Genomic DNA, 57,121 nt, shown 5'->3' with positions numbered 1-57,121 from the left:
GCCGCTTCGACTCGTCCTTCTCGTCGACGTCCATGTACTGCGGCCAGTTCGAGAAGGCGAGCTTCTTCTCCGTGGCGGAGAGGTCGTCGCTCTTACAGCCGGCCTCGGTCTGCTGGGCGCCCTTCGTGCCGCAACCGGTCAGCCCGCCGGCGGTGGCCAGCAGCGCTGCCGAGCCGAGGGTGCCGGTGAGCAGACCACGCCGGGACAGGGGCCGGAGGGGACTACGCATGTGACGACTCCTAGGGGGGTCATCGTCGGCGGCGGGACGGGGATGGCACGCCGGCGGGAGGGTCAGTGGCGATGGACGACTGATCCTGACATGGAGTGACCTTCCTTACAAGGGATTCCGTTGCGGGAATAGCGATGGGCGACGAAATACGCCAGACTGCGGCGGAGCACTACGCTCAGGCCCAAGGAATCGGACATGGGGAGCGGCGATGAACAACCGGCACCTGGAGACTGGCAACGGCTCGCGTCGCGTCACCGTGCGCGAGGGAGCCAGTCACGTTCTGCTCGACGACGTGGCGAAGCAGATCATCGAGCAGCTCCAGGAGGACGGCCGTCGCCCGTACGCGACCATCGGCAAGGCGGTCGGCCTCTCCGAGGCGGCGGTCCGCCAGCGGGTCCAGCGCCTGCTCGACGCCGGGGTCATGCAGATCGTCGCGGTGACCGACCCGCTCCAGCTCGGCTTCCCCCGGCAGGCCATGATCGGGCTGCGCACCGACGGCGACCTGGAGACCGTGGCCGACCGGCTCGCCGGGTTCGAGGAGATCGACTACGTGGTCATCACGGCCGGCTCGTTCGACCTGCTGGCCGAGGTGGTCTGCCGCAACGACGCCCACCTGCTGGAGATCCTGCAGAAGCTGCGCGCCGTCGAGGGCGTGCTGGCGACCGAGGCGTTCGTCTACCTCAAGCTCCGCAAGCAGACCTACAGCTGGGGTACGGCCTGATACGGATTCCGTTGCAGGAGTCAACTACTTTCACCGAATCCGTTGCGCTAGACCTTTGACACTTGCGTTATCAGCATCCCCTGTGCGATAACCGTGTGCAGAGCGGCCGGTGATCACCCCTGACCGGCCCGAGACCCGATGGGGCTGACATGGCCAACGCCACCGACCACCTCTGGATGCACTTCACCCGGATGGCCAGCTACTCCGACGGCGAGGTGCCGACCATCGTGCGCGGCGAGGGCGCGTACGTCTGGGACTCCCGCGGCCGCCGCTACCTGGACGGACTCGCCGGGCTCTTCGTCGTCAACGCCGGCCACGGCCGCACCGAGCTGGCCGAGGCGGCCGCCAAGCAGGCCGCCGAACTGGCCTACTTCCCGCTCTGGTCGTACGCCCACCCCAAGGCGGTGGAGCTGGCCGAGAAGATCGCCTCGCTCGCCCCCGGCGACCTGAACCGGGTCTTCTTCACCACCGGCGGCTCCGAGGCCGTCGAGGCGGCGTGGAAGCTGGCCCGGGCCTACTTCAAGCGCACCGGCCAGCCGAACAAGCACAAGGTGGTCAGCCGCTACATCGCGTACCACGGCACCTCGATGGGCGCGCTGTCGATCACCGGCCTGCCCGGCATCAAGAGCGACTTCGAGCCGCTGGTGCCCGGCGGCATCAAGGTGCCGAACACCAACTTCTACCGCGCCCCCGAGCACGGCGACTCCCCCGAGGCGTTCGGCCGCTGGGCCGCCGAGGAGATCGGCCGCGCCATCGAGCGGGAGGGTCCGGACACCGTCGCCGCGGTCTTCCTGGAGCCGGTGCAGAACTCCGGCGGCTGCTTCCCGCCGCCCCCCGGCTACTTCGAGCGGGTCCGGGAGATCTGCGACGCGTACGACGTGCTGCTCGTGAGCGACGAGGTGATCTGCTCCTGGGGCCGGCTGGGTGAGTACTTCGGCGCCACCCGGTACGGCTACCAACCGGACATCATCACCACCGCCAAGGGCATCACCTCCGGCTACGCCCCGCTCGGCGCGATGATCGCCAGCGAGCGGCTGATGGAGCCGTTCCTCACCGAGACCGGCATGTTCGCCCACGGGGTGACCTTCGGCGGCCACCCGGTCTCCTGCGCGGTGGCGCTGGCCAACCTGGAGGTCTTCGCCCGGGAGGACCTGGTCGGCCACGTCCGGGCCAACGAGGACGCCTTCCGGTCCACCCTGGAGAAGCTCCACGACCTGCCGATCGTCGGCGACGTCCGGGGCGACGGCTACTTCTACGGCATCGAGCTGGTCAAGGACAAGGCGACCAAGGCGACCTTCGACGAGGCCGAGTCGGAGCGGCTGCTGCGCGGCTTCCTCTCCACCGCGCTGTTCCAGGCCGGCCTCTACTGCCGCGCCGACGACCGGGGCGACCCGGTCGTGCAGCTCGCCCCGCCGCTGATCGCCGAGCAGCAGCAGTTCGACGAGATCGAGCAGATCCTGCGCGCCGTGCTGACCGAGGCATGGGCGCGCCTCTGACCGGCGGGTCAGGGTCGGACGGGGCCGGCTCCCGGGACACCGGGGACCGGCCCCGCACCGTAGCCCCGGCCGCCGCGCCTTCCGCCGGGGACCGGACCGGCAGTGCCGGGGCCGTCGGTGGCACCCCCCGCACCCGGGTCCGACGGCTGCCCGACCTCGCGGTCCACGACCGCGCCGTTCTGCACGCCGTCCTCGACGCCGGCCGGGTCGGGCACCTGGCCATCGTCGACGGCGACCAGCCGTACGCGCTGCCGGTGGCGTACGCCCGCGACGGGGACCGGGTGCTGGTGCACGGCTCCACCGGCAGCCGACTCTTCCGGCACCTGGCCGCCGGCGCGCCGGCCTGCCTGACCGTCACCCTGCTCGACGGCCTGGTGCTGGCCCGGAGCGCCTTCGAGTCCTCGATGAGGTACCGCTGCGCGATGGTGCTCGGCGCGCCGACCACGCTGGACGGCGCGGAGAAGCTGGCCGCGCTGGAACGCCTCTCCGAGCACCTGCTGCCCGGCCGCTGGGCGGTGATCCGGCCCCCGTCGGCGAAGGAGCTGGCCGCCACGCTGGTGCTCGCGCTGCCGCTGGACGAGTGCTCGGTGAAGGTCAGCGCCGGCCCGCCCGACGACCCGGAGGACGACCTCGACCGGCCGGTCTGGGCCGGCGTGGTGCCGGTCGTCGAGGCGTACGGCATTCCGCAGCCCGACCCGCGGCTGCGCCACGACCTGCCCCCACCGGAGTGGTGATGCGCTACCAGGAGCTGTCGTACTGGCTGTCCAGCGTGGACGAGCCGCTGACCCCGCGCCCCGCCCTGCCCGGCGACGCCGACGCGGACGTGGTGATCGTCGGCGCCGGCTACACCGGGCTGTGGACGGCGTACTACCTGGCGGCGGCCGACCCGACGCTGCGGATCACCGTGCTGGAGAAGGAGATCGCCGGGTACGGCGCCTCCGGACGCAACGGCGGCTGGTGCTCCGCGCTCTTCCCGACCTCGCTGCCCGCGCTGGCCCGCCGGCACGGGCGGGACCGGGCCCTGGCCATGCAGCGGGCCATGCAGGAGACCGTCCGCGAGGTCGGCCGGGTGGTCGCCGCCGAGGGCATCGACTGCGACTGGCAGCCGGGCGGGACGGTGGTGCTGGCCCGCTCCGCGGCCCAGCTCGGCCGGGCCCGGGCCGCGGTCGACGAGGCCCGGGAGTACGGCCTCTCCGACGAGGACCTGGTGCTCCTCGACGCCGACCAGGCCACCGCGCGCTGCGCCGCCGACGGGGTGCTCGGTGGGACGTACACCCCGCACTGCGCCGCCGTGCAGCCGGCCCGGCTGGTCCGCGGGCTGGCCCGGGCGGTCGAGCGCCGTGGGGTGACCATCTTCGAGCGGACGCCGGTGACGGCCGTCCGGGCCGGCGCGGCGGTGACGCCCGCCGGGGTGGTCCGGGCGCCGGTGGTGGTCCGGGCGACCGAGGGCTTCACCCCCGCCCTGCCGGGGCAGCGCCGGACCGTCGCGCCGGTCTACTCGCTGATGATCGCCACCGAGCCGCTGCCCGAGGAGACCTGGGCCCGGATCGGGCTGGCCGAGCGGGAGACCTTCTCCGACTACCGGCACGTCATCATCTACGGCCAGCGCACCGCCGACGGGCGGCTGGCCTTCGGCGGGCGGGGCGCCCCCTACCACTTCGGCTCCCGCACCGCCCCCGGCTACGACCGGGAGCCGCGGGTCTTCGCCGCGCTGCGCCGGGTGCTCGGCGAACTCTTCCCGGTGCTCGGGCCGGAGGTGCCCGTGACGCAGACCTGGGGCGGGCCGCTCGGCGTGGCCCGGGACTGGGCCGCCTCCGTCGGCCTCGACCGGGCGTCCGGGCTGGCCTGGGCCGGCGGCTACGTCGGCGACGGCGTCGGCACCAGCAACCTCGCCGGGCGTACCCTCGCCGACCTGATCCGGGGCACGGAGAGCGACCTGACCGCGCTCCCGTGGGTCAACCACCGCTCCCGCCGCTGGGAGCCCGAGCCGCTGCGCTGGCTGGCGGTCAACGCCGGCCTCAGGCTGATGTTCTCCGCCGACGAGGCCGAACTCCGCACCGACCGCCCGTCCCGCCGCGCCGCCGCCTTCTCCCGCCTCCTCGGCCACTGACGACCCACCCCAGGTCCGCTCCAGCACTGTTGATCAAGAGGCTTGCGTTATCCGGAGCTCGGATCCTGACGCAAACTTCTTGATCAACACGGGTCGGCGCTTGGGGCGCGCGGAGGCCGGGGGGTTAGTGGGTGGGGGGGATTACGCGGAGGTGGCCGCGGCGGCCGGTCGGGGGATTCTGGTGGAGGTCGTGGTCGTCCTCGGGGGGACGGGGCGGCGCCGGGCGGGCGGCCTCGCGGACGGCCTCGGCCAGGGCGACCAGGTCATCGGTGGTGGGCGGCGGCGGCTCGAACTCGCCCTCGTGCCGGACCACGTCCCAGCCGCGCGGGGCGGTCAGGCTGCGGGCGTGCGGCTCACAGAGGTCGTACGTGTGCGGCTCGGCGAAAGCCGCGAGCGGGCCCACCACGGCTGTCGACTCGTTGTAGACATAGGTCAATGTGGCGACCGCTTGCCGGGGGCAGCCGTTACGGGAGCAGCGCCGTGGTGACCTCACGGCGGCAGGGTATCCCCATTACCGGGTCCGGCGCACCGCTTCGCGGTGCGACACGCCCGTCACGGTGATCACAATTCGTCCGATCGGCGCACCGGCACGCCGCACCGGCGGCGCAGCGGCGGGCCGGCCGGCGGCGGGAGCTACCCTCTTCCTCATGACGAGCCCGGAACACCGCCGCCCCGGCTCCGGCCGGCGCACCCACCGCGACCGGCACGGTCGAGGGCTGCGCGGGCGGCTGGTGCCGGCCACCGTGCCGCTGGCGCGGACCAAGGCGGAGGTCTTCGACGACCTGGTGCTGGACACGGTGGAGACGCTGGAGCGCCGCTTCGCCAAGGAGCTGGCCGGCGTCGAGTTCGCGGTCGAGGACGTCCCGCCGGACCTGAACGTCTACGACTCCGACGTGCTGGAGGACGGCGAGGTGCCGCTGGCCCGGCTGCTGCCGGGCCGTCCGGGCCGGCAGGAGGTGCCGCCGCGGATCGTGCTCTACCGGCGGCCGCTGGAGTTCCGGGCGATGGACCGCGAGGACCTCGCCGACCTGGTGCACGACGTGATCATCGAGCAGGTGGCGAACCTGCTCGGGGTCGACCCCGACGAACTGGCCTGAAGGCCCGGCCCCCGCCGCAGCCGGCAGACCGGGCCGCCGACCCGCGGCACCGGCCGCGCGACCCCCGTCGCGTCGCCGGCACCCGCCGTCGTCGCCCGGACCGGCCCCCGCCGGCCGAGCTGTCGTCCCGAACCGGGCGGCCCCCACCGCCCCGGCCCGGCACCGTCTCAGGCGGCGACCCGCCGCTTGAGCTTGCGCCGCTCCCGCTCGGAGAGCCCTCCCCAGATCCCGAACCGCTCGTCGTGGCCGAGAGCGTATTCGAGGCACTCCGTCTTGACTTCGCACCGCGAGCAGATGCGCTTCGCCTCGCGGGTCGAGCCGCCCTTCTCGGGAAAGAACGCCTCCGGGTCGGTCTGCGAGCACAGCGCCCGCTCCTGCCACTCCGGCGCGTTCCCGAGCAGGTCGGCCACCTCGAGCTGGCCGTCCATACAGATGCCTCCTTGTCGCGCACCGGCGTCATCGCCGCTGCAACCCCCCACGCGAAAGGCGTGCTTGTCCGTCCGGTCACATTTGTTGCGTTCCGCGCGAACAACCCCATTCAAATTACACGCGTGTAATGCGTGCGCCGTCAAGCCGAACTTGATAATGGAGTCGTCCTCCCGACACGTTCCGGGCGACTGACCGAGCCGCCCGAGCCTCGCAACCTGCCCTATCGATTCAGACCCCGGACGAGTAACGCCCTCTCCGGCGAGTTGCCCGGCTTTTCTGCCGTGGCGCGCCCGGCGACGACACCGCCGGAGACCCCCGGTGCAGGTTCCGGCGGGCCGTACCCGGGCGGCCGGCGCGGCAGCGTCCAAGATCAGCATTGTGGTGGGGCAAAGGTTAACCCGACTCCGCCCGGACCGCCCGTCGAGCAGGGGAACGCCGACAGCGCCCCGTCCACATGATGGGACGGGGCGCGCCGGTCGCGGGGGGTCGAGGATCAGCCCGCCCCCGGTGGAGAGCTGGTCGGCCAGACGAATTCGGCGATCGCCCCACCGGTGACGGAGATCGCTCCGGCCGGCGTCCGATCGTCCCACCAGACGGTATAGTGACCCACCTCCAGATCCGGGTAGACGGCACTGTGGAGCACCCCGTCGCGGACGTGGCGCTGCCGCACCGCCGAGTGCGTACGCCGCTCCTCGTCGTCCCGGCTGATCTCGATCTCCCGGCCGTGCAGCTCCCGTCCGGTGTAGATGATCAGCGCGCCGGAGTTCCCGCCGAGATTCAGCACGACGCTGCCGCTGCCCGTCGGCCCGTAGGCGTGGTGATGCTCGTGCACGGTCCGCTCCTTCAGGACTTCGCCGCCGGCGGGTTGTTGAACCCGTCGTACGGGGTGCCGAGGAACGGGAAGTCGCCCAGGAACGGGGCGGTCACGTCGGCGGCGCGCAATCCCGGGGTTACCGCCGCCGCGGCGGCGTCCGGCTTGAAGGTCTTGTCCACCAGCGGCACGGTGACCCCGGCGATGGCCCGCAGCGCGATGCTCACCACGTCGTCGCCGACCCGGCGGCCGTTCGGGAAGCCGGCCAGGTCGCCGCCGAGCACGCCGAACCGGTCCGGCTTGCGGTTCGGCTTGATCGCCGTGTTCAGCCGCAGCATGTCGGCCTGGACGTCGCCGGTCGTGTTGGTGAAGCCGCCGATCAGGCCGGCCGGGATGCCGGTCAGCAGGATCGCCACCAGGTCCGCCCGCGGCTTCTTCGACTTGTTCAGCGCGTCCAGGTTGGGGAAGACGCCCGGGTAGAGCACGGGCAGCAACGCGGCCAGCTCCGGCTGCTCGACGAACCGGGCGAACCGCTTGTCCTCCGCGGGCGGCAGCGTGTTCCACAGATCCTTCTTGGACATCGGCACGACGACCTCGTTGAACAGCGGATTGCCGAGCCGGGAGACCTGGGTGAACGGACCGGCGGCGGTGTCCGCGGCGACCCGGTCGCCGAGCACCCGCACCTGCTGGCGCGAGGCGGACGTCCACACCCCGATCGTCGAGGCCCGGTCCGCGGCGCCGTACCGGGCGGCCTTCCGGCGGACCCGGCTCAGCGGCACCTGCACGGCGATGCTGTGCACGTTCATCCGGTCCAACGCGTTGACCGGCTCCCCCTCGGCCTTGAAGATCTTCTTCCCGGCCACGTGCAGCTGCTGGAACGGCCGCAGCGTACCGAGGTCGAAGATCGCGCCGAGGTCGACGAAGAAGCCGTCCGCCCGCTGCCCGGCGAAGACCTTCTCCCCCGTGGAGAGGCGGTACGTGGCCTGCCGGACCAGGTCGTGGTACTTCGGGGTGGAGAGCGGGCCGACGTTGCACGGCGGGCAGGGCAGCTTGTGCGCGAGCACGTGCTCCTTGCCGTCGGCCACCCGGGTCAGCCGGTAGAACTGCCGCCGGTTCCAGTTCTTGCTCTCCAGCGACTCGATCGGCCCGGTGTTGTAAAGAAAGCTGTTCGGATTCGTGATCTCGGTGCTGAATTCGAACCGGTACGTCACATCGGGATAGCCGTCGCCACCGTTGTCGATATGAATCTCGTACCGCACGTCGTCACCGAACTCGAAGAAGTTCGGACCGCCGGAGGGGAGCTGCAACGGCACGTAGTTGGCGATCAACGTGACCGTGTCCGGATGATCGGGACTGACGAACGCGTACAGGTCGGAGCTGTCGGCGACCGGATCCTTGGCTATCTCCGGGGCTTCACGGTGGGAGGACATGGCGGACCACACCTTTGCGTCTGGGAAGCGATGGTCGAGCGGGATCACCGGCGCCGAGAGCCTGCGCCGGGAGAGGCCGCGCCGGCAGGGCGGCGCGGGCGGGTCAGCGTCGGGCGGCGCGCCGCAACCGGTCCGCCAGGGCGCGGTCGCGTACCTCGATCCGGGTCGTGCCGACGAAGACGTCCATGGTCCCGGAGGCCGCGTCGCGGAGGTGGACCACGATCGGGTCATCCCGGCGGCCCGCGGACGGGGTGTTCTGTGCGGCCGACAGGCCCGGCACGGTGAGGGCGGCGGCGCCGAGGGTGGCGCTCGCCGCGGCGGTCAACGTCTGCCGGCGGGTCAGTCGCGGCCAGGGCCGCTTCCGCTGATCAGTGGTCATGGGCAACCTTTCCGGGCCGGCGCGTCAGCGCCCGCGGTGGTCGGGAGCCCCGGGCGCTCCGCCGAGGCGGACGCCGCCGGGCGCCCCCGGTGGGGGCTGCCGGCGGCGGTCCTCGCCGCGACCGCCGCCGGCAGCCAGTGGTACGGCCGGCGGCGGGGAAAGGTTCGACGCTACGCGCGGGCGTGACCGTACGCGGTCGTCCGCTTGCGGGCCGGTCGCCCGGCCGCCGCCGCGATCGCCCGCAGCTGCTCCTCGGTACGCGCCGAGCCGTTGCCCGAGCCCGCCATCCGGGAGATGGTCTCCTCCATCAGCGTGCCGCCCAGGTCGTTGCAGCCGCCCCGGAGCATCGCCACGGTGCCCTCGTCGCCCAGCTTCACCCAGGAGCACTGGATGTTGTCGATCCGGCCGTGCAGCAGCAGCCGGGCCATCGCGTGCACCACCCGGTTCTCCTGCCAGGTCGGGCCGGGCCGGGCGATGCCGGCCAGGTAGATCGGCGCGTTGGTGTGCACGAACGGCAGCGCCACGAACTCGGTGAAGCCGCCGGTGCGGTCCTGCACCCCGGCCAGCACCCGGAAATGGGCGAGCCACTGGCCCGGGTGGTCGACGTGGCCGTACATCATCGTGGAGCTGGACCGGATGCCCAGCTCGTGGGCCGTGCTCACCACCTCGACCCAGGCGGCGGCCGGCAGTTTGCCCTTGGTGAGCACCCAGCGCACCTCGTCGTCGAGGATCTCGGCGGCGGTGCCCGGGATGGTGTCCAGGCCGGCCTCGCGGAGCCGGACCAGCCACTCCTTCACCGGTACGCCGGCCTTCGCGGCGGCGGTGACGATCTCCATCGGGGAGAAGGCGTGCACGTGCATCCCCGGCACCCGCGCCTTGATCGCCCGGACCAGGTCGGCGTAGCCGGTCACCGGGAGCTTCGGGTCGATCCCGCCCTGGAGGCAGACCTCGCTGGCGCCGGCGGCCCACGCCTCCTCGGCCCGGTCGGCGACCTGCTCCAGCGACAGCCGGAACGCGTCCGCGTCGCTCTCCCGCTGGGCGAAGGCGCAGAACCGGCAGCCGACGTAGCAGACGTTGCTGAAGTTGATGTTGCGGTTGACCACGTAGGTGACGTCGTCGCCGACCACGTCCCGCCGCACCTCGTCGGCGCGCCGGCAGAGCTCGTCCAGAGCCGGGCCGTCGGCCGCGAAGAGCGCCAGCGCCGCGTCCGCGTGCCGCGGCTCCAGCAGCGCCGCCGGGTCGTCGGCGGCCAACCGGAGCCCGGTACGCAGGTCGTGGTCGCCCGCGCCGCCGGTCGCCCCGGCACGGGTGCCGGCCCGGGCGGCGCCGGCCAGGCTGGCGTCGGCCTTGCCGGCCACCTCCGACCAGTCACCGTAGACGCTGTCGAAGTCGCCGCGCCGGTCGTCGGTACGCCCGGCGGTGTCGATGGTCACGTGCAGGTCGGTCCGGCCGCCGAACACCTCCTCCGGCTCCTGCCACGGGCGGCCCACCGGGCGGGCCGACTCGATCGCGAGGCCGGTCGACGGGTCCGCCAGCGCGGTCACGTGCGGCAGCAGGCGCGGATCCAGCCAGGGGTCGCCGGCCCGGACGTACTCGGGGTAGACGGTGAGCCGTTCCCGCAGGGTGAAGCCCGCCGTGGCGGTGTGCCGGGCCAGCTCGTCGAGCTGTGGCCAGGGGCGCTCCGGGTTGACGTGGTCCGGGGTCACCGGGGACACCCCGCCCCAGTCGTCGATGCCGGCGCGCAGGAGGAGGTCGTACTCGCCCTCGATCAGATTCGGCGGGGCCTGGATCCGGGCCCGCGGCCCGAGCAGCACCCGGGCCACCGCCACCGTGGCGGCCAGGTCATGCAGCTCGGCGTCGGGCATGCCGCGCATCGCGGTGTCCGGCTTGGCGCGGAAGTTCTGCACGATCACCTCCTGGAGGTGGCCGTACTCCCGCTGCGCGCGGCGGATCGCGAAGAGCGCGTCGACCCGCTCGGCGAGGGTCTCCCCGATGCCGATGAGGATGCCGGTGGTGAACGGCACCCCGACCCGTCCGGCGTCGTCGAGCACCCGGAGCCGGACCGCCGGCTCCTTGTCCGGCGAGCCGAAATGCGGTCCGCCCGGCTCCGACCAGAGCCGGGTCGCCGTGGTCTCCAGCATCATCCCCATGCTCGGCGCGACCGGCTTGAGCCGTTGCAGCTCCGACCAGGACAGGACGCCCGGGTTCAGGTGCGGCAGCAGCCCGGTCTCCTCCAACACCGCCACCGCACAGGCGCGGAGGTAGTCCAGGGTGGAGTCGTAGCCGCGCTCGTCCAGCCACTGCCGCGCCGCCGGCCAGCGCTCCTCGGGGCGGTCGCCGAGCGTGAAGAGCGCCTCCTTGCAGCCCTGCGCCGCGCCCTCGCGGGCGATCGCCAGCACCTCGTCCCGGTCGAGGAACGCGGCCGGCAACCGGTGCGGCACCGTGGCGAAGGTGCAGTAGTGGCAGCGGTCCCGACAGAGCCGGGTCAGCGGGACGAAGACCTTCTTGGAGAAGGTGACCACACCGGGACGGCCGGCCTCGCGCAGCCCGGCGTCGCGGATGTCGCCGGCGATCCGGAGCAGCTCGTCCAGCGCGGCGCCCCGGGCGGTCAGCAGCGCGGTCGCCTCGTCGCGGTCCAGCGCCCGCCCGGTCGCGGCTCGGCGCAGCGCCCGCTGCACGCTCGCCGCGGTCGGGGCGGAGTCGGTGCGATCAACCATCCGCTCAGCCTATGCGCTGACCCTCGGCGGCCCCGACCGCACGCCTGGACCCCATTCCCGGACGCCGCCTGCCGGCGGCTCGCCGCACGAGGCCGCGCGCCAGCGGAAAGAGTGGCCTCCCGGCGTGCGGAGGCCACTCTTTCCGGTGGTGTGCGGTCCTGCCGGGCGGGCGTGGGTCAGCGCTGCTGGTTCGGGTCGTCCCGGTGGTAGCGCTGGGTGTGGTCGTCGTACGGGGCCGGCTGGCCGAACTCCGCGGGCTGCCGCGGGATGGCCTGGGTCGGGTCGGCCGACGGCGGCTGGCCGAACGGCGGCGCGGAGTGCGGGGCGCCGGCCGGCGGCGTCGAGTGCGGGGCGTTGCCGTACGGCGGGGCGGTGTTGAACGGCGGCGCCGGCGGGTTCGGCTGACCGTACTGCCCGGGCTGCGGGTAGCCGCCGGGCTGGTTCGGCGCCGGGTAGCCGCCGGGCTGGTTCGGGGCGGGGTAACCGCCGGCCGACGGGTAGCCGCCCTGGCCGGGGGCCGGGTAGCCGCCAGGCTGGCCGGGGTGGCCGCCCTGCTGCGGCCAACCGGGCTGCGCCTGGCCGTAGACACCGGGCTGCGGCTTGGGCTTGGGCGTGTAGTACAGGGCGTGCCAGACCTTGAAGACGACGTACCCGGCGACGGCGAAGATCGCCAGCCAGGCGGCCCGGGTCAGCAACCCGAGCAGGGCGTCGAGCACCTCCCCCTCGGCGAGCCGGCCGACCAGCCAGATCAGGAAGGTCAGCGCGCCGAGGAGCGCGCCGAACGCGTACTCGCCGAGGGCGACCTGGGTGATCAGCTTGGCCTTGGGCAGCACCGGCCGGACGTGGGTGGCGAGCAGCACGGCCAGCACCGGCAGCACGGTCGACTCGACGCCGACGAAGCTGAAGAAGGTGGACCCGGCCCGGCCGCTGAAGGTGCTGTAGTCGTCCGTCGACACCAGCAGCCGGAAGAGGCCGACGAAGAGAAGCACGGCGTTCGCGCCGAGCAGGACGAGCGCGGCCAGTTCGCGCAGTGGCTTGGTCAGCTGGCTGGCCTGCCTCGCGTCGGTGGACGCGGGCTCGGCGGGGCTGGTCACGAGCTCCCCCTGGGGACGAAAACGGACAGTTGCCGACGTGAGCCTAGTCTCCCCGGCCACCGGCCGATCGACGGCGGCGCGTGCGGAAGGATGGACGTCATGCGCATCGTGGTTCTGACCGGCGGGATCGGCGGCGCCCGGTTCCTGCTCGGCGTCCGGGCGTACGCCCGGGAAATGGGCGCCGAGGTGACCGCCGTGGTCAATGTCGGCGACGACCTGTTGCTGCACGGGCTGAAGGTCTGCCCCGACCTGGACAGCGTGATGTACACGCTGGGCGGTGGCGCCGACCCGGAGCGGGGCTGGGGCCGGGTGGGCGAGACCTGGACGGTCAAGACGGAGCTGGCGGCGTACGGCGCGGAGCCGAGCTGGTTCGGCCTCGGCGACAAGGACATCGCGACGCACCTGGTGCGGACGACGATGCTCAACGCCGGGTACCCGCTCTCCGCGGTGACCCAGGCGCTGGCCACCCGGTGGGAGCCGGGCCTGACCATGCTGCCGGCCACCGACGACCGGCTGGAGACCCACGTGGTGGTGAGCGGGAGGAATGAGCCCGCAGGCCCCGCGGTCGGGAACAGCGCCGGGGCTGTGGATGGCGACCAGGGGCAGCGGGCGATCCACTTTCAGGAGTGGTGGGTGCGGTACCGGGCGGAGATCCCGACGCACCGGTTCGTCTTCGTCGGCGCGGAGACCGCGAAGCCGGCGCCGGGGGTGCTGGAGGCGATCGGCTCCGCCGACGTGGTGCTGATCGCGCCGAGCAACCCGGTGGTGAGCATCGCGCCGATCCTGGCCGTACCGGGGCTGCGCGAAGCGGTCACCGACGGGCCGGCGCCGGTGGTGGGCGTGTCGCCGATCATCGGCGGGGCGCCGGTGCGCGGCATGGCCGACCGCTGCCTGTCCGTGCTCGGCGTGGAGTGCAGCGCGGCCGGGGTGGGCGGCCTCTACGGCGGGCGGTCGGCGGGCGGGCTGCTCGACGGTTGGCTCGTCGCGCCGGAGGACGAGGGCACGCTGGTGCCGGGGGTGACCGTCCGGACGGCGCCGCTGCGGATGACCGACGAGGCGGCGACGGTGGCGATGGTCCGGGCCGCATTGGAGTTGGTGTGAGACTGGAGATCCTGCCGGTGCCGGGCATCGGCGACGTGACCGAGGGCGACGACCTGGCGGCGATGATCGCCACCGCGGCACCGTGGCTGCGCGACGGCGACGTGCTGGTGGTGACCAGCAAGATCGTGTCGAAGGCGGAGGGTCGGCTGGTCGACGTGCCGGCGGACGGGCCGGAGCGGCTCGCCGCCCGGGACGAGGTGCTCGCCGCCGAGACGGCCCGGGTGGTCGCCACCCGCGGGGCGACCCGGATCGTGCAGACCCACCACGGCTTCGTGATGGCCGCCGCCGGGATCGACGCCTCGAACGTCGACAAGACCCGGCTGGTGCTGCTCCCGGAGGACCCGGACGCCTCGGCGCGGGAGCTGCGCGCGGCGCTGCGGGACCGCTACGACCTCGACGTCGCGGTGATCATCAGCGACACGATGGGCCGGCCGTGGCGCAACGGGCTCACCGACGTGGCGCTCGGCGTGGCCGGGATGTCGGCCATCCGCGACCACCGGGGCGAGATCGACCCGTACGGCAACGAGCTGCAACTGACCCAGATGGCCGTGGTGGACGAGCTGGCCGGCGCCGGCGAGTTGATCAAGGGCAAGTGCGACCAGGTGCCGGTCGCAGTGGTCCGGGGCTACCTCGGCGCGGCCCGGGCCGACGACGGCGACGGCGCCCGGGCCCTGGTCCGGGACGCCGAGATGGACCTCTTCTCGCTGGGCACCGCCGAGGCGAAGGCCGCCGGGCTGCGGGCCGCCGCCACCCTGGCCGACGGGCCCGGGCCGACGCCGGCCGACCCGGCCGCGGTCGACCGGGCCGTCGCCGCGGTCGCCGACGTGGTGGCGCCCGGCACGGTCTTCACCCACGTCACCGACGAGGAGGTACGCGCCGGTCTGGTGGCCACCGTGCCGGGCTGGCCGGCGCAGGCCACCGGGCTGGTCCTCGGGGCCCCGCCGACCCCGGTCGACCAGCCGGACCTGGTGCGCTTCGGCGCCGACCTGCAACGGCTACGGACCGCGCTGGCCGCGGAGGGGATCCCCTCCGCGCTCCTGCCGCCGCCCGACGGCAGCACCGCCAGCGCCGCCCTGGCCGTCTGACCACCGACCCGCCAGTTCGGCGACCTGGAGCTTGGCTCCCCGGGCCGCCCCCGCGACGTCAGGCGTCGAGCATGGCCCGGCCGAGCGGGGTCAGCGTGTGCAGCACGGTGTTGCGGTCCCGGTGGCTGACCAGCAGCCCGGCGTTGCGCAGCACGGCGGTGTGCTGGCTGGCCGCGGCCGGCGAGATGTTCAGCCGACGGGCCACCTCGCCGGTGGTGCAGCCGTCTTCGGTCACCGCGAGCACGGCGGCGCGGGTCCGCCCGAGCAGGGCCGCCAGGGCCTGGCTGCTCCCGTCGCCCGGCGCCGGACCGGCGCCCCGGCCGGGCTCCGGGGCGAGCCCGCCGAGCCGGTCGACCGGGTAGACCAGCACCGGCCGCAGGGTCGGGTCGAGCAGCGCCACCGGGGTCCGGGCGCAGAAGAAGGACGGGACCAGCAGCAGCCCGCGACCGTCCAGGTGCAGCTCCCGGCTGTCCGGGTAGTCGAGCACCTCGAGCATGCCCGCCTCCCAGCGCATGCTCGGGCGCAGGCTGGCCAGCAGCCCCTCCACGCCGCCGTCGAGCAGGGCCCGGGCCCGCCGCGCCCGGTCGGCCTCCACCGCCGCCCGGATCCGGGACCAGTACGGCGCGATGGCCAGCTCCTGATACCGCGTCATCGAGTCGGTGAGGTGGCGCAGCACCTCCGGCTCGCCCCGGGCCAATGCGGACGCCGAGGCGGGCAGCGGGGTCTCCCCGGCCAGCCGGGTCAGGTCCCGGCGCAGCAGGTCGACCGGGGTGCCCCGGACCGCCTCCAGCCCCGCCTCGAAGCCCGCCAGGCTCTCGTACGGGGTGAGGAAGTCGGGGAAGTAGCCGCGGGGCGGGTTCAGCGCGAAGAGCAGGCGGAGGCGGTCGGCGGCGGTGTCGGTACGCAGGGTCCGGGCCAGGCTGCGCCGCCAGTTCGCCAGCAGCGGGTCCCGGCTGCGGCCCTGCAACAGGTGCAGGCTGAGGACCAGTTCCCAGACCGGATCCGCGGCGGGGGCCACCCTGGTCCGCAGGATGTCCTCGCTCGTGAAAAGGATCTTCAGCATGGACCGCTCCCGGGGCGGGGCAGAGGGAGCGCCCGCCGACCATCTGCACTCTACCCGCCGGTACTTATCTCCATCTTTAAGCGTGAGCTGAAAAACCTCGACGCAGCCGGGCCCGGTTGGGCATGCTTCCCCTTGCCCGTCGGGGTCGGGAAATCACCGGCGCCGGGGCGGCCGGGGGCCGGGAAACGGCGACCGGGCGGCACCACGAGGGTCTGCGGCCCATGCTCCGCAGAGGTGTCACCCGGCCGCCCACCGGCTCGACCCGGAGTGTGTCAGTCTCTCCAGAGCGCGACCCGATGGTCCTCGTCGGTGACGTACCAGCAGCGTCCCGCCAGCTCGGCCAGCCCCTCCACGTGGTGGAACGGCGCCAGGTCGGCGACAACCTTCCCGGCCACCCGCGCGTCCGGCGTGACGTCGAGCCGGAAGCTCACGTGCCGCGAGGCCACCGCGCCGCCCTGCGGATGGTCGTCGAGCAGCACCGAGCCCTTGCCCAGCGCGTCGATCGACCCGATCACCGCCGCGTACCCGCCGTCGGCGGTGGGCGCGATCGCCCGGAAGCCGGCCAGCGCGCCCGGCGGGGTCACCCCGGTGAGCGCGTACGCCCCGACGGCCCGGGGCCAGGCCGGGTCGGCGGCGAACATCCCGGCCACCCCGGCCAGCTCCACCAGGATCGGCTCGCCCTCGGTGGTCACCGGGAACCGGAGCCCCAGCAGCACCGTGCCGGCCGGCGTGAAGGCGGCCGCCTCGACGTTGAGCGGCAGGTCGTCCTCCTCCAGCCGGCTCACCCAGCTCTTCGCCCGGGCGGTGCCCCGGGCCAGGGTCTCCACGATGAACCGGTGCCGGACCCGGTCGCCCGGCGGCAGCGGGGTCAGCGGCGCGGCGGCGAGCGCGTCGTTGACCGCCCGGTGCAGCCGGAACCGGTTGCGCACCACGTGCACGGGCAGCGTCCCGGTCGCGGCGTCGTCCTCCCGGAACCGGGCCACGAACGCCCGTCGGGGCCGCAGCGGGCCGGCCTTCGAGCCGAAGTGCGAGCCGAAGACGTACACCCAGCCGTCGTGGTGGGCGAGCGCCTCACCGTCCTCGGTCCGGCCGTTCTCCCCGCCGGCGTCGGCGGCGACGTGGTGCGCCACCCACTCGCCGTCCTCGCGTTCGAACAGCAGGGCCAGGCAGCGTTCCACCGGGCCCTCGTCCAGGACCGTCCAGAAGCCGCGCCGCGCCCGGTGCGCGCGGAGCAACGCCGGCGAGCGGACCGGCAGCAGGTCACTGGCCTCGTTGCCGGCCACGACGAACTCGACGAGTCGCAGGGTCACCGGGCCAGGGTACGGAGACGGCGCTCGTAGAGTGTCGGGGTGCCCCACATCCTCCCCGCCACCGGTCCCGTCGTCCCGTCGCCCACCGCCGAGGCCTACGCCGACCTGCACGCCGACGCCTCCGCCGTGCTGGCCGGCTGGCGACCGACCGGTCCGGCGGCGGGTGCGGCGCGGGACCGCACGCTGGAGCTGCTGACGGCGGGGCCGGTGGCGATGAGCCGGAGCCACCGCGCCGGGCACGTCACCGCCAGCGCGCTGGTGCTCGATCCCACCGGCGGGCGGGTGCTGCTCTGCCTGCACGGCAAGTTCCGCAAGTGGGTGCAGCTCGGCGGGCACTGCGAGCCCGGCGACCGGACCCTGGCGGTCGCCGCTCTGCGCGAGGCGACCGAGGAGTCCGGGATCGCCGGCCTGACGGTCGACCCGGTCCCGATCGACGTGGACATCCACCCGGTGAGCTGCCAGGGCGGCTCGCTGCACTACGACGTCCGGTTCGCGATCTTCGCCCCCGCCGGGGCCACCGAGCGGGTCAGTGCCGAATCGGAGGCGCTGGGCTGGTTCCCGCCCGACCGGCTGCCCGAGCCGCTGGCCGACGGGACGGTCCAGCTCGTCGCGCCGGCCCTGGCCGCCCTGCGAGGTCATACCGCCCGCTGAGCCGGCCTCCGCGCAGCCGGAGCGGCCGGCCGGGCGACGCGGTCGGCCCGCCGGGATCAGACGTAGCCCTCCTCGCCGCGCTCCTTCAGCTCGTCGACCAGCTTCTTGACGTCCTGGGCCCGGTCGCGGGGGCAGACCAGCACCGCGTCCGGGGTGTCCACCACGATCAGGTCGTGCAGGCCGAGGACGGCCACCAGCCGGCCCGACTGCGGCACCACCACCAGGTCCCGGCTGTCGTGCAGCAGCACGCCCGGCTTGCCGTCGATGCCGAGCACCACATTGCCGTCCGGGTCGGCTGGCAGCACCTCGCCGAGGGTGTGGAAGTCGCCGACGTCGTTCCAGCCGAAGTCGCCGGGCACGGTGGCCACCCGGCCGGCCGTCGCCGCGCCCTCCATCACCGCGTAGTCCACGGAGATCTTCGGCAGGGTCGGCCAGACGGTGCCGAGGATTTCGTCCTGCTCCGGGGTGCCCCAGGCGGCCGCGATCGCGGTGATCCCGGCGTGCAGCGCCGGCTGCTGCCGGGCCAGCTCGGCCAGGAAGACGTCCACCCGCCAGACGAACATGCTGGCGTTCCAGAGGTGCCGCCCGGAACGGACGTACCCCTCGGCCACCTCGGCGGCCGGCTTCTCCTTGAACTCGGTGACCGGACGCAGTGAACCGGCACCCGTCGGGTCGCCGGTCTCCAGGTAGCCGTAGCCGGTCTCCGGCCGGGTCGGGGTGATCCCCACCGTCATCAGCAGCCCGCGCTCGGCGCCGCCGATCGCCTGGCGCACCGTCTCCGCCCAGCGGGCCGGGTCACCGATCAGGTGGTCGGCGGCGAACGAGCCCATCACCGCCTCCGGGTCGCGCAGCGCGATCACCGCGGCGGCCAGGGCGATCGCCGCACAGGAGTCGCGCGGCGAGGGCTCCACGAGGATGTTCTCCTCCGGCAGGCCGGCCAGTTGCCGAGCCACCGCCGCGACGTGCGCGGCACCGGTGACCACCAACGTCCGCTCGGGTGTGGTCAGCGGCGCGAGCCGGTCCACCGTGGCCTGGAGCAGCGAGGCCGGGGTGCCGGTCAGCGGGTGGAGGAACTTGGGGTGGCCGGCACGGGACAGCGGCCACAACCTCGTGCCGCTGCCACCTGCCGGGATGACGGCGTAGAACATCAGCACATCATGCCCGACCTGACATGCTACGGACGCCGGGTCGGCCGGAGCGTCGGGAAGCCGTCAGGAACGCGCCCGGCTCCACGCCGCGATGTGCACCTCGGCGCTGGACTCCCAGGTGAACTCCTTGGCCCGGTCGAAACCGGCCTTGGCCAGCGAGAGCCGGCGGTGCTCGTCGTCCAGCAGGGCGGCCAGGTCGGTGGCGATCTGGGCCGGGTCCTCGCTGGTGTAGGCCACCGCGTCGCCGCCCACCTCGGGCAGCGAGAGCCGGGGCGTGGTGAGCACCGGCGCGGCGCAGGCCATCGCCTCCAGGATCGGCAGGCCGAAACCCTCGCCGTACGACGGGTAGGCGGCGACCAGGGCGCCGCCGAGGAATCCGGGCAGGTCGGCGTAGCGCAGGTAGCCCGGGCGGAGCAGCCGCAGGTGGGACGGAACCTCGGCCACCGCGCGGTCGATGTCGTCGTCGTGCCCCTGGCCGCCGGCGATGACCAGGGCCGGCGGGTCGACCCGGTCGGCCACCGCGCGGGCCCAGCCGCGGATCAGGTTGGGTACGTTCTTGCGCGGCTCCTTGGCCCCGAGGAACGCGATGTAGCTGCTGCTGCCCAGCCCCAGCCGGGCCCGGACCCGGGCCTTCTCCTCCTCGCTCGGGGCGTGGAAGGCGGCCTGGTCGACACCGTGGTACGCCACGTCGATCCGGGTCGGGTCGGCGTCGAGCAGCCGGATCAGCTCGTCCCGGGTGGCCTTGCTCGGCACGATCACCCGGTCGGCTCGGCGCAGCGACGTCTTGATCGCGCTGCGGAAGAACGTCCGGCGGGACTTGTCGTAATGCTCCGGCTCGGTGAAGAAGGTCGCGTCGTGCACGGTGACCGTGACCGGGCAGCCGGCCCGCAGCGGGCAGGTGTAGAACGGCGAGTGCAGCACGTCCGCGCCCACCTGCTGGGCGAGCAGCGGCAGGCCGGTCTGCTCCCAGGCGAGCCGGGCGGGACGGTGCGCGACCGCCGCCGGCGCGGGGAGGATCTCCGCCCCGGGCAGCATCCGGGTGTAGCGCTCCAGGTCGGTGCGGAGGCTCACCACGGCCAGGTCCACGCCGGAGCCGCAGACCTTGCCGAGGGCGCCGAGCAGGCCATCGACGTATCTACCGACGCCGCCACGGTCGGCGGGGACACTCGTGGCGTCGATGAGCACGCGGGGCGGGCGACCGGCGGTCACGGGGCGACTCCTCAGGATGGCGGGTCTGTGGTGAACAACACTGTCGGCAAGCCTACGCCGGGGCGGTGCCCCGACGCTGACTGCGACCCGACGGTACGCCGACTTGTCATCGACATCGAATACGGGCGGGGACCGCGTATCGTTCGCGCCGATGGCCGACAACATTGCCCGGGTCTTCGCCGACGCGTTCGCGACCGATCCGACCCGTCCCCTGCTGACCTGGTACGACGACGCGACCGGCGAGCGGACCGAGCTGTCCGGCGCGACGCTCGCGAACTGGGTGGCCAAGACGGCCAACCTGCTCGTCGACGAGGCGGCCCTCGCCCCCGGCGACACGGCCGGGGTGCTGCTGCCGCCGCACTGGCAGACCGCCGCGGTGCTGCTCGGCTGCTGGTCGGCGAAGTTGACGGTGGTCGACACGCCGGGTGCCGTGGACGTGCTCTTCGCCGGGGCCGACCGGGCCGCCGAGGCGGAGGCCTGGTCGGCCGGCGAGCGGTACGCCCTCGCGCTCGCCCCGTTCGCCGCGCCGCTGCGGCAGGTGCCATCCGGCTTCGCCGACTACGTCGTCGAGGTACGCGGCCACGGCGACCACTTCACCCCGTACCCGAAGGGCGGCGAGGCGGACGCGGAGCTGCTGGCCCGCGCGGAGGCCCGGGCGACGGCGCTGGGGATCACCCCCGGCGACCGCCTGCTGGTCGACGCGGCCCGCCACCCCGACCCGGTCGACTGGCTCCTGGCCCCGCTGACCCGGGCGGCCAGCATCGTCCTCTGCGGCAATCTGGACCCGTCCTGCCTCGACTCCCGGGCAGCGAGCGAGAAGGTCACCCGCACCCTCGCCTAGCGACCTTCCTGCGGTGATCGACAGGCCGGGTCAGGCGCGGGTGGGCTTGTCGGTGGGGGTGCGGCGCTGGGCGAAGGCGGCGAAGGCCGTCAGCGACTCCGGGTTCGCCAGGGCGCCCTTGGCGGCGGCGCTGTCGACCGGAGTGCCGGTGAGGATCTTCTTGACCGGGACCTCCAGCTTCTTCGCCGAGAGGGTCCGCGGGACGGCGCGGACCTGGTGGATCTCGTCGGGGATGTGCCGGGGCGACAGGGCCGTCCGCAGCTCGCGGCAGATCTTCTTCCGCAACGCGTCGTCCAGCTCCAGTCCCTCGGCCAGCACCACGAAGAGCAGTAGCTCCCCCGCGCCGCCCTCGTCGTCCTCCAGGTGCACCACCACCGAGTCGACGACCTCGTCCAGCCCCTCGACCACCGAGTAGAACTCGGCGGTGCCGAGCCGGACGCCGCCCCGGTTCAGGGTGGCGTCCGAGCGGCCGGTGATCACGCAGCCGCCGCGCTCGTTGATCGTGATCCAGTCACCGTGCCGCCAGACGCCCGGGTAGACCTCGAAGTACGCCTCCCGGTAGCGGACGCCGTCCGGGTCGTTCCAGAAGCCCACCGGCATGCTCGGCATCGGCGCGGTGATCACCAGCTCGCCCAGCTCCCCGATGACCGGGGTGCCGTCGGCCGAGCGGGCCTCCACCTTCGCGCCCAACGCCCGACAGGTGATCTCGCCGGCGTGCACCGGCAGCAGCGGGACGCCGCCGACAAAACCGGTACAGACGTCCGTGCCGCCGGAGAGGGACTGCAGCTGGAGGCGGTCGCCGACGTTCTCGTACACCCAGGTGAAGCCCTCGGCGGGCAGCGGCGCGCCGGTCGAGCCGACGCCGCGCAGCGCGGAGAGGTCGGCGATCGCCTTCGGCACCAGGTTGGCCTTGCGGCAGGCCAGCAGGAACGGCGCCGAGGTGCCGAAGTAGGTGGTGCCGGTCTCGTCGGCCAGCCGCCACAGCGCGCCCAGGTCGGGGTGGCCCGGGTTGCCGTCGAAGAGCACGATGGTCGCGCCCACCGCCGGCCCGGAGACCAGGAAGTTCCACATCATCCAGCCGGTGGTGGTGAACCAGAAGAACCGGTCCGCCGGGCCCAGGTCGTGGTGCAGGGCGAGCATCTTCAGGTGCTCCAGCAGGATGCCCCCGTGGCCGTGCACGATCGGCTTGGGCAGCCCGGTGGTGCCGGAGGAGTAGAGCACGTAGAGCGGGTGGTCGAAGGGCACCGGGGTGAAGGCCAGCGGCTCGTCGGTCTCCGCCGCCAACTCGGCCCAGGAGAGCGCCCCCTCCGGCGGCGGGCCGGCCGGGTCGAGGTACGCGATGCCGACGGTGTGCGCCAGCGACGGCAGGGCGGCCCGGATCGCGGCCACCTCGCCGCGCCGGTCCACCGGCTTGTCGCCGTACCGGTAGCCGTCGACCGCGACCAGCACCTTCGGCTCGATCTGCTGCCACCGGTCGGTGACGCTGCGGGTGCCGAACTCCGGCGCGCAGGAGGAGAAGATCGCGCCGAGGCTGGCGGTCGCCAGCAGCAGCACGTACGTCTCGGGGATGTTCGGCGCGTACGCCGCGACCCGGTCGCCGGGGCCGACGCCGAGCCGGCGCAGCCCCGCCGCCACCCGGCGGACCTGCTCGCGCAGCTCGGCCGCGGTCAGGGTGACCGGCGGGCGGGTCTGCCCGTGCGCGATCACCACCTGGTCGTCGTCGCCCCGGCCGGGCATCCGCAGCACGTTCTCGGCGTAGTTGAGCGTGGCGCCGGGGAACCAGCGGGTGCCGGGCATCGCCGGGTCGGTCAGCGTGGCGGTCGGCGGGGTGTGCGCGACCACCTCGAAGTAGTCCCAGATCGACCGCCAGAACGCGTCGAGGTCGGTGACCGACCACTGCCAGAGCGCGTCGTAGTCGGCGAACTCCAGCCCCCGGTGCTCGGCCAGCCAGCGCAGGTAGTCACCGATCCGGGACCGCTCGCGCACATCGGCCGGCGGCGTCCACAGCACGTCACCCACTGCTCCACCCTCCCTGCGGCCCGCACGACACTGTGACATGGGCCGTGCCGCCATCTTGCCCTACCTCGCAGCGCCATTCTCCGCACCGGGTGCCGTCCAGGGGGCGTGGCCGGCCCACACGCCCCGCCCGGCGGGTATGTGGACCGGGCGTCAGCCGGCGCGGGCGGCCTGGATCGCCCGACGCTTGGCCAGCCGGTGCGCCCGGCGGATCTCCGCCTCCCTGAACCGCCGCTCGTCCTCCGGGGTCTCCGGCAGCACCGGCCGGACCGCGCGCGGCGCACCGCCGACGTCCACCCCCACGAACACCAGGTACGCGGTGGCCACCCGGACCGGCTCGTCCTCGGCCGAGTCCCAGCGCTCGGCGACCACCCGCACCCCCACCTCCATCGAGGTGTTGCCGGTCCAGTTCACCTGGGCGTGGGCGTGCACCAGGTCACCCACCCGGACCGGCTCGGAGAAGACGATCTCGTCGATCGAGGCGGTGACCGCCGTGCCGCCGCTGTGCCGCGCCGCGGCAGCCCCGGCCACGTCGTCGACGAATTTCATCAGTACCCCACCGTGCACGGTCCCGTACAGATTGACATCGACTGCGGTCATGATGCGGCTGAGCGTGACCCGGGAGTACGACGTCGGCTTGCCCGCCGGCACGGTGGAGGGATGATCTGTCATGCCGAAAACGGTACGGTGCGCGGATGCGACATCTCTGGAGCTTCCTCGCCGGGTTGGTGGTGGCGCCCGTCACCTGGGCGCTCGTCACCCTCGGTCAGGACGGGTCTGGACGTACCGTGCACCGCTGGGTGGAGATCGGTACGTACAGCACGCCCAACCTGATCGAGCCGGCCGTCTACCTCGGCGTCGCCGGCATCCTGCTCGGCCTGCTCGGCACGCTGCGCTTCTCGCCGCTCGGTGCGCTCGTCGCCGGGCTGCTGCTGATCGCCCCGTACGTCGGGATGTTCATCGCGCCGTTCAAGGTCCGCGACTGGATCCCCGACGGCTGGAAGGTGCTCGGGGACCCGCTGCCGCTGCGCCAGCCGGTGGAGAACGGCACGGTGTTCCTGATCGGCGTGCTGCTGCTGATGGCGGCGCTCAGCGCGCAGCGCTGGCGGCGGTGGCCGGCGGCGGCGGCACCGACCGAGGCGGAGCTGACCTCGGCCGACAAGCCGGCCGAGAACACCTTCAGCCTCAGCCAGTGGCCGCCGTCCGGTGCCCGCAACGACCGGGACACCACCCCGCCCACCCTCGGCTATCCCGACCCGACCCCCACCGAATCGCTGCCCCGCCGGAGCACCGGCGAGTCGCCGTGGTCCGCGCCACCGCGCGCCACCACCCGACCGGAGGGCACCACCGAGATCCGATGACCGTCGCGGGCGGGCCGGTGACCCCGGCCCGCCCGCCCCAACGGTTCCGCCGGTCAGCCCTTGAGCAGCTGGCGGGCCATGACGATGCGCTGGACCTGGTTGGTGCCCTCGTAGATCTGGGTGATCTTGGCGTCCCGCATCATCCGCTCGACCGGGTAGTCGCGGGTGTAGCCGTAGCCGCCGAGGAGCTGCACCGCATCGGTGGTGATCTCCATGGCGGCGTCCGAGGCGAAGCACTTCGCGGCCGCGCCGAAGTAGGTCAGGTCCGCGTCGCCGCGCTCGGACTTGCCGGCCGCCGTGTAGGTGAGCTGCCGGGCCGCCTCCAGCTTCATGCCCATGTCGGCGAGCATGAACTGAATACCCTGGAACTCGGCGATCGCCTTGCCGAACTGCTTGCGCTCGCTCACGTACCCCTTGGCGTAGTCCAGCGCGCCCTGCGCGATGCCGACCGCCTGCGCGGCGATCGTGACCCGGGTGTGGTCCAGGGTCTTCATCGCGGTCGCGAAGCCGGTGCCCTCGGCGCCGATCATCCGGTCCGCCGGGATCCGGACGTTGTCGAGGTAGACCTCGCGGGTCGGGGAGCCCTTGATGCCCAGCTTCTTCTCCGGCGCGCCGAAGCTGACCCCGGCGTCGGACTTCTCCACGACGAAGGCGGAGATGCCCCGCGAGCGGGCTGTGGGATCGGTCACAGCGAAGACCGTGTAGTACTCGGAGACCCCGGCGTTGGTGATCCACCGCTTCACGCCGTTCAGGATCCAGTGATCGCCGTCACGCACGGCACGGGTCGTCATCGAGGCGGCGTCGCTGCCCGCCTCCGGCTCCGAGAGGCAGTACGAGAACATCGCGTCGCCGGCCGCCACCGGGGTCAGGTACTTCCGCTTGAGCTCCTCCGAGCCGGCCAGGATCAGCGGCATCGTGCCCAGCTTGTTGACCGCCGGGATCAGCGAGGACGAGGCGCAGGCCCGGGCCACCTCCTCGATCACGATGGCCGTGGCCAGCGCGTCCGCGCCGGCGCCGCCGTACTCGACGGGGATGTGCGGGGCGTGGAAGTCGGCCGCCCGCAGCGCGTCGTAGGACGCCTTGGGGAACTCACCGGTCTCATCCGCCTCAGCGGCGTGCGGGGCCACCTTGGCCGCACAGACCTCACGGACCGCCTCCCGGATCGCCTCGTGCTCCTCCGGCAACCGGTAGACGTCGAACGACTGCTCTGCGGCCATGTTGGCCCCTCCCCTTCACCGCTATCATGCCCAGTCTGTAGCGCCTGAGAACCGCCGACCGCGCAGAGTGAAGGATAGCGACCGGGGTTCTGGTGCTCCTTACCGCCGCGTAGGCTCGTGCGTGACAGGCGTCGACGCCGACCGGCGACCACAGAACGTCCCCCCAACCCGGTGCCCGGCCAGGCGCCGCAGCCGAACGCGACGCAAGGAAGCGCCGCCAGTGCGAGCGGAGAAGACAGGCGTGACGATCCCGTACCCGAACACCCAGCCGGTACCGGCCATCGCCGCGGTGACCCCGCCCTCCGGCGCGGCCCGGCCCCGGGTGACCTTCCTCGGCACCGGCTACCTCGGTGCGACGTACGCCATCTGCTACGCGGAGCTCGGCTACGAGGTGCTCGGCTACGACGTCGACGCCGACAAGATCGCCAAGCTGAACGCCGGCGAGGTGCCGATCCACGAGCCCGGCCTGGACGAGCTGCTGCGGCGCAACCTCGCCGCCGGCCGGCTGCGGTTCAGCACCGACATCGCGGAGACCGCCGAGTTCGGCGACGTGCACTTCATCTGCGTGGGCACCCCGCAGCGCGCCGACGGCATGGGCGCCGACCTGTCGTACGTCGAGGCGTCGGTGACCAGCCTGGCCCAGCACCTGACCCGCAAGGCGCTGATCGTCGGCAAGTCCACCGTCCCGGTCGGCACCGCCGAGTGGGTCGAGCAGCTGGTCGGCAAGCACACCCCCGCCGACCTCGGCGTCGAGGTGGCGTGGAGCCCCGAGTTCCTCCAGGAGGGCTTCGCCGTCGACGACGTGCTGCGCCCCAACCGGATCGTGGTCGGCGTCAAGAGCGAGTGGGCCAACGGCATGCTCTACGCCGCCCACAAGGGCGTCTTCGACCTGGCCGCCACCGAGGACCGCGAGGTCCCCCTGGTGGTCACCGACTTCGCCACCGCCGAGCTGGTCAAGGTCGCCGCGAACGCCTTCCTGGCCACCAAGATCTCCTTCATCAACGCGATGGCCGAGGTCTGCGAGGCCGCCGGCGGCGACGTCACCCAGCTGGCCCGATCGATCGGGTACGACCCCCGGATCGGCAACCGCTTCCTCCAGGCCGGCCTGGGCTTCGGCGGCGCCTGCCTGCCCAAGGACATCCGGGCCTTCCAGGCCCGCGCACAGGAGCTGGGCGCCGGCGAGGCGCTGCGCTTCCTGCACGAGGTCGACCTGATCAACCTGCGCCGCCGGACCCGGGTGGTCCAGCTCGCCGCCGAGCTGCTCGGCCGCCGCTCCGGCCCGGCCGGGCCGGACCTCTCCGGCACCCGGATCGCCGTGCTCGGCGCCACCTTCAAGCCGAACACCGACGACGTCCGGGACGCCCCGGCGCTCGCGGTCGCCTCGCTGCTCGGCAAGGCCGGGGCCGACGTGCACGTCTTCGACCCGCAGGGCACCGAGAACGCCCGCCGGGCGGTGCCCGAGCTGACGTACGAGGAGACCATGACCGACGCCGTCAGCGGCGCCGACCTGGTCTGTGTGCTCACCGAGTGGGCCGAGTTCCGCAACGCCGACCCGGTCGCCCTGGGTGAGCTGGTGCAGGGCCGGCGGGTGGTCGACGGGCGCAACTGCCTCGACTCCACACTGTGGACCCAGGCGGGTTGGGAGTACCGCGGCATGGGCCGCCCCTGACCCCGACCCGACACGTACGGCCGGCCGTGGAGCTGCTCCACGGCCGGCCGCTTCTTTTTGTTGCCCCCGACGCGGCGGCAACTGTCGAAATCCGCGCCCGGTCAGGGCATGCTTCGACAGTGGAGGTCCACACTGCGGGCCGGCCGGACGGAGGGGTGTCGTGCAGACCTTCAGATGCGCCTCGTGCGGGCGGCAGATCAAGCCGGCCATCATCTGCCCGCACTGCGGGGCCGACCAGCCGCAGTGGGCCGAGCACCTGGCGGAGATCGAGCGCTCGATCGCGGAGATGAAGGCGCGGGACGCCGAGATCGCCCGCGAGCAACGGCAGATCGCCGCCAAGATGCAGGCCGCCCTCTTCCAGCGGGACATCCTCGCGCACGCCGGCGAGGAACGGATCAAGCAGGCCACCCGTCCCCGCCGGGTGCTGCGCCGCCGACCGGGCCGCCGCCCGCCGACGGCCGCCACCGGCGCGCCGCCCCGGGTGCCCCGGCAGGGCACCCCGCCACCCAACCCGGACGACCTCCCACCGCCGCCCCGGTCCACCGCGCATTGGCTCGACGTGGACGACCCGGAGCACCCGCCGGAGGCCTCCTCCCGCGAGGTGCAGAACATCCCCCTCGGGCTCGGCGCGCTGCTGCTCGGCGTGGCCGCGGTGGTCTTCGCCGCGGTCGCCACCAGCTCGATGGACGCGTTGGCCCGGCTGGGCGTGCTGCTGGTCGCGACGGTGCTGATGCTGCTCGCCCCGCCGGTGCTGGCCCGCCGCGGGCTCACCTCGACCGCCGAGACGATCGCCGCGGTCGGCCTGCTGCTGGTGCCGCTGGCCGGGTACGCACTCTGGGCGGTCGACCGGATCGGCGGCGGCGCCTCGGGCGCGGTCTTCGCCGGGTCGATCTTCCTGGTGACCACCCTGGTGGCCTTCGGGTACGCCCGTGGGAGCTGGCTGCGCGCGCCGCGCTTCGCCACCGTGCTCGCCGCCCAGCCGGTGCTGCCGCTGCTGGCGTACGACCGGATCACCGGGCCGACCGGCTGGGCGCTGGCGCTGACCGCGGTCGCCGTGGTCGACCTCGCCCTGGCCCGCTCGGCGGTGGTCGTCGAGCGACCGGTCCGGCGCGACCTGCCCACCCCGCCACCGGCGGCGCCACCCCGGCAGCGCGCGGCCGAGGGCCGGCCGGAGGGGGACCCCGAGGAGTCCGCCGAGGTGCTCGGCGCGGAGGCGCCGGACGCCCCGGCGCCCGGACCGGTCCGGCCGGTGCCCTGGCTGGGCGAGCTGACCTGGGTGCTGCACGGCGCGGCGGTCGCGGTCGCCCTGGCGTACGCGGTCACCGCGCTGCTGCGCGCCGACACGGTGTCGGTCGCCATCGGCACGGGCGCGGTGCTGCTGCTCGCCGCGCTGGTGGGGCTGGGCGGGACGCTGGTGCTGCGTCGAGCGCCGCTGCCGGACGTCGGCGCCGGCATCGTCACCCTCGCGGTGATCGGCGCGCTGGGCCGGATCGCCTCGGTCGCCTTCCCCGGCCGGTCGCTGCTGCTCATCGCGGCGGTGATCACGCTCACCGGGCTGGCCGTGCGGGCCGTACCGGAGGCGGCCCGGCGCGGGCCGCAGCTCGCCTCGGCCGTGGCCCTGACGGTCAGCGGCCTGGTGGTGGCCGGCGGCGCGCTGCGGGCCGGGCTGGCGCCGGTCCGGGCGGCGCTGCCCGCCTGGGGGGCGGACCTGGACCGGTGGCACGCCACGCTGGCGGCGGCCGTCGGCCCGACCGGCTGGCAGCTCGCCGCGAGCGCCTTCCTGCTGACCGTCGCCGCGGTGATCGCCCTGCCACCGGAGATCCGGCGCGAGTTCGCGGTGCTCGGGGCGGCGCTGACCGCGCTCGCCGTACCGGCCTCGCTCGGTCTGGGTTGGACGGCCGCCCCCTGGCCGATGTTGCTGACCGCGGTGGGCATCGGCGTGCTGGGACTCTCCGCGGACAGCGGACGTTCCGCCGTGGTGCACGCGGTCACCGCGACCGGGTTGGGCCTGTTCGGCGCCGGGGCGGCGCTCTCCCGCCCGGCGCTGACCGCCGCCGCGCTGGCCACGCTCTTCCTGGCCGGCGCGCTGGTCTCGCTCGCGCCCCGGATCAGTATCGCCCCGGCCGCAGCGGACACGGTCTCCGGCTGGGCCGCCGGCGGGGCGGCGTTCGCGCTGCCGGGGGCGGTGGCCGCGTTCGTCGCCGCCACGGTGCCCACCGACCCGACCCCCACCCCGGCGAGCCTGCGCGAGGTCACCGTCCCGGTGCTCGCGGCGAGCTTCCTCGGCGTCTGCGTCACCCTCGGCTACGCCGCCATCCGCCAGGTGGCGCAGCGGCACCTCAGCCTGCCGCACGCCGTGGGGACCGGGCTCGGCGCGCTGGCGGTCGCCGCGGCCGCGTTCGGCGCGCCCGGCACGACCAGCGCCGACGCCTGGGTGGGCGCGCTGCTGCTCGTCGCCGCGGTGCTGCTCTTCCTCGCCCCGTCCATCGACCGGGGTCGCCGCTCCGACCTCTCGCTGGACGGGTCCGACCTGGCGGCTGCCGCGACCACCGTGGCGCTGATCGCCACCCTGGCCCGGATCGCCGCCGTGCTCGCGCCCGGTGGGCAGCTCGTGGTGGCGGCCGCGCTGGTGCTGGTGGTCGCCGTCGCGGCGCGGGCGATGCCCGAGGAATGGCGGCGCGGACCGATCCTCGGCATCACGGTCGGCGGCACGCTGATCGGCCTGATCGCCGGCTGGACCGCGTTGCGCGGCGGGGTCGGCGTGCTGGCCACTCCGGGGGCGATCTGGGCCGGCGACCTGACCGGCTGGCCGGCCGCGCCGACCGGCGGGGCGACCTGGCAGGCGCCGGTCGCGCTGGCGCTGCTGGCCGTCGCCGCCGGCATCCTGCTGCCGACGCCGTGGAAGTACGACGTGGCGGGGGCCGCCGTCGTGCTGGCCACCATCGGCACCCCGGCCGCCTTCGACCTGCCCTGGTGGTCTCCGGTGCTGGTGGGCGCCGCGGTCGCCACGATCTTCGGCATGGCGGCGGTCGCGGCGATCGACCCCCGGGCGGCGCTGTCCCGGGCCACCGTGGCCGGGGTGGTCGCCCTGCACGCGGCCGGCGCCGGGCTGGTCCGGCCGTGGACCACCGCGCTGGCGCTCGGCAGCATCGCGCTGATCGGCGTGGTGGTGGCCGCCCTGGCCCGGAGCCTCGCGCCGCCGCTGGTGGAGGACATCGAGACCGAAGGGATGCCGCCGCACCTGGTGCAGGTGGGCGGCGCGGCGGCGGGCGCCGCCCTGCTCGCGCTCCCCGGCGCGGTGGCGGCCCTGGCCGCCGAGTTCGAGCATTCCCCGCAGGTGGTGGTCACCGCCGCGCTGGCCGCGTCCAGCCTCGGCCTGGCCGCGGTGGCGGTGGTCCGCCGGCAGGTCCCGCAGTACCTGCCGTACGTGAGTGTGGCCGTGGTCGGCGGCGCGACGGTCAGCGCGGTGGCCGCAATCGTCACCGGCCTGCCCTCCGGGGTGTACGCGGCCGCGGCGGCGCTGCTCGGCGTGCTCGCCGAGCTGGTCCGGGCGGCCACCACCCCGCCGACCGGCTCGGCCCGGCCGGTGCGCCGCTGGTCGGTGCTGCTGGACGGGGCGCTGCGCCGGCTGCCGGACGACGGGACGGAGCTGCGCTGGCGGGTCAGCCCGGCGGCCGGGGCGCTCGCCGCGGCGGTGCTGCCCACCACGCTGGCCCTGGTGACGCTCGCGCCGCCGCTGCTCGTCGCGCTGGTCGAGCCGTTCCGGTCGCTGTCCCGGGTCTGGCAGGGGCCGCCGCCGGAGCTGATCACCCCGCCGGCGGACGCGATCGACCCGACGCACGTGCTGACCGCGCTGCTGCTCACCGTGACCGCCGCGCTCGCCGCCACCGGGTTCAGCGGCGGCCGGCGGTCCCGGGCCGTGCCGGTGGTGCTGCCCGGCGCCGCGGTCACCCTGCTGATCACCCCGGTGGCGCTCGGCCACGGCTGGCCGGAGAGCGCGCTCGCCGGGCTGGTGGTCTTCACCATCTCGATGCTCGGGTTGGCCCTGACCCCGCCACCGCCGCTGGTCGAGCCGGCGCGGTCGCTGCGGGTGACCCGGGTGCTGGTCTTCGCGATCGGGCTGGCCGCCGGGGGCGCCGGGCTGGCCGGCAGCCTCGCCACCCGGGAGCTGACCCTCTTCACCCTGGGCGGGGCGGTCGGCGTCGGCGCGGTCGCCGCGCTCTTCGGCACCACGCAGCGGGCCCGCATCCTCGGCTGGCTCTTCGCCTCGCTGATGGCGCAGCTCTTCGTGCTCACCCTCGGCCTGGTGGTCGGGTTGGCCGCCGTGTGGTCCGCGTTCGGGGTGCTGGCGGTGGGGGCGGCGCTGCAGGTCTTCGCCGCGACCCTGCCCCGGCTGCGTCGCCCCGAGGCGTACCGGGAGGCGGCCACCGTGGAGTGGAGCGGGTACGCCGCCGCCCTCATCGCGCTGGCCCTGGCCTTCGACTCTCCCCGGCACATCGCCGCGCTGCTGGCCGCCTGGGGCGCCGTCCTCGGGGTGGCCGCGGGCCGGCCGGGCCGGCGGCCGGTGGAGCGGCGGATCCTGTTCTGGGCGGTGGTGGCCTGCGAGATCAGCGCCTGGTGGATCCTGATGCGGGTGGCCGACGTGGCGCTGCCCGAGGCGTACACGCTGCCGTTCGCCGTGCTCGCCCTGCTGGTGGGGGTGCTGGAGCTGCGCCACCGGCCGGACCTGTCGAGCTGGATCGCGTACGGGCCGGCGCTGGTGGCCGCGTTCGTGCCGACGCTGGCCATCGTGCTGGCGACGGATTCCAGCATGCTGCGGCAGGTGCTGCTGCTGCTCGGCGCGGTGGCGGTGCTGATCTTCGGCTCGACCAGCCGGCAGCAGGCGCCGGTGATCGTGGGCGCCACGGTCACCGCGATCGCGGCGGTGCACGCGTTGTTCAGCCTCGGGCCGTGGCTGGTGCTGATCCCGGTCGGCTTTGTGCTGCTGGTGCTCGGGGCGAGCAACGAACGCCGCCGCCGCGCCCAGGAACGCCTGCAGACCGCCCTGCGCGGCATGCGATGAGTCGGAGGGTCATCGGGTCTGCGTCGAGGGCGGGCAGAGGGGGGCGACCGGGACTGATCGGCACTCGCTCACTGTCCGTGTCTGAGCCTCCGGACGGACGGCATGGTCGTATCGCCTTTGCTCTGCTGCAGCCCACGCAACAGCAACCGACGGTGACAGCCGCAGCCACGACCTGTCGGAGGAGTGGAAGAGAAAGCGCCAGCTCAGCACCGGTGTTGCGTAGGGTGAAGCAGAGCAAAGGCGGTGCGAGGATCCTCCGGTCCCGGCGCACCGATCACAGCAAGTCACCACCCGGCAGCATCGCGGGGAGTGACACCCCGGCTCAGCCGAGGGAGGCGCGGAGCGCGGCGTCCTTCTCGGCGACCAGCTCCTCCAGGCCCGCCTGGTACGCGGCCATCCGCTCCAGCAGCGCCGGGTCCGAGGCGGCCAGGATGCGCACGGCGAGCAGCCCGGCGTTGCGGGCGTTGCCGATCGACACGGTGGCCACGGGCACGCCGGCCGGCATCTGCACGATGGACAGGAGCGAGTCCATCCCGTCGAGGTGCTTCAGCGGCACCGGCACGCCGATCACCGGCAGCGGGGTGACCGAGGCGACCATGCCGGGCAGGGCGGCGGCACCGCCCGCACCAGCGATGATCACCTTGAGGCCGCGGTCTGCGGCGTCCCGGCCGTACTCGATCATCTTGACCGGGGTGCGGTGCGCCGAGATCACCGCGACCTCGTACGGCACCTCGAACTCGTCCAGCGCCTCGGCGGCGGCCTTCATGGTCGGCCAGTCGGAGTCGCTGCCCATGATCAGTCCGACGGTGCTCACTCTGGCCTTCCTTTCGTTCGCGACTGCGGGGCTCGCAAGCTCACTCCTCGCGCTCACTGTGTCCCTCGCGCAACCAGCGGGCGGCCCGTGCGGCCCGCGCCCGTACGTCGTCCAGGTCGTCACCGAGCACCGTGACGTGCCCGATCTTGCGGCCGGGGCGTACCTGCTTGCCGTAGAGATGCACCTTGGCGCCCGGCTCGGCGGCGAAGAGGTGGTGCAGTCGCTCGTCGATGGAGATCCCGCCCGGCTCGCCGCCGAGCACGTTCGCCATCACCACCACTGGCGCGGTCAGCGAGGTGTCCCCCATCGGGTAGTCGAGCACCGCCCGCAGGTGCTGTTCGAACTGCGAGGTCCGGGCGCCCTCGATGGTCCAGTGCCCCGAGTTGTGCGGACGCATCGCCAGCTCGTTGACCACCAGGCCGGTGGGGGTCTCGAAGAGCTCCACCGCGAGCAGGCCGACCACGTCGAGCGCGGTGGCCAGGTCGATGGCGAGCTGCTGGGCGCCGACGGCCAGCTCCTCGGGCAGGTCCGGGGCGGGGGCCAGCACCTCCACGCAGATGCCGTCGCGCTGGACGGTCTCCACCACCGGGTACGCGGCCACCTGGCCGAACGGTGAGCGCGCGACCTGCACCGCCAGCTCCCGGCGCAGCGCCACCCGCTCCTCGACGATCAGCGAGGTGCCCCCGGCCAGCAGGGTCGAGCCCAGCTCGGTGGCCTGCGCCGCGCCGTCGACCAGCCAGACGCCGCGTCCGTCGTAGCCGCCCCGGGCCGCCTTCAGCACCACCGGCCAGCCGACCTCGTCACCGAAGGCGACCAGGTCGGCCGGCTCGACGACCGGTCGCCAGGCCGGGTTCGGCGCGCCCAGCTCACCGAGGCGCTCGCGCATCACCCGCTTGTCCTGCGCGTGCAGCAGCGCGTCGGCCGGGGGGAAGAGCTTCACCCCCTCGGCGGCGAGGGCGCGGATGTGCTCGGTCGGCACGTGTTCGTGGTCGAAGGTGACCACGTCGCAGCCCTTGGCGAAGGTGCGCAGCGCCGCGAGGTCGGTGTGGTCGCCGTACTGGACGTCGGCCGCGACCAGCGCGGCGCCGTCGTCGGGGGCGAGCGCCAGCACGCGCAGCGACTGGCCGAGGGCGATCGCGGCCTGGTGGGTCATCCGGGCCAGCTGGCCGCCGCCCACCATGCCGACAGCAGGCAGTCCGGTACGGGAATCCATAGCGCCGCCAGCCTATCCGGGCGGGCCCCGGGCCCGCCCGGAGGGCGGGATCATCCCGCCGCGCCCACCGCGATCCGGCGGGGGGCGCGGGCCAGCTCCCGGGCGGTGCGCCGGGCGATCAGCACCGAGCCGATCGCCGTGGGCGCGAGCCAGGCGACCAGGTTGCCGTCGGTCATCTGTACGGCGAAGCCGGTCACGAAGGCGATCACGGTGCTGCCCATCAGGTTCAGGTGCCACACCCGCCAGCCCCGGCCGCCGAGCCCCCGGGGCCGGCGGCGGGCGAACCAGAGCCCGCCGAGCAGCCAGCCCAGGGTCAGCACGCCGAGGATCGCCAGCCCCCAGAGTCGGGCGGGGTCGAGAGCGAAGAGCCCCAGCGCGCTCAGGCTGAGCCCGACGGCGGCCACCGCGTAGACCCGGCCGAGCAGGGTGTGCCGGCCGCGACGCTTGGGGGCGAGGAGGATCGGCAGCGCGAGCAGCAGCCCGGTGGTGCCGCTGACCGCGTGGATGAGGACGAGAACGGTGTGCATGACCCCTCCCCCACAACCTCCCACTGTGGGAGGTCGACGGCTTCATCGTGCGACCTGACACAATGGGATGTCAAGCGAGAACGCGAAGGAGCACACCCCATGCCGGACCGGCCGTTGAACGCCACCGCCGCCTCCCTGCTGGGCTTCCTGCACGACGGCCCGATGACCGGCTGGGATCTGGTGACGGTCGCCGAGCAGCGGATCGGCGCGTTCTGGTCACTCACCCAGAGCCAGGTCTACCGGGAGCTGAGCGCGATGGCCGCCGCCGGACTGGTCCGGGCCGGCGAGCGCGGCCGCCGCGACCGCCAGCCGTACGAGATCACCGAGGCCGGCCGGGTCGCCTTCGCCGAGTGGGCCGCCCGGCCGCCGGCCGAGGAGACCATCCGGTTCCCCCTGCTGCTCACCGTGCTCTTCGGCCGGCACCTGCCGGCGGACCGGATGGTGGCGTTCCTGGCGCAGCACCGGGCGGCGCACGCCGAACGGCTGGGCGGCTACCAGCAGGTCGCCGCCGCGCTCCCGGAGGACGCCGACACGATCGACCCGTACTCGGTGGCCACCCTGCGCTTCGGGCTGGCGTACGAGCGGGCGGTGCTCGACTGGTTCGACGCGCTGCCGCCCGCGCTGCGCGACCCCGCCGCCAGGCCGGGGAACACGCCCGGCACGGAAGGCCGCCCGACCGGCGACGCGGAGGACTGACGGACAGCCCCGGCTGGGATGATCAGGTCATGACGACCCGCGAGACGTTGCGCGCGCTGCCGGTGCTGGCCCACCAGATGCCGTCCTTCGACCCGGCCGGCGCGCCGGCGGAGCCGATGACGCTCTTCGCCGACTGGCTCACCGAGGCCGTCGCCGCCGGCGTGGACGAGCCGCACGCGATGACCCTGTCGACCGTCGACGCCGACGGCGCTCCGGACGCCCGGGTGCTGATCCTCAAGGACCTCGACGCGACCGGCTGGCACTTCGCCACCAGCGCGATCAGCGCCAAGGGTCGCCAGCTCGCCGCCGACCCCCGGGTCGCGCTCACCTTCCACTGGCGGGAGCAGGGCCGCCAGGTCCGGCTCCGCGGCACCGCCCGGGCCGCCGACCCGGCCGTCTCCCGGCGGGACTTCCTGGCCCGGCCGGAGGGCTCCCGGATCGCCACCCTGGCCGGCCGGCAGAGCGCCGTCCTCGCCGACCGGGCCGAGCTGGACCGGGAGCTGGCCGACGTCCGCGCCCGGCTGGCCGCCGACCCCGACCTGGTCGCCGAGTCGCACACCGTCTACGCCGTCGCGCCAGCGACGGCGGAGTTCTGGCAGGCCGACCGGGAACGCCGGCACGTCCGGCTGCGCTACCGCCGCGCCGAGGGCGGGTGGGAGCGCGAGCTGCTCTGGCCGTGACCGGCCGCCGGGTCAGCCCAGCTGGGCGACCAGGTCGTCGACGGAGGTGACCGGCCGGTCGCAGACGAAACCCCGGCAGACGTACGCGGTGGGCCTGCCGTTCAGCGCCGGCCGGTCGGCGAGCAGCGGCACGCCCGGCTGGTCGGTGCGGCCGGCCACCGTCACCGCGCCGGGCGGGGCGTACCGGTGCGCCGCGGCGACCAGCGGGTCATCGGCCGGGTCGTCGGTGACCACCGCGATCTCGTACGGCCCGGAGAGCAGCGCCTCGCCGACGGTGGCCGCGTAGCCGGTGAACCGGGCGTGCCGGCCGACGATCGGCGCGACGGTCGACAGGGCCGCCTCGGCGGCCTCCCGGTACCGCGCCTCCCCGCTCAGCGCCGAGTACGCCACCAGCGCCGCGACGACCGCCGACCGCCCGGACGGGGTGGCGTTGTCGGTCGGGTCGGCCGGCCGGGTGACCAGCCGCTCGGCGTCGTCGGCGGTGTCGAAGAACCCGCCGTCGGGCGCGGCGAACCGGGCCAACGCGACGTCGAGGAGCTGACCGGCCAGCTCCAGCCAGCGCCCCTCGCCGGTGAGCTGGTGCATGGCGCAGAACGCCTCGGCCACGCAGCCGTAGTCCTCCAGCACGCCGGCCGGCTCGCCGACCACCCCGTCCCGGGAGACCCGGCGCAGCCGCCCGTCCACGAGGTGCACCTTCGCCAGGTGCTCGGCGGCGTCCCGCATCGCACCGTCGGCGACGATGGCGACCCCGTCCATCAGGTTCGCGTCCTCGTCGTCGGGCGACGCGTAGACGGCGGCGACCTGGAGGAACTCGGCGATCGCGGTGATCGCCAGGCCGTTCCAGGCGGCCACCACCTTGTCGTCGCGAGCCGGCTGCGGGCGGGCGTCCCGGGCGGCCAGCAGCCGACCGACCACGCCCTGCCAGCGCGCGCGCACCGCCGGGTCGGCGTCGTCGACGTCCCGGGCCAGCCGCAGCACGCTCATCCCGTGCTCGAACGTGCCCTCCTCGGTGACCGCGAACAGGTCGGCGGCCCAGCGGCCGTCCTCCTCGCCGAGCGCCTCGACGAGCTGGGCCGGCGTCCAGGCGTAGGTCAGCCCCTCGACGCCCTCGGTGTCGGCGTCCAGGGCGGAGGCGAAGCCCTCCCCCGGCTTGTGCAGCTCGTCGGCGAGGAACCGGGCGGTGTCCCGGGCCACCCGCCGGGCCAGCCGGTCGCCGGTGAGCCGCCAGAGCTGGGTGTAGACCCGCAGCAGCAGCGCGTTGTCGTAGAGCATCTTCTCGAAGTGCGGCACGGTCCAGTGCGCGTCGACCGAGTAGCGGGCGAAACCGCCGGCGAGCTGGTCGTTGATGCCGCCACGGGCCATCGCCTCGCAGGTGTGCCGGACGATCTCCAGGCTCTGCGCGGAGCCGGTGCGCTGGTGGTGGCGGAGCAGGAAGAGCAGGTTCATGTGCGGCGGGAACTTCGGCGCCCCGCCGAACCCGCCGTTGGTCCGGTCGTACTCGGAGGCGAGCTGCTCGGCGGCGGCGTCGAGCAGTTCGGCGGTGAGCGGCGCGGTGAGGCCCCCGACGGCCTGAGCCCCGCCGATCGCCTCGACCACCGCGGCGCCCTGCTGGAGCACGGCCTCCCGCTGGTCCCGCCAGGCGGTGGCGACGGAGCCGAGCAGCCGGATGAAGTTCGCCCGGGGGAAGTAGGTGCCGCAGAAGAACGGCGTGCCGTCCGGCGTGGCGAAGACCGTCATCGGCCAGCCGCCCTGGCCGGTCATCGCCTGGGTGGCGGTCATGTAGACGGCGTCGACGTCCGGCCGCTCCTCCCGGTCCACCTTGATCGAGACGAAGTCGTCGTTCATGAGCTGGGCGACGCCCTCGTTCTCGAACGACTCGTGCGCCATCACGTGGCACCAGTGGCAGGCGGCGTACCCGACCGAGATGAGCACCGGGACGTCCCGCCGCTTCGCCTCGGCGAACGCCTCCTCGCACCAGGGCCACCAGTCGACCGGGTTGTCGGCGTGCTGGAGGAGGTAGGGCGAGGTGGCGTTGGCGAGTCGGTTCACCCGACGACCATATCCAGCGCACTCCGGTGACGCTGCCGGAGCGGACCGGTCGGCCGGGACCGCAGCCCCGGCCCGACCGGCTCCGGTCACTGGGTGAGCGTGACCGCCGAGGTGCCGCGCACGCCGCGCCGGGGCGGGGCCGGTGAGTCAGGAGGCGCCGTCGGCGCGGAGCGGGAAGACGTTGCCGGGGGCGGTGTCGAGCAGCGACCCGAGGACGGCGTTGATCTTGTCCGCCGGCATCGGCTTGAAGAAGTGGTAGCCCTGCGCGGCGGTGCAGCCCAGCTCGGCCAGGGCGGCCCGCTGCTCGGCGGTCTCCACCCCCTCGGCGACCACCCGCAGCCCCAGCTCATGGGCGAGCCCCACCGTGGTCCGAACGATCGCCGCCGCCTCCGGCGAGTCGGCCATCCGGATCACGAAGGAGCGGTCCACCTTCAGCTCGTCGACGGCGATCCGGGTGAGGAAGGTCAGCGACGAGAAGCCGGTGCCGAAGTCGTCGACGGCGAGCTGCACCCCCATCGACCGCAGCGTGGCGAGCACCTCGTCGATGACCTCCAGCTCGCTCATCACCACCGTCTCGGTGATCTCCAGGACCAGCCGGCGCGGCGGCACCTGGTGCCGGCGCAGCGCCTCGCCGATCTCCGCCGGCAGCCGGGGGTCGAGCAGGCTGCGCGCCGACAGGTTCACCGAGATCGGCAGGTCCAGCCCCTCGCGGGCCCAGCCGGCGGCGACCGCGAGGGCCTTGTCCAGCACGTACCGGGTGAAGGCGCCGAGCTGCTCGCTGTTCTCCACCGGGCGGATGAAGTCGGACGGGCCGAGCCAGCCGCGGCGCGGGTGCCGCCAGCGGATCAGCGCCTCCACCCCGGTCGGGGCGCCGGTGGCCAGGTCCACCGCCGGCTGCAGCGCCAGCACCAGCTGGTCGTCGGCCGCCAGCGCCTCCCGCAGCTCCGTGAGGAGCGCCAGGTGGTCGGTGCTCGCGGCGTCCCGGGTGCTGTCGTACGCGGCGACGCTGCCGCCGCCCTCCTTCGCCTGGTACATCGCGATGTCGGCGCGGCGCAGCAGCTCGGTCAGGTCGGCGGTGCCCGCGTCGGCGGCCACCACGCCCACCGAGACCTCGACGGACATCCGTACGCCCGCCACCTCGGTCGGCGCGGCGAGCCGCTCGGCGATCTCCCGGGCCCGCCGCAGCGCGTATGCCATCGGCGCGGCGCGGTCGCCGACCACCGGGACCGCGGTCAGCAACAGGGCGAACTCGTCCCCGCCGAGCCGGCCGAGCAGGTCACCGGGGCGGGCGAGGGCCGCCAGCCGGTCGGCGGTCAGCCGCAGCAGCTGGTCGCCGGCCGCGTGCCCGAGCGTGTCGTTGACCTCTTTGAAGTGGTTGATGTCGAGCAGCAGCAGCGCCACCGGGTGGTCGTGGGCGAGCTGGCGCAACGCCTGGTCGCCCTGGTCGAGCATGGCGGCCCGGTTGACCAGCCCGGTGAGCTGGTCGTGCACCGCCTCGTACGAGGAACGTGCGGTGACCAGCCGCAGCTCACGGTGCGTCGCGGCGTCGTGCAGGGCGGCGGCCAGGGCGTCGCCGAAGGCCGCGACGGCGTCCCGCTCCCGGGCGCTGGGCGGGGCCGACCGGGCGAAGTGGACCCGCAGCTCCCCCACCCCGACGCTGCCCACGGTCAGCGGTCGGACCAGCTCGTGTTCGGCCGGCTCGGTGCTTCCCGGCTGGTCCACCTCGCGGTCGCGCAGCTGGCCACCGAGGTCCGCCCGGTACCGCCACCACCGGCCGTCGCCCCGGGCGACGGTCACGTCGACCAGTTCCGCACCGAAGAGGGTGAGCGCGCCGGACACCGCGGCGGTCGCCACGCCCCGCTCGTCGAGCTGGTTGAGGGCGGCGGTCGCCTCCGCGAACGCCCGCCAGGTGCGCCGCTCCTGGTCGGCCCGGAGCCGGTGGCGGTACGTCTGCTGGAGCAGCCAGAGCGGCGGCGGGAGCAGCAGCAGCCAGCGGGCGTCGAGCTCCAGCAGGGTGACGACCACCAGGCCGACGGCCACGTTGCCGACGAACATCAGCAGCTTGCCGCGGAGCGCGGCGAGCAGCGGCGGTCCGATCGGGACGCCGTGCCGCAGCGCCAGGGTCGCCCCGCCGAGCCAGCCGGTGGTCAGCAGGTACGTCACCGAGCCGGCGATGAGCGCGAGGGCGAGCGCCGGGGTCGGCGCGGCGAGCAGGGGTCGACCCAGCGCGCTGGCGACGGCGACGGCGAGCGCGGTGGCGGCGGTGAGCGATCCGGTGATCCGGACGAGCTCCAGCGCCGGCCGGCGGTCGGTGAGCAGGGACATGGCCGTCCAGGCCGTCCCGGCGCCGAGCAGGGCCGCCGCCGGCAGCCAGCTGGCCGGTACGAGGTAGAGGCAGACGATGAGGGCGGCCTCGCCCCAGGTGATGCTCACCATCCCGGCGGCGGTCCGGAACCGGAGCCGGGCGAGCTGGGTGACGGCGAACGCGGCGACGGCGATGCCGAAGCGGGCCGGGGCCGGCAGCGGATCGTCCGGCGGGAGGGACACCGGGACGGTCAGGCCGACGACGGCGGCGACCAGTGCGGTGACCCCGACCGCGGCGGTCAGCAGGAGCACCTCGGTCGGCGTGCCGCGCAGGCCCAGCCGATCGGGGGGTTTGCCGTCCCGGCCCGAGGTCACGGACCCACCCCGTCCGCCGGCAGGCCGGGGGCACGGCGGGTGGCCGCTGCTCCGACGGTCATCGGCGCCCCCCTTCCGCGCACGGCTCGGGGACTTTCGGTCCCCCGGCGGAAGGCTAAGCCAAAGCCGGTGGTCGCAACAGGGGGCGACGACCGGCTTCGACGTGAATCATGCGTTGACTACCCGTTCCGGCGCTGCTGGGAGCCGTTGGGCGCGTCCGTGGTTGATTCCTGCGCCGCGGTCCCGTCTGTCGGATCGACGACTGTCCGGTCGGTCCGGCCGAGGTCCGCCGGACCGTCCTGCTGCGGGAACCGGTCGGGCAGGCGGCGCAGTCGGGCATTCATGTTGCGGATCAGCAGGATGGTGGCGGTGGCCAGCAGCACGATGAGGAAGAGGCCCATCGGCCCGGCCAGGCCACCCGTACGGGTGTCACCGAAGTTGTTCTCCGCGAGCACCTGGGCAGTGGTCAGCATGGCGTTCCTCCGATGTGCGGCTCGCGTCCAGCGTAGCCCTCCGCCGGATCAGCGGGCATGGCACGTCTCGCGGACCCCGGCGAAGAGGTCCGACTCGGGCAGCGGGCTGTCCACCAGCGAGCGGGCGAGCTGGTAGTCCTCGGTCGGCCAGGCGCGCTGCTGGAGCTCCATCGGGACGTGGAACCAGAAGCCGTCCGGGTCGATCTGGGTGGCGTGGGCGCGCAGGGCGTCGTCGCGGACCGGGAAGTATTCGGCGCACTCGACCCGGGTGGTGATCCGGGGGCCCTTGTCGGGACGATCCTCCCAGCGCTTGAGCCACTCCTCGTACGGCGACTCGAGGCCCGCGGCGAGCATGCCCTCGTGCAGCGCCATGATCTTGCCCTTGGAGAAGCCGATGTCGTAGTAGAGCTTCAGCGGCTGCCACGGCTCGCCCAGCTCCGGATGGCGGTCGGGGTCACCGGCCGCCTCGAAGGCGGCCACCGTCACCTTGTGGGTCATGATGTGGTCCGGGTGGGGGTAGCCACCCTCTTCGTCGTACGTGGTGACCACGTGCGGTCGGAACTGCCGCATCAGGCGCACCAGCGGCGCCGCCGCGACCTCCACGTCCTGGAGGGCGAAGCACCCCTCCGGCAGCGGCGGCAGCGGGTCGCCCTCGGGCAGCCCGGAGTCGACGAACCCGAGCCAGGCCTGCTCGATGCCGAGGATCGCGCGGGCTGCGTCCATCTCGGCGCGGCGGATGTCGGCGATGTTCGCCCAGACGTCCGGTCGGTCCATCTTCGGGTTGAGCACGCTGCCCCGCTCACCGCCCGTACAGGTCACGACCAGGACGTCCACCCCTTCGGCGACGTATTTCGCCGTGGTCGCGGCGCCCTTGCTCGACTCGTCGTCGGGATGGGCGTGCACGGCCATGAGACGCAGCTGCTCTGCCACCTTCGGCACTCCTCGTCTGTGCCCGTCGGGCGACCCGAACCCGGGTCACCCGGCTGACCTGCCGGAATCTCCCCCGCGCCCGGAGAATCCCCTGTGCTGACCTGTCCGCGTCACCGCCGACCTGCCATCCTTGGGTCAGCGCCGGGCTGGGAAGATGGACTCTGCCATTCTTGCCGATGCCGCCGACAACAACGCCAGGAGATACCCGCCGGTGAGCGAGACGCACGCCACAATCACTCCGGACTCGCCGGTTTTCCCGCCCGGTCGGTACGGTCGCCGCCGCGAACCGGGACGCCGCCGTCCGTTGCTCCCGGCGCTGCTGGCGGTCGTCCTGCTGGCGACCCTCGGCCTGGCGGCCAGCAAGCTCTACCGCCAGTACGGCGATCCCCGGTACGACGCCCAGGTGATCACCTACACGGAGATCACCGACTCCCAGGTGGTGGTCGACTTCCGGGTCACCGTGCCGGCGGGCGGCTCGGCGACCTGCGTGCTCCGGGCCCGGTCCTCCGACGGCGCCGAGGTGGGGCGCGCGGAAGTCACGGTGACCGCGCAGCCGGGTGAACGCCAGGTCGACGCCCGGCACCGGCTGGCCACCAGCGCCCGGCCGTTCATCGGCGAGGTGCTGCGCTGCCGCCCGGCCGCCTGACCTGCCGGCAGGCCGACAGCCGGTCCCCCGGGCCGGCACCCGGGGTGATCGGCGACACCTCGACGGGTTCCGCACTGGTAACTTGGTAGTTCATCTGTCAGCCAGTCCGCATCAACGAGGAGGACCGCCTGTGTCCACGAATGGCAACGAGGCGCCCGCCACCTGGCTGTCCCAGGACGCGTACGACCGCCTCCAGGCCGACCTCGACGAGCTGATCGCCAACCGTCCGGTGATCGCCGCCGAGATCAACGCGCGGCGCGAGGAGGGCGACCTCCGGGAGAACGGTGGCTACCACGCCGCCCGCGAGGAGCAGGGCAAGGCCGAGGGGCGCATCCTCTACCTCAAGGAGCTGCTCCGCACCGCCCAGGTCGGTGAGGCCCCGAGCGCCGACGCGGTGGCACCCGGCATGGTCGTGACGATCTACTTCGACGACGACACCGACGACACCGAGACGTTCCTGCTCGGCTCGCGGGAGATCTCGTCCAGCACCGACCTGACCGTCTACAGTCCCGAGTCCGCCCTCGGCAAGGCGATCCTGGGCGGCCGCGAGGGCCAGACCTGCACCTACACGGCCCCCAGCGGCGCCGACATCAAGGTGACCGTGGTCAAGTTCGAGCCCTTCTCCGGCTGACCGTCGTACCCGGACCCGCGCCGGCAGGCCCGGGCCCGACCCCCGACCGGGGCTGACAGGCCGGTCGGACCCGACTGCCGCACCGCCCCGGCCGTATCCCGGCCGGGGCGTTCGCGTCTCCGGCGCAAGGACCCGCCAACCCGGCGGCCGGTGGCGGGGGCGTCACGCCTCGGCGGCGAAGACCACCTGGTAGCCGCTGGCCCGCAGCGCGCTGATCAGCGTGTCGGAGTGCTCCACGCCCCGGGTCTCCACCGAGAGCGCCACCTCCACCTCGCCGAGGCGCAGGTGCGGATTGGCCCGCTGGTGCTCCACGTCGACCACGTTGGCCCGGTGCTCGGCGATCTCGCTGAGCAGCGAGGCGAGCTGGCCCGGCCGGTCCGAGCAGCGCACGGTGAACCGCAGGTACCGGCCGGCCGCCGCGAGGCCGTGCTCGATCACCCGCAGCATCAGCAGCGGGTCGATGTTGCCGCCGGAGAGCACGGCCACCACAGGCGCCTCCACCTCGACCACGCCGGCCAGCAACGCGGCCACCCCGACCGCGCCCGCCGGCTCCACCACCTGCTTGCCGCGCTCCAGCAGCATCAGCAGCGCACGGGAGATGTCCTCCTCGGAGACCGTGACGATCTCGTCGACCAGCTTGCGGACGTGGGTGAAGGTGAGGTCGCCGGGCCGGCCGACCGCGATGCCGTCGGCGATCGTCGAGAACGACGGCAGCCGCACCGGCTCGCCGGCCTTCAGCGAGGGCGGGAAGGCGGCGGCCGTCGCGGCCTGCACCCCGATCACCCGTACGTCCGGACGCAGCGCCTTGGCCGCCACCGCGATGCCGGAGATCAGCCCGCCACCGCCGACCCCGGTGACGATGGTCTTCACGTCGGGGCACTGTTCGAGGATCTCCAGCGCCACCGTGCCCTGCCCGGCGATCACGTCCGGGTGGTCGAACGGGTGGATCAGCACCGCCCCGGTCCGCTCGGCGAAGGTCTGCGCCGCGACCAGCGACTCGTCCACCGTGTTGCCGACCAGCTCGATCTTGGCGCCGTACCCCTTCGTGGCGGCCACCTTCGGCAGCGGCGCGTTCACCGGCATGAAGACGGTGGCGTGGGTGCCGACCAGGCCGGCGGCGAGCGCCACCCCCTGCGCGTGGTTGCCGGCGCTGGCGGCGACCACGCCGCGTTCCCGCTCCTCGACCGAGAGCCGGGAGATCCGCACGTACGCGCCGCGCACCTTGTACGACCCGGCGCGCTGCACGTTCTCGCACTTCAGCCAGGCCGGACCGCCGAGGGCGGCGCTGAGCGGCCGGGAGGGCTCCAGCGGGGTGGTACGGGTGACGCCGGCGAGCAGCTCCCGCGCGGCCTGTACGTCGGCGAGACCGACCAGTTCCGTCATGCCCCGATCGTGCCATCCGCCACCGGCGGCACCTGCGGCGACGGGCCGGTGACGAGCTGCGCCGGGTACGCCGGGGCAACCCCGGGCGGCGGGACCGGCGCACCGGGCGTGGGCCAGCCGGGGTGGCCGGGATAGCGGGTGCGCGCACACGCTAGACGATCATGCGGTGGCCGGCGACCCCGTGCCCACCCGCGGGTAGCCCGGGGCGTGCCGCTGCCAGGGGGCCTGCATCTCGAACTGGCCGGCGACACCGAGCAGCAGCAGCTCCGAGCCGGGCGGGCCGACCAGCTGCACGGCGACGGGCAGCCCGTCCGGCCGCCGGCCGACCGGCACCACGATGGCGGGCAGGCCGGCGATGTTCCACGGGGCGGCGTACGGGGCGTACCGGATGTTGGCCTTCATGTTCGCCACCCAGGAACGGCCCGACCAGCCGGCGGCCTCCGGCGGCGGGCCGGCCAGCGCCGGGGTGAGCAGCAGGTCGATCGAATGGTCGCCGAAGAAGCTCACCGAGCGCTCCCGCCAGGCGGCCCGGTCGGCCTCCCGGACGTACCCGCGCCGCTGCGCCCACTCGCCGAGTGCGACGTGCCGGCGGCTGCGCCGCTGCAGGTCCCGCCGCTCCACCCCGGCGGCCTGCACGTCGGCGGCCGCCGCGGCGAACCAGGTGGCGATCCCCTTGAGGCCGAGCGCGGTCGGGTAGACCGGGTCGGCCGGCACGGTGTCGTGCCCGGCGGCGGCGAGCAGCCGGCCTGCGGCGGCGACCGCGTCCCGGTTGGGCGCGTCCGGCGAGACGCCGCGGACCGGCGAGCGCAGCGAGACGCCGACCCGCAGCCGCGACGGCGGGACCAGCTTGTCGGGGCGGCGGCCGGCCAGCACCGAGAAGCCGACCACCGCGTCGGCGACCGTGCCGGTCAGCACGCCGTGCTCGGCGAGGCCGAACCAGTCGTCCGCGCCGAGCTGGTAGGGGATCACGCCGCGGCCGGGCTTGAGCCCGACCAGCCCGCAGCAGGCCGCCGGGATGCGGATCGACCCGAGGCCGTCGTTGCCGTGCGCCATCGGCACCAGGCCCGCGGCGACCGCGGCGGCCGCGCCGCCGGAGGAGCCGCCGGGGGTACGCCGCGGGTCCCACGGGTTGCGGGTCACCCCGGTCTCGTCGTCGGTGAGCGCCCAGAGGCCGAGTTCCGGCATCCGGGTCACCCCGAGGATCACCGCGCCCGCGCCGCGCAGCCGCCGGACCACCTCGTGGTCGGCCTCCGCCACGGCGGTCCGCACCGCCGCCGACCCGTTCCAGGTGGGCAGGCCGGCGACCGGGGTGTTCTCCTTGACCGCGACCGGCACCCCGGCCAGCGGGAGGTTCGCCAGGTCCTCCTGCTCGTCGACCTTCTCCGCCTCGGTGACCGCCTCCCCGCCGCGTACCGTGCGGAACGCGGCGAGGTCGGCGTCGGCCCGGGCGATGTGGTCCAGGTGGTCGGCGACGACCTGGGTGGCGGAGACGTCGCCCCGGCGTACGCCCCGGGCGATCTGCTTGGCGGTCGCCCCCACCCAGGTCGGCATGATGTCCTGCACGGCCACCCTCCCCAGCGGTCAGCCCAGCGCCTGCTCCAGATCGGCGAGCAGGTCGTCGACCGTCTCGATGCCGACAGACAGTCGCACGAGATCGCCGGGAACTTCAAGCGGCGAGCCGGCAGCACTTGCGTGTGTCATCCGGCCCGGGTGCTCGATCAGGGATTCCACGCCGCCGAGCGACTCGGCGAGCACGAAGAGCTTCGCTCGGTTGCAGATCTCCACCGCGTGCTCCTCGCCGCCCGCGGCGCGGAACGAGATCATGCCGCCGAACCGGCGCATCTGCTTGGCGGCCACCTCGTGGCCCGGGTGCGACGGCAGGCCCGGGTAGATGACCTGGCCGACCTTCGCGTGCCCGTCCAGGTAGGCCGCGATCCGCTCGGCGTTGTCGCAGTGCCGGTCCATCCGTACGCCGAGGGTCTTGATGCCGCGCAGGGTGAGCCAGGCGTCGAACGGGCCGTTGATCGCGCCCATCGCGTTCTGGTGGTAGCGCAGCCCGTCGCCGAGCCCGGCGTCGGCGGCGATCAGCGCGCCACCGACCACGTCGGAGTGGCCGCCGATGTACTTCGTGGTGGAGTGGACCACCACGTCCGCGCCGAGCGCGATCGGCTGCTGGAGGTACGGCGAGGCGAAGGTGTTGTCGACCACCAGCAGCACGTTGGCGTCGTGCGCGACGGCGGCGAGGGTGGCGATGTCGGCGATGCCGAGCAGCGGGTTGGTCGGCGTCTCCACCCAGATGATCCGGGTGGTGCCGGGGCGGATCGCGGCCCGCACCGCGTCCGGGTCGGAGACCCGGGCCGGCGTGAAGTCCAGTCCCCAGCGCTCGGCGACCTTGGCGAAGAGCCGGTACGTGCCGCCGTACGCGTCGTCCGGGATCACCACGTGGTCGCCCGGCTTGCAGACGGTGCGCAGCAGGGTGTCCTCGGCGGCCAGGCCGCTGGCGAAGGCGAGCCCGACGGGCCCGCCCTCCAACGCGGCCAGGCACTCCTGGAGCGCGTCGCGGGTGGGGTTGCCGGAACGGCTGTATTCGTAGCCCTGACGGGGCGCCCCGACGGCGTCCTGGGCATAGGTGCTGGTCTGGTAGATCGGTGGGATCACCGCGCCGGTGCGGGCCTCCGGGTCCTGGCCGGCGTGGATGGCGAGCGTCTCAAAGCCGTGACTCATTCCCGAGACGTTAGTCCGCCGGTGCGCCCGCCCGGGCGGAACCCGCCCGGCGCCACGTCGCCGGTCGCCCGCGCGGTCCGTCGCGGTCGCTACAAACCTGATGACGCAGATGACTCACCCCGCCACGCAACCGACGCCGGCCTGGGCCCGGACTGAAGCATCACCCTGACTCATTCTCGTCATCAGCTTCGTAGCGCATCACGAGGTCACCCCCGGCCCACCGCACGGCCGCGCCGGGAGGGCGGTCGCACGGCGCCGGTAATAGCCTGGCGCGATGAGTGGGTGCGTGTTCTGCGGGATCGTGGCGGGCGAGGTGCCCGCGTTCACCGTCGCGGACGAGCCGGACGGGGTGGCGTTCCTGGACACCCGGCCGGTGTTCAAGGGGCACGTGCTGGTGGTTCCGCGGGCCCACCTGGTCACCCTGACCGACCTGCCGGCGGAGGCGCTGGCCGGCTACTTCGGCCTCGTGCAGCGGTTGGCCCTGGCGGTGGAGACAGGTCTGGGGGCCGGTGGGACGTTCGTGGCGATGAACAACAAGGTGTCCCAGTCCGTGCCGCACCTGCACGCCCACGTGGTTCCCCGGACCAAGGGGGACGGCCTGCGCGGCTTCTTCTGGCCCCGGACCCGCTACACCGACGACCCGGAGGCCCGGGAGTACGCCGGCCGGATCGCCGCCGCCGCCACCGGACATGCTCATCATCGTGACGGACTCCTGACGCCTCGTGATCGGCCGCTGGGCGGGTAAGGAAGCGGGGCCTGGTGGCGTTGCAGCCTGGGAGAGGTACGAGAGGAGTCCCACCGTGTTCCTTCGCCGTATGAAGGCCGAGCTGCCCACCCCCGACCAGGCCCTGCCGGGTCGCCCGATCGCGATGCCGATCGGTGACCGGCACGAGGTGCTCCCGTCCTCGCTGAAGGGCCCGTTCCCCGAGGGCTCGCAGGTCGCCGTCTTCGGAATGGGCTGTTTCTGGGGCGCCGAGCGACTGTTCTGGACCCTGCCGGGTGTGATCACCACGTCGGCCGGTTACGCGGGTGGCGTCACCCCGAACCCGACCTACGAGGAGGTCTGCTCGGGGATGACCGGGCACGTCGAGGCGGTCCAGGTGGTCTACGACCCCACCAAGATCAGCTACGCGGACCTGCTCAAGGTCTTCTGGGAGAACCACGACCCGACCCAGGGCATGCGCCAGGGCAACGACGTCGGCACGCAGTACCGGTCGGCGATCTACACCACCACCGAGGACCAGCTCGCCACCGCGCAGGCGTCCCGGGACGCGTTCGCGCCGATCGTGGCGCGGGCCGGGAAGGGTGAGATCACCACGGAGATCGCCCCGCTCGGCGACTACTACTTCGCCGAGGACTACCACCAGCAGTACCTGGCGCCCACGAAGAACCCGAACGGGTACTGCAACCACGGCCCCAACGGGCTGAGCTGCCCGGTCGGCGTGGCGCGTACCGCCGGCTGACCGACCTGATGTCCGTTTCCGGGCCTGCGGTGTTTGTCACACCGCAGGCCCGGCTCCATTCGGGCACCCGGCCGACGGCCGGCAGGAACGTCGGCGCTGGCAGCGCCCCGAAAACGAGTGGCGCGCATTCTAGCAATACGTAACTCCACGGACATCAGCTCAACGGGCGAGGTGCGGCCACCTCTGGCAGCATTGCCTGCCATGTGCGGACTGGCTGGGGAGTTCCGTCGTGACGGCTCGCGTGCCGACGTCGCGGCGGTGGAGCGGATGGCGGCCACGATGAGTGACCGGGGACCGGACGACAGCGGGGTGTGGTCCCAGGGCCCGACGGCCCTCGGCCACCGCCGCCTGAAGATCATCGACCTCTCCGCGGCGAGCGGCCAGCCGCTGGTCGACGCCGCCTCGGGCCTGACCGGCGTCTTCAACGGGTGCATCTACAACTACCGCGAGCTGCGCCAGGAGTTGCAGGCCAAGGGCCACCGCTTCTTCTCCGCCGGCGACAGCGAGGTCGTGGTCAAGGCGTACGCCGAGTGGGGGCTCGACTTCGTCGACCACCTGATCGGCATGTTCGCCGTCGCGATCAGCGAGCGGGACACCGGCCGCCTCGTCCTGGCCCGGGACCGGCTCGGCATCAAGCCGCTCTACCTGGCCGAGACCCCGGGCGTGGTGCGCTTCGCCAGCACCCTGCCGGCGCTGCTGGCCGGGGGCGGAATCGACACCTCGATCGACCCGGTGGCGCTCGCCCACTACCTGAGCTTCCACAGCATCGTGCCGCCGCCGCGGACCATCCTGCGCGGCGTCGCCAAGCTGCCCCCGGCCACCGTCCGGGTCTACGAGCCCGACGGCTCCACCCGCGAGCGGGTCTACTGGGACCCGGCGTTCACCCGCGCCGCCGAGCGGGCCGACTGGTCCGAGCGGGACTGGCAGGACGCGCTGCTGGAGTCGCTGACCACCGCGGTGCGCCGCCGGATGGTCGCCGACGTGCCGGTCGGCGTGCTGCTCTCCGGCGGGCTCGACTCCAGCCTGGTGGTCGCCCTGCTCGCCGGGGAGGGGCAGTCCGGGCTGGCCACCTTCTCCATCGGCTTCGACGCGGTCGGCGGCCGGGAGGGCGACGAGTTCGTCTACTCCGACCTGGTCGCGAAGACCTTCGGCACCGACCACCACCAGATCAAGGTGCCCACCGGCGACCTGCTGCCGCCGCTGGAGGCCGCCGTCGCGGCCATGAGCGAGCCGATGGTCAGCCACGACTGCGTGGCGTTCTGGCTGCTCAGCCAGGAGGTCGCCCGGCACGTCAAGGTGGTCCAGTCCGGCCAGGGCGCGGACGAGATCCTGGGCGGCTACCACTGGTACCCGCCGCTCGCCGGCGTCGACCGGGAGCAGGCGCTGGAGACGTACGCGAAGGCGTTCTTCGACCGGGACGCGGCCGGGCTGGCGCGGGTGCTCAACCCGGCGTGGCTCGCCGACGGCGACCCGGCGCGGGAGTTCGTCGCCGGGCACCTGGGCCGGCCGGGCGCGCAGGCCGCGGTCGACGCCGGCCTGCGGATCGACACCCAGGTCATGCTGACCGACGACCCGGTGAAGCGGGTCGACAACATGACCATGGCGCACGGGCTGGAGGCCCGGGTGCCCTTCCTCGACCACGAGTTCGTGGAGCTGGCGGCGAGCTGCCCGCCGGAGCTGAAACTGGCCCAGGGCGGCAAGGGCGTGCTGAAGGAGATCGGCCGCCGGCTCCTCCCGCACGAGGTGATCGACCGGCCCAAGGGCTACTTCCCGGTGCCGGGCCTCACCCACCTGGAGGGCAAGCTCCTCGACCGGGTACGCGACGCCCTCTCCGCGCCCGAGGCCCGCCGTCGCGACCTGTTCCGCGCCGACCACGTCGACGCGCTGCTCGCCGACCCGAACGCCGAACTGACCCCGTTGAACGGAAACCAGCTGTGGCAACTGGGACTCCTGGAAATGTGGCTCCAGAGCCACGGAATCGACTGACCGTGACCGACACCCTCGCCATCGGCACGGCGCGTATCGACCGGGAACGGGTGCTCGGCCACCGCCGCGAGCGGACCGGTCCGGGCGGCGACCCGGTCGCCCCGGGCGCGCCCGAGCCCGCGCGGCAGCCCACCGACCCGGCCGGCATGGTGCTGGACTGCGGCTGGGGCCGGCTGGTCTTCGGCCAGACCTTCACCGACCAGGCCGCCGTCGCCGACGTGCTGCGCTCCGAGGCGGCCGGCGCCCGGGACATCTGCATCTACCTGCGCGACCCGCACGTGCTGGTCTCCCGGCTGCCGGACGAGCTGTTCATCGACCCGTCGCTGACCTACCGGCTGCCGTTGGGCGACCGGCGGCCGGCCGCCACCGACTCCGGCGGGGAGATCCCGGGCCTGGTGATCCGTCCGCTGCGCGACGCCGCGGACGCCGACGCGGTGAACCGGATCTACGCCCGTAACGGCATGGTCACCGCACCGGTCGAGGTGCTGGTCGACAACGCCGGCACCGACCGGTTCCTGCACCTGGTCGGCGAGGCGCCCACCGGCGAGATCGTCGGCACCATCACCGGCGTCGACCACGTGGCGGTCTTCGCCGACCCGGAGAACGGTGCCAGCCTCTGGTGCCTGACGGTGGACTTCAACCACGCGCCGCCCGGCACCGGCCAGGCGCTGCTGTCGGAGCTGGCCGACCGGCTCGACGAGCGGGGGCGGGCCTTCGTGGACCTCTCGGTGCTCGCCGAGAACTCGGGGGCGATCCGGCTCTACGAGCGGCTCGGCTTCCACCGCACCGGCACGCTCTGCGTGAAGCGGAAGAACCCGATCAACGAGCGGCTCTTCCTGCCCGCCACCCCGGAGGGGTACGACGAGCTCAACCCGTACGCGAAGATCGTCGCCGACGAGGCGATGCGGCGCGGCATCCGGGTGGAGGTCACCGACCCGCGCTGGGGCGAGCTGAAGCTGACCAACGGCGGCCGAACCATCCACACCCGGGAGTCGCTCTCCGAGCTGACCTCGGCGGTGGCGATGAGCCGCTGCGACGACAAGCGGGTCACCCGGCGGATCCTCACCGAGGCCGGGCTGTCGGTGCCGCGCGGCCGGACCGCCACCGGCGAGCCGGACGACCTGGCCTTCCTGGCGGACGTCGGTCCGGTCGTGGTCAAGCCGGCCCGCGGCGAGCAGGGCAACGGCATCACCGTCGGCGTCCGGACCGCCGAGGCGCTCACCGCCGCGGCCGAGCTGGCCCGGCGGTTCTGCCCGGACGTGCTGATCGAGGAGCTGCGCGCCGGCGAGGACCTGCGGGTCATCGTCATCGACCACGAGGTGGTGGCGGCCGCGGTCCGCCGCCCCGCCCAGATCACCGGGGACGGGGTGCACGACGTCACCGAGCTGATCGAGCGGCAGAGCCGGCGCCGGGCCGCCGCCACCGGCGGCGAGTCGCGCATCCCGATCGACGACATGACCCGCGAGGTGGTGGCGGCGGCCGGCCACCGGATGCACGACGTGCTCCCCGAGGGCCAGCTGCTCGCGGTACGCCGGACCGCCAACCTGCACACCGGCGGCACCATCCACGACGTCACCGCCGAGCTGCACCCGGCCATCGCCGAGGCGTGCGTGGCGGCCAGCCGGGCGCTGGGCATCCCGGTCACCGGGCTGGACCTGCTGGTGCCCGCCCCGGACCGGCCGGAGCACGTCTTCATCGAGGCGAACGAGCGGCCCGGCCTGGCCAACCACGAGCCGCAGCCGACCGCCGAGCGCTTCGTGGACCTGCTCTTCCCCGGCACCCGGGCGCCGCAGCGGCTCTGGTCGCCGGCCGGGGCGGGGGGTGCCGCGTGAGTCCGAAACCGCTGGAGCTCGACCTCGACTACCTCCGCCAGGTGCTGGTGGAGCTGCTGGAGATCCCCAGCCCGTCGGGGCGTACCGACCACATCCAGCAGTACGTCGGCGAGCGGCTCTCCGCGCTCGGCGTCTCCTCCACGCTGACCCGGCGCGGCGCACTGAGCGCCAGCCTGCCGGGGCCACGGGATACCGGCGCCGACCGGGCGATCGTGGTGCACACCGACACGATCGGCGGCATGGTGAAGCGGCTGAAGGAGAACGGCCGGCTGGAGCTGAAGACCATCGGCACGCACAGCGCCCGGTTCGCGGAGGGCGCCCACGTGCGGATCTTCACCGACGACCTGGACCGGGTGATCACCGGCCAGGTGCTCCCCCTGAAGGCGAGCGGGCACCGCTACAACGACGACGTCGACCTGCAGGGCGTCGGCTGGGAGCACGTCGAGGTCCGGGTCGACGAGCCGGTCGAGGACATCGCCGGGCTGCGGGCGCTCGGCATCGACGCCGGCGACTTCGTCGCGTTCCTGCCCAACCCGATGGTCACCCCCGGTGGGTACGTGAAGTCCCGGCACCTGGACGACAAGGCCGGCGTGGCGGCGGTGCTCACCGCGTTCAAGGCGATGGTCGACGCCGGGATCACCCCGGCGGTCACCGCGCACCTGCTGGTCACGGTCACCGAGGAGATCGGCCACGGGGCCAGCCACGGCCTGGACCCGGACGTCGCGGAGATCGTCTCGGTGGACGCCGCGGTGGTCGCCCCCGGGCAGCAGTCCCGGGAGGACGCGGCGACCCTGGCGATGGGCGACGGGGTGGGTCCGTTCGACTACCACCTGACCCGCAACCTGGCCGCCATCGCCAGGGAGCACGGCGTCGACCTGGTCCGGGACGTCTTCGACTACTACCGCTCGGACGTGGCGGCGGCGGTCGAGGCGGGCGCGCACGCCCGGGTGGCGCTGCTCGGCTTCGGCGTCGACGCCACCCACGGCCATGAGCGCACCCACCTGGAGGGGCTGCGCCACCTCACCCAGCTGCTCTGCCTCTACCTGCAGAGCGACCTGGTCTTCCCCGAGTGGGACGCCGAGCCGGAGGGCGACCTGGCCGACTTCCCGTCGCTCGCCGTCCAGCCGGCCTCCCCGGAGGGCCCCCGCGAGGGCCCGATCGGCCTCGACTGACCCGCCGGGGCCGTCGGGCATTCCGTCCGCGCCTGTGATCGAAATCCGTTGGCGGGGGCGCCGAGGAGTCGATAGCGTGGGCGGTACACGGGAAAGGAGGTGGTCCAGACTTGTATAGCAATCGGACTCGTGAGGTGGCTGTCCGCTAGCCGCTGTCCTCGACAGTGAAATCTCGTCCGCCGCGAGGCGGGCAAATGCACCATCGTCGAGACCGTGTGGCAGCGGTGCGGCGAAACCACGACAGCCACCCGACCCCCGGGGTGCCGGCCCAGTCCAGCCGGCCCGCGCGCGAGCGCGGAAGCCCCGGGGGTCGCTTCATGTCCGGCGGAGCCGGACCGGTCACTCAGCCGCCGGAGGTCAGGACCGTGTCGATGCGCGAGCTGGCGGTGCTCGGGACGGCCAGTCAGGCGCCCACCCGGTACCGCAACCACAACGGCTACCTGCTGCGCTGGGACGACGAGGTGCTCCTCTTCGACCCGGGCGAGGGCAGCCAGCGGCAGATGCTGCACACCGGGATCTCCGCCACCGACCTCACCCGGATCTGCGTCACCCACTTCCACGGCGACCACTGCCTGGGGCTGCCCGGCATGATCCAGCGGCTCTCCCTGGACCGGGTGCCGCACCCGGTGACCGTGCACTTCCCGGCCGGCGGCGCCGAGTACTTCGCCCGGCTGCGCCACGCCAGCTCCTTCTACGAGACCGCCGAGCTGCGCGTCGAGCCGATCGACGCCGACGGGCAGCGGATCACGCTGGGCATCGGCACGCTGGAGGCCCGCCGGCTGCGGCACCCGATCGAGACGTACGGCTACCGGCTGGTCGAGCCGGACGGCTGCCGGATGCTGCCGGAGAAGCTGTCCGCGTACGGCGTCGCGGGTCCGGCGGTCGGCGAGCTGCAGCGCGTCGGCCACCTCGACCTGGACGGTCGCCGCGTCACCCGGGACGAGGTGAGCGTGACCCGCCCGGGGCAGCGGTTCGCCTTCGTGATGGACACCGGGCTCTGCGACGAGGTGTACGCCCTCGCCGAGCACGCCGACCTGCTGGTCATCGAGTCGACCTTCCTGGAGTCGGAGGCCGCGCTCGCCGCCGAGGTCGGCCACCTCACCGCGGCGCAGGCCGCGCGGGTGGCGGCCGAGTCGGGGGTACGCACGCTGCTGCTCACCCACTTCTCCCAGCGGTACGCCGACCCGCGCCGCTTCGCCGACGAGGCCCGCGAGCACTTCGCCGGGGACCTGGTCGTCGCCGAGGACCTGATGACCGTGCCGGTCCCGCCCCGGCGGGTAGCCTCGGCCGGGTGACGGTCACCCTCCGCCCCGCCACCGCGGCCGACCTGATGCCCGTGGGCGCCCTGCACCAGCGGTCGCGGGTCGCGGCGTACTCGTCGTTCCTGCCGGCGGAGGCGCTGGCCGACCCGACGCCGGAGGCGATGGGGGGGTACTGGGTGGAGCGGTGGACCTGGGAGCGGGACGACCACCGGATGACCGTCGCCGAGCGCGGCGGCCGGCTGGTCGGCTTCAGCTACCTGGGCCCGGACGACGAGGACGACCCGGCGACCGGCCTGCTCAACGCGATCCACCTGGAACCGGACGAGCGCGGCCGGGGCACCGGTCGCGCGCTGATGGTCGACGCCCTGGCCGCCATGCGGGCGCGCGGCTGGTCCCGGGCGGTGCTCTGGGTGCTCCGGGAGAACACCCGGGCCCGCGCCTTCTACGAACGCGGCGGCTGGACGCCCACCGGCGCGCGGCGCGACGAGCACATCGGCGCCACCCTCGTCCCCCAACTACGGTACGAACGCCCGCTCTGATCGCCTCAAGCGTCCCGACCGGTTCCCGGCCGCCGTTCGCTCTCAGCGGATCGGGGCATGCCGGTCGATGCGAGCGCGTTGCCGGATGCATGGACACGGATCACGGCGAGCGGGCGGAGGAGACCGCCCTGGACGCGTACTCCCGGGTGGTGACCGGCGTGGCGGCACGGGTGCTGCCCAGCGTCGCCGCCCTGTCGGTGCGGACCCCGCGCGGGGCCGGCGCCGGCTCGGCCGTCACCATCGACGCCGAGGGCCTGCTGTTGACCAGCGCCCACGTCGTGCAGGGTGCCGACGGCGGCTCGGCCGCCTTCGGCGACGGCACCGAGACCCGGTTCCGGGTGGTCGGCGCCGACCCGCTGTCGGACCTGGCCGTGCTGCGGGCCGAGGAGCCGGCGGTGCCGCCGGTGGAGCTGGGCGACGCGGACGGCCTGCGGATCGGACAGCTCGTGGTGGCGGTCGGCAACCCGATGGGGCTGGCCGGCTCGGTCACCGCCGGGGTGGTCTCCGGGCTGGGCCGGTCGCTGCCGGCCCGGGACGGGCGGCTGGTCCGGCTGATCGAGGACGTCATCCAGACCGACGCCGCGCTCAACCCGGGCAACTCCGGCGGCGCGCTGGCCGACTCCGCCGGCCGGGTGGTCGGGGTGAACACCGCGGTCGCCGGGTACGGCCTCGGGCTGGCCGTGCCGATCAACGCCACCACCCGGCAGATCATCGCCGACCTGACCGCCACCGGTCGGGTCCGGCGGGCCTGGCTGGGGGTCGCCGGGGTGCCGGTGCCGCTCCCCCCGGAGCTCACCGCACGCACCGGGCAGCGGCGCGGCCTGCGGGTGGTCGAAGTGGTGCCGGGCAGCCCCGCCGGGGTGGCCGGGATCTACCTGGGGGACATCATCGTCTCGGCCGGCGGCCGGTCGGTGCAGGACGGCCAGGGCCTGCAACGGCTGATGCTCGGCCCGGCCATCGGCACCCGCCTCCCGGTCACCGTGCTGCGCAAGGGCGCCTTCGTCGACGTGGTCGCCGTCCCCACCGAGCTGGGCCGCTGACGTCGACGGGCCGCTCCCCGCCGGGGAGCGGCCCTGTCGACGCGGGTCAGCGGGCGCCGAGGTGGGCGAGGAGGTCCTGGCGGGTGAGGACGCCCTTGGGCTTGCCGTCGACCAGCACCAGCGCCGCGTCGGACTT

The 57,121-nt window shown here is 74.0% G+C and carries 50 protein-coding genes (2 of these 50 running past the window's edge); 24 read left to right on the top strand and 26 right to left on the bottom strand.

What is annotated here, in order from left to right:
• A protein-coding gene (locus ACTWO6_RS04965) for a polyamine ABC transporter substrate-binding protein (RefSeq protein ID WP_446218460.1) crosses the window boundary here: on the bottom strand, positions 1-229 show its beginning. Its footprint begins 956 nt before the window's first position; 229 of the gene's 1,185 nt are visible here — the first part of the coding sequence; it begins with the start codon at positions 227-229; its stop codon lies off the left edge, out of view.
• Between the two features lie 208 nt (positions 230-437).
• Here ACTWO6_RS04965 and ACTWO6_RS04960 point away from each other — a divergent pair, with 208 nt between their 5' ends.
• The 4 genes from ACTWO6_RS04960 to ACTWO6_RS04945 all read left to right on the top strand — a co-directional run bounded on the left by ACTWO6_RS04960 (position 438) and on the right by ACTWO6_RS04945 (position 4,556).
• Positions 438-950 (top strand): Lrp/AsnC family transcriptional regulator, encoded by a 513-nt coding sequence (locus ACTWO6_RS04960; protein WP_089011084.1) that lies wholly within the window; start codon positions 438-440, stop codon positions 948-950.
• 149 nt (positions 951-1,099) lie between these two features.
• Entirely contained in the window at positions 1,100-2,446 is a 1,347-nt protein-coding gene (locus ACTWO6_RS04955) for an aspartate aminotransferase family protein (RefSeq protein WP_446218459.1), read from the top strand.
• On the top strand, positions 2,431-3,180 hold the full coding sequence (locus ACTWO6_RS04950) for a pyridoxamine 5'-phosphate oxidase family protein (protein ID WP_446218458.1): 750 nt from the start codon (positions 2,431-2,433) through the stop codon (positions 3,178-3,180). The genes ACTWO6_RS04955 and ACTWO6_RS04950 overlap by 16 nt, the downstream gene beginning before the upstream one ends.
• Positions 3,180-4,556 carry an NAD(P)/FAD-dependent oxidoreductase gene (locus ACTWO6_RS04945; RefSeq protein WP_446218457.1) on the top strand — a complete coding sequence of 459 codons (1,377 nt, stop codon included), beginning with the start codon at positions 3,180-3,182 and terminating at the stop codon, positions 4,554-4,556. The genes ACTWO6_RS04950 and ACTWO6_RS04945 overlap by 1 nt, the downstream gene beginning before the upstream one ends.
• A gap of 124 nt (positions 4,557-4,680) precedes the next feature.
• On the opposite strand, the gene ACTWO6_RS04940 is transcribed toward ACTWO6_RS04945, so the two are convergent.
• Positions 4,681-5,049, bottom strand: coding sequence for a DUF3499 domain-containing protein (locus ACTWO6_RS04940; protein ID WP_446218456.1), 369 nt, complete (start codon positions 5,047-5,049; stop codon positions 4,681-4,683).
• 154 nt (positions 5,050-5,203) lie between these two features.
• On the opposite strand from ACTWO6_RS04940, the gene ACTWO6_RS04935 reads away from it, so the two are divergent.
• Positions 5,204-5,653 (top strand): metallopeptidase family protein, encoded by a 450-nt coding sequence (locus tag ACTWO6_RS04935; protein WP_088963879.1) that lies wholly within the window; start codon positions 5,204-5,206, stop codon positions 5,651-5,653.
• A gap of 167 nt (positions 5,654-5,820) precedes the next feature.
• Here the strand turns inward: ACTWO6_RS04935 and ACTWO6_RS04930 are convergent, their stop codons facing one another.
• The 6 genes from ACTWO6_RS04930 to ACTWO6_RS04905 all read right to left on the bottom strand — a co-directional run bounded on the left by ACTWO6_RS04930 (position 5,821) and on the right by ACTWO6_RS04905 (position 12,513).
• Entirely contained in the window at positions 5,821-6,081 is a 261-nt protein-coding gene (locus ACTWO6_RS04930) for a WhiB family transcriptional regulator (protein ID WP_013284161.1), read from the bottom strand.
• A gap of 494 nt (positions 6,082-6,575) precedes the next feature.
• Positions 6,576-6,914: a phospholipase gene (locus ACTWO6_RS04925; RefSeq protein ID WP_446218455.1), complete on the bottom strand. Its 339-nt coding sequence runs from the start codon at positions 6,912-6,914 to the stop codon at positions 6,576-6,578.
• A gap of 11 nt (positions 6,915-6,925) precedes the next feature.
• Positions 6,926-8,323, bottom strand: coding sequence for a DUF4331 domain-containing protein (locus tag ACTWO6_RS04920; protein ID WP_446218454.1), 1,398 nt, complete (start codon positions 8,321-8,323; stop codon positions 6,926-6,928).
• A 103-nt stretch (positions 8,324-8,426) separates the two neighbouring features.
• Entirely contained in the window at positions 8,427-8,702 is a 276-nt protein-coding gene (locus tag ACTWO6_RS04915; RefSeq protein ID WP_130331849.1) for a hypothetical protein, read from the bottom strand.
• Between the two features lie 170 nt (positions 8,703-8,872).
• Positions 8,873-11,419, bottom strand: coding sequence for a bifunctional FO biosynthesis protein CofGH (locus tag ACTWO6_RS04910; protein ID WP_446218453.1), 2,547 nt, complete (start codon positions 11,417-11,419; stop codon positions 8,873-8,875).
• A gap of 176 nt (positions 11,420-11,595) precedes the next feature.
• Positions 11,596-12,513, bottom strand: a complete 918-nt coding sequence (locus ACTWO6_RS04905) for a hypothetical protein (RefSeq protein WP_446218452.1) — start codon at positions 12,511-12,513, stop codon at positions 11,596-11,598.
• Between the two features lie 99 nt (positions 12,514-12,612).
• Here ACTWO6_RS04905 and cofD point away from each other — a divergent pair, with 99 nt between their 5' ends.
• Both cofD and ACTWO6_RS04895 read left to right on the top strand, forming a co-directional pair.
• Positions 12,613-13,614, top strand: a complete 1,002-nt coding sequence (gene cofD, locus ACTWO6_RS04900; protein WP_446218451.1) for a 2-phospho-L-lactate transferase — start codon at positions 12,613-12,615, stop codon at positions 13,612-13,614.
• The gene (locus tag ACTWO6_RS04895; RefSeq protein WP_446218450.1) at positions 13,611-14,699 is read left to right on the top strand and encodes a coenzyme F420-0:L-glutamate ligase; all 1,089 of its coding nucleotides are present in this window, start codon (positions 13,611-13,613) and stop codon (positions 14,697-14,699) included. Before cofD ends, ACTWO6_RS04895 begins: the two co-directional genes overlap by 4 nt.
• A 58-nt stretch (positions 14,700-14,757) precedes the next feature.
• Here ACTWO6_RS04895 and ACTWO6_RS04890 read toward each other — a convergent pair whose 3' ends face one another.
• The gene (locus ACTWO6_RS04890) at positions 14,758-15,762 is read right to left on the bottom strand and encodes an ArsR/SmtB family transcription factor (RefSeq protein WP_446218449.1); all 1,005 of its coding nucleotides are present in this window, start codon (positions 15,760-15,762) and stop codon (positions 14,758-14,760) included.
• A 272-nt stretch (positions 15,763-16,034) separates the two neighbouring features.
• Complete coding sequence (locus ACTWO6_RS04885) at positions 16,035-17,072, bottom strand: hypothetical protein (RefSeq protein WP_446218448.1); 1,038 nt, start codon at positions 17,070-17,072, stop codon at positions 16,035-16,037.
• 48 nt (positions 17,073-17,120) lie between these two features.
• Here ACTWO6_RS04885 and ACTWO6_RS04880 point away from each other — a divergent pair, with 48 nt between their 5' ends.
• The gene (locus ACTWO6_RS04880) at positions 17,121-17,723 is read left to right on the top strand and encodes an NUDIX hydrolase (protein ID WP_446220562.1); all 603 of its coding nucleotides are present in this window, start codon (positions 17,121-17,123) and stop codon (positions 17,721-17,723) included.
• 56 nt (positions 17,724-17,779) lie between these two features.
• Here the strand turns inward: ACTWO6_RS04880 and ACTWO6_RS04875 are convergent, their stop codons facing one another.
• Together ACTWO6_RS04875 and ACTWO6_RS04870 are read right to left on the bottom strand one after the other, a co-directional pair.
• Positions 17,780-18,871: a mannose-1-phosphate guanylyltransferase gene (locus ACTWO6_RS04875; protein ID WP_446218446.1), complete on the bottom strand. Its 1,092-nt coding sequence runs from the start codon at positions 18,869-18,871 to the stop codon at positions 17,780-17,782.
• Positions 18,872-18,934: 63 nt separating this feature from the next.
• Positions 18,935-20,080, bottom strand: coding sequence for a glycosyltransferase family 4 protein (locus ACTWO6_RS04870; protein ID WP_446218445.1), 1,146 nt, complete (start codon positions 20,078-20,080; stop codon positions 18,935-18,937).
• A 151-nt stretch (positions 20,081-20,231) separates the two neighbouring features.
• On the opposite strand from ACTWO6_RS04870, the gene ACTWO6_RS04865 reads away from it, so the two are divergent.
• Complete coding sequence (locus tag ACTWO6_RS04865; protein ID WP_446218444.1) at positions 20,232-20,921, top strand: TIGR03089 family protein; 690 nt, start codon at positions 20,232-20,234, stop codon at positions 20,919-20,921.
• Between the two features lie 30 nt (positions 20,922-20,951).
• On the opposite strand, the gene ACTWO6_RS04860 is transcribed toward ACTWO6_RS04865, so the two are convergent.
• Together ACTWO6_RS04860 and ACTWO6_RS04855 are read right to left on the bottom strand one after the other, a co-directional pair.
• Entirely contained in the window at positions 20,952-22,940 is a 1,989-nt protein-coding gene (locus tag ACTWO6_RS04860) for an acetoacetate--CoA ligase (protein ID WP_446218443.1), read from the bottom strand.
• Positions 22,941-23,090: 150 nt separating this feature from the next.
• Positions 23,091-23,609 carry an acyl-CoA thioesterase gene (locus ACTWO6_RS04855; RefSeq protein ID WP_446218442.1) on the bottom strand — a complete coding sequence of 173 codons (519 nt, stop codon included), beginning with the start codon at positions 23,607-23,609 and terminating at the stop codon, positions 23,091-23,093.
• 23 nt (positions 23,610-23,632) lie between these two features.
• Here ACTWO6_RS04855 and ACTWO6_RS04850 point away from each other — a divergent pair, with 23 nt between their 5' ends.
• On the top strand, positions 23,633-24,298 hold the full coding sequence (locus ACTWO6_RS04850) for a hypothetical protein (RefSeq protein ID WP_446218440.1): 666 nt from the start codon (positions 23,633-23,635) through the stop codon (positions 24,296-24,298).
• Between the two features lie 53 nt (positions 24,299-24,351).
• Here ACTWO6_RS04850 and ACTWO6_RS04845 read toward each other — a convergent pair whose 3' ends face one another.
• Complete coding sequence (locus ACTWO6_RS04845; RefSeq protein ID WP_446218439.1) at positions 24,352-25,515, bottom strand: acyl-CoA dehydrogenase family protein; 1,164 nt, start codon at positions 25,513-25,515, stop codon at positions 24,352-24,354.
• Positions 25,516-25,756: 241 nt separating this feature from the next.
• Here ACTWO6_RS04845 and ACTWO6_RS04840 point away from each other — a divergent pair, with 241 nt between their 5' ends.
• Together ACTWO6_RS04840 and ACTWO6_RS04835 are read left to right on the top strand one after the other, a co-directional pair.
• Entirely contained in the window at positions 25,757-27,184 is a 1,428-nt protein-coding gene (locus ACTWO6_RS04840) for a UDP-glucose dehydrogenase family protein (RefSeq protein WP_446218438.1), read from the top strand.
• A gap of 160 nt (positions 27,185-27,344) precedes the next feature.
• Positions 27,345-32,246: an SCO7613 C-terminal domain-containing membrane protein gene (locus tag ACTWO6_RS04835; protein ID WP_446218437.1), complete on the top strand. Its 4,902-nt coding sequence runs from the start codon at positions 27,345-27,347 to the stop codon at positions 32,244-32,246.
• 322 nt (positions 32,247-32,568) lie between these two features.
• Here ACTWO6_RS04835 and purE read toward each other — a convergent pair whose 3' ends face one another.
• The 3 genes from purE to ACTWO6_RS04820 are packed head-to-tail and all read right to left on the bottom strand — an operon-like array spanning position 32,569 to position 34,800.
• Complete coding sequence (purE, locus tag ACTWO6_RS04830; protein WP_446218435.1) at positions 32,569-33,060, bottom strand: 5-(carboxyamino)imidazole ribonucleotide mutase; 492 nt, start codon at positions 33,058-33,060, stop codon at positions 32,569-32,571.
• Between the two features lie 40 nt (positions 33,061-33,100).
• On the bottom strand, positions 33,101-34,273 hold the full coding sequence (locus tag ACTWO6_RS04825; protein WP_446218434.1) for a 5-(carboxyamino)imidazole ribonucleotide synthase: 1,173 nt from the start codon (positions 34,271-34,273) through the stop codon (positions 33,101-33,103).
• Between the two features lie 50 nt (positions 34,274-34,323).
• Entirely contained in the window at positions 34,324-34,800 is a 477-nt protein-coding gene (locus ACTWO6_RS04820; RefSeq protein WP_446218432.1) for a hypothetical protein, read from the bottom strand.
• 99 nt (positions 34,801-34,899) lie between these two features.
• Here ACTWO6_RS04820 and ACTWO6_RS04815 point away from each other — a divergent pair, with 99 nt between their 5' ends.
• Entirely contained in the window at positions 34,900-35,496 is a 597-nt protein-coding gene (locus ACTWO6_RS04815) for a PadR family transcriptional regulator (RefSeq protein WP_446218431.1), read from the top strand.
• Between the two features lie 29 nt (positions 35,497-35,525).
• A complete protein-coding gene (locus tag ACTWO6_RS04810) occupies positions 35,526-36,176 on the top strand; it encodes a pyridoxine/pyridoxamine 5'-phosphate oxidase (protein WP_446218430.1) in 651 nt (216 codons plus the stop codon).
• Between the two features lie 12 nt (positions 36,177-36,188).
• Here ACTWO6_RS04810 and ACTWO6_RS04805 read toward each other — a convergent pair whose 3' ends face one another.
• The 4 genes from ACTWO6_RS04805 to mca all read right to left on the bottom strand — a co-directional run bounded on the left by ACTWO6_RS04805 (position 36,189) and on the right by mca (position 42,307).
• Positions 36,189-38,225: a thioredoxin domain-containing protein gene (locus tag ACTWO6_RS04805; RefSeq protein ID WP_446218429.1), complete on the bottom strand. Its 2,037-nt coding sequence runs from the start codon at positions 38,223-38,225 to the stop codon at positions 36,189-36,191.
• Positions 38,226-38,372: 147 nt separating this feature from the next.
• Positions 38,373-40,868, bottom strand: a complete 2,496-nt coding sequence (locus tag ACTWO6_RS04800; RefSeq protein ID WP_446220561.1) for a putative bifunctional diguanylate cyclase/phosphodiesterase — start codon at positions 40,866-40,868, stop codon at positions 38,373-38,375.
• A gap of 215 nt (positions 40,869-41,083) precedes the next feature.
• Positions 41,084-41,377 (bottom strand): hypothetical protein, encoded by a 294-nt coding sequence (locus tag ACTWO6_RS04795; RefSeq protein WP_446218428.1) that lies wholly within the window; start codon positions 41,375-41,377, stop codon positions 41,084-41,086.
• A 48-nt stretch (positions 41,378-41,425) separates the two neighbouring features.
• Complete coding sequence (gene mca, locus ACTWO6_RS04790; protein ID WP_446218427.1) at positions 41,426-42,307, bottom strand: mycothiol conjugate amidase Mca; 882 nt, start codon at positions 42,305-42,307, stop codon at positions 41,426-41,428.
• A gap of 211 nt (positions 42,308-42,518) precedes the next feature.
• On the opposite strand from mca, the gene ACTWO6_RS04785 reads away from it, so the two are divergent.
• Positions 42,519-42,953, top strand: coding sequence for a DUF4307 domain-containing protein (locus tag ACTWO6_RS04785; protein ID WP_446218426.1), 435 nt, complete (start codon positions 42,519-42,521; stop codon positions 42,951-42,953).
• Between the two features lie 130 nt (positions 42,954-43,083).
• A complete protein-coding gene (greA, locus tag ACTWO6_RS04780; RefSeq protein WP_446218425.1) occupies positions 43,084-43,584 on the top strand; it encodes a transcription elongation factor GreA in 501 nt (166 codons plus the stop codon).
• Positions 43,585-43,746: 162 nt separating this feature from the next.
• On the opposite strand, the gene ilvA is transcribed toward greA, so the two are convergent.
• The 3 genes from ilvA to ACTWO6_RS04765 all read right to left on the bottom strand — a co-directional run bounded on the left by ilvA (position 43,747) and on the right by ACTWO6_RS04765 (position 47,691).
• Positions 43,747-44,967: a threonine ammonia-lyase gene (ilvA, locus tag ACTWO6_RS04775; protein ID WP_446218424.1), complete on the bottom strand. Its 1,221-nt coding sequence runs from the start codon at positions 44,965-44,967 to the stop codon at positions 43,747-43,749.
• 159 nt (positions 44,968-45,126) lie between these two features.
• Positions 45,127-46,536 (bottom strand): amidase, encoded by a 1,410-nt coding sequence (locus ACTWO6_RS04770; RefSeq protein WP_446218423.1) that lies wholly within the window; start codon positions 46,534-46,536, stop codon positions 45,127-45,129.
• Positions 46,537-46,548: 12 nt separating this feature from the next.
• Positions 46,549-47,691, bottom strand: coding sequence for a cystathionine gamma-synthase (locus tag ACTWO6_RS04765; protein WP_446218422.1), 1,143 nt, complete (start codon positions 47,689-47,691; stop codon positions 46,549-46,551).
• Positions 47,692-47,965: 274 nt separating this feature from the next.
• Between ACTWO6_RS04765 and ACTWO6_RS04760 the strand changes: the two genes are divergently transcribed.
• The 8 genes from ACTWO6_RS04760 to ACTWO6_RS04725 all read left to right on the top strand — a co-directional run bounded on the left by ACTWO6_RS04760 (position 47,966) and on the right by ACTWO6_RS04725 (position 56,985).
• Positions 47,966-48,436, top strand: a complete 471-nt coding sequence (locus ACTWO6_RS04760) for an HIT family protein (protein ID WP_446218421.1) — start codon at positions 47,966-47,968, stop codon at positions 48,434-48,436.
• A gap of 55 nt (positions 48,437-48,491) precedes the next feature.
• Positions 48,492-49,154, top strand: coding sequence for a peptide-methionine (S)-S-oxide reductase MsrA (msrA, locus tag ACTWO6_RS04755; protein WP_446218420.1), 663 nt, complete (start codon positions 48,492-48,494; stop codon positions 49,152-49,154).
• Positions 49,155-49,355: 201 nt separating this feature from the next.
• Positions 49,356-51,140: an N-acetylglutaminylglutamine amidotransferase gene (locus ACTWO6_RS04750; protein ID WP_446218419.1), complete on the top strand. Its 1,785-nt coding sequence runs from the start codon at positions 49,356-49,358 to the stop codon at positions 51,138-51,140.
• 2 nt (positions 51,141-51,142) lie between these two features.
• Positions 51,143-52,972 carry an N-acetylglutaminylglutamine synthetase gene (ngg, locus tag ACTWO6_RS04745; protein ID WP_446218418.1) on the top strand — a complete coding sequence of 610 codons (1,830 nt, stop codon included), beginning with the start codon at positions 51,143-51,145 and terminating at the stop codon, positions 52,970-52,972.
• Positions 52,969-54,144 carry an osmoprotectant NAGGN system M42 family peptidase gene (locus ACTWO6_RS04740; RefSeq protein WP_446218417.1) on the top strand — a complete coding sequence of 392 codons (1,176 nt, stop codon included), beginning with the start codon at positions 52,969-52,971 and terminating at the stop codon, positions 54,142-54,144. The genes ngg and ACTWO6_RS04740 overlap by 4 nt, the downstream gene beginning before the upstream one ends.
• A 365-nt stretch (positions 54,145-54,509) precedes the next feature.
• Positions 54,510-55,439 carry a ribonuclease Z gene (locus ACTWO6_RS04735; RefSeq protein ID WP_446218416.1) on the top strand — a complete coding sequence of 310 codons (930 nt, stop codon included), beginning with the start codon at positions 54,510-54,512 and terminating at the stop codon, positions 55,437-55,439.
• Positions 55,436-55,945: an N-acetyltransferase family protein gene (locus ACTWO6_RS04730; RefSeq protein ID WP_446218415.1), complete on the top strand. Its 510-nt coding sequence runs from the start codon at positions 55,436-55,438 to the stop codon at positions 55,943-55,945. Before ACTWO6_RS04735 ends, ACTWO6_RS04730 begins: the two co-directional genes overlap by 4 nt.
• An 89-nt stretch (positions 55,946-56,034) precedes the next feature.
• Positions 56,035-56,985 (top strand): S1C family serine protease, encoded by a 951-nt coding sequence (locus ACTWO6_RS04725; RefSeq protein ID WP_446218414.1) that lies wholly within the window; start codon positions 56,035-56,037, stop codon positions 56,983-56,985.
• Positions 56,986-57,031: 46 nt separating this feature from the next.
• Here the strand turns inward: ACTWO6_RS04725 and ACTWO6_RS04720 are convergent, their stop codons facing one another.
• On the bottom strand, positions 57,032-57,121 hold the final stretch of the coding sequence (locus ACTWO6_RS04720; RefSeq protein WP_446218413.1) for a cystathionine beta-synthase. The gene runs 1,281 nt beyond the window's last position; 90 of the gene's 1,371 nt are visible here — the last part of the coding sequence; its start codon lies beyond the right edge, outside the window — the gene reads right to left on this strand; its stop codon occupies positions 57,032-57,034.

It is taken from the genome of Micromonospora sp. IBHARD004, assembly GCF_052814115.1.
Note: the sequence above shows the minus strand (reverse complement) of the source record. Positions and strands in the feature narration are given on the sequence as shown.

Coding starts and splice junctions, on each gene's coding strand:
- ACTWO6_RS04960 (WP_089011084.1), top strand. CDS start 438: ATGAACAACCGGCACCTGGAGACTGGCAACGGCTCGCGTCGCGTCACC.
- ACTWO6_RS04955 (WP_446218459.1), top strand. CDS start 1,100: ATGGCCAACGCCACCGACCACCTCTGGATGCACTTCACCCGGATGGCC.
- ACTWO6_RS04950 (WP_446218458.1), top strand. CDS start 2,431: ATGGGCGCGCCTCTGACCGGCGGGTCAGGGTCGGACGGGGCCGGCTCC.
- ACTWO6_RS04945 (WP_446218457.1), top strand. CDS start 3,180: ATGCGCTACCAGGAGCTGTCGTACTGGCTGTCCAGCGTGGACGAGCCG.
- ACTWO6_RS04935 (WP_088963879.1), top strand. CDS start 5,204: ATGACGAGCCCGGAACACCGCCGCCCCGGCTCCGGCCGGCGCACCCAC.
- ACTWO6_RS04930 (WP_013284161.1), bottom strand. CDS start 6,081: ATGGACGGCCAGCTCGAGGTGGCCGACCTGCTCGGGAACGCGCCGGAG.
- ACTWO6_RS04920 (WP_446218454.1), bottom strand. CDS start 8,323: ATGTCCTCCCACCGTGAAGCCCCGGAGATAGCCAAGGATCCGGTCGCC.
- ACTWO6_RS04915 (WP_130331849.1), bottom strand. CDS start 8,702: ATGACCACTGATCAGCGGAAGCGGCCCTGGCCGCGACTGACCCGCCGG.
- ACTWO6_RS04910 (WP_446218453.1), bottom strand. CDS start 11,419: ATGGTTGATCGCACCGACTCCGCCCCGACCGCGGCGAGCGTGCAGCGG.
- cofD (WP_446218451.1), top strand. CDS start 12,613: ATGCGCATCGTGGTTCTGACCGGCGGGATCGGCGGCGCCCGGTTCCTG.
- ACTWO6_RS04890 (WP_446218449.1), bottom strand. CDS start 15,762: ATGCTGAAGATCCTTTTCACGAGCGAGGACATCCTGCGGACCAGGGTG.
- ACTWO6_RS04875 (WP_446218446.1), bottom strand. CDS start 18,871: ATGTTCTACGCCGTCATCCCGGCAGGTGGCAGCGGCACGAGGTTGTGG.
- ACTWO6_RS04865 (WP_446218444.1), top strand. CDS start 20,232: ATGGCCGACAACATTGCCCGGGTCTTCGCCGACGCGTTCGCGACCGAT.
- ACTWO6_RS04855 (WP_446218442.1), bottom strand. CDS start 23,609: ATGACAGATCATCCCTCCACCGTGCCGGCGGGCAAGCCGACGTCGTAC.
- ACTWO6_RS04850 (WP_446218440.1), top strand. CDS start 23,633: ATGCGACATCTCTGGAGCTTCCTCGCCGGGTTGGTGGTGGCGCCCGTC.
- ACTWO6_RS04845 (WP_446218439.1), bottom strand. CDS start 25,515: ATGGCCGCAGAGCAGTCGTTCGACGTCTACCGGTTGCCGGAGGAGCAC.
- ACTWO6_RS04825 (WP_446218434.1), bottom strand. CDS start 34,273: ATGGATTCCCGTACCGGACTGCCTGCTGTCGGCATGGTGGGCGGCGGC.
- ACTWO6_RS04820 (WP_446218432.1), bottom strand. CDS start 34,800: ATGCACACCGTTCTCGTCCTCATCCACGCGGTCAGCGGCACCACCGGG.
- ACTWO6_RS04815 (WP_446218431.1), top strand. CDS start 34,900: ATGCCGGACCGGCCGTTGAACGCCACCGCCGCCTCCCTGCTGGGCTTC.
- ACTWO6_RS04810 (WP_446218430.1), top strand. CDS start 35,526: ATGACGACCCGCGAGACGTTGCGCGCGCTGCCGGTGCTGGCCCACCAG.
- ACTWO6_RS04795 (WP_446218428.1), bottom strand. CDS start 41,377: ATGCTGACCACTGCCCAGGTGCTCGCGGAGAACAACTTCGGTGACACC.
- ilvA (WP_446218424.1), bottom strand. CDS start 44,967: ATGACGGAACTGGTCGGTCTCGCCGACGTACAGGCCGCGCGGGAGCTG.
- ACTWO6_RS04765 (WP_446218422.1), bottom strand. CDS start 47,691: ATGAGTCACGGCTTTGAGACGCTCGCCATCCACGCCGGCCAGGACCCG.
- ACTWO6_RS04760 (WP_446218421.1), top strand. CDS start 47,966: ATGAGTGGGTGCGTGTTCTGCGGGATCGTGGCGGGCGAGGTGCCCGCG.
- ACTWO6_RS04750 (WP_446218419.1), top strand. CDS start 49,356: ATGTGCGGACTGGCTGGGGAGTTCCGTCGTGACGGCTCGCGTGCCGAC.
- ACTWO6_RS04725 (WP_446218414.1), top strand. CDS start 56,035: ATGGACACGGATCACGGCGAGCGGGCGGAGGAGACCGCCCTGGACGCG.